Here is a 57671-nt window from a genome sequence, read left to right as displayed (position 1 = left end):
CACCCCGTACTGCGCCATGAGCAGGTCGAACACGGTCGTGACCAGGTGCCCGCCCACCTCCATGACCGGAACGCCCCGGTGCAGCACGCCGCCAGGAAGGTCGAAGCGGGGCAGGGCGACCTTCACCGCCTGCCCGCCGAGCAGCGTGAGCGCCGGGTCGACCGCGCCGAGGTCCAGGTTCCACCGGCCCTCGCCGTCCGGGCGGTAGCGGAAGCCGAGCGAGCCGTTGGGCACCACCGGCTCGTTCGTGCGCGCGTCGATGAGCACCGTCTTGAACGCGTCGCCCTCGCCCTCGCGCAGGTCGGCGTCGGTGAGGAACTTGTCGGGCACGTACCCGCCGCTGTCGTGCTCGCGCAGCCGCACCAGGAACGGCAGGTCGGTGAAGCGCTTGGCGTAGCCGGTGAAGGCGGGGGTCTCGCGGTCGGCGAAGAACTCCTTGAGGATCACGTGGCCCATCGCCATGGCCAGCGCCCCGTCGGTGCCGGGATGGGGGGCCAGCCACTCGTCGCCGAACTTGGCGGCGTCGCTGAAGTCGGGGCTGACGATGACGACCTTCTGGCCCCGGTAACGCGCCTCGGTCATGTAGTGGGCGTCAGGGGTGCGGGTGACGGGCACGTTGGAGCCCCACACCAGCAGGTAGGAGGCGTCCCACCAGTCGGCCGACTCGGGCACGTCGGTCTGGTCGCCGAACACCTGGGGCGAGGCCACCGGCAGGTCGGCGTACCAGTCGTAGAACGACAACATCGCGCCGCCGATCAGCGAGACGAACCGGGCGCCGGCCGCGTGCGAGGCCATCGACATGGCGGGGATCGGGGAGAAGCCCGCCACGCGGTCGGGGCCGTACGCCCTGATCGTGTGCACGTGGGCCGCGGCGACGATCTCGACGGCCTCGTCCCAGCCGATCCTGACCAGCCCGCCCTTTCCCCGGGCGGACTGGTAGCGCTCCCGCCTGGCCGGATCCGTGGTGATCTCCGCCCACGCCTCGACCGGGTCGCCGAGCCTGGCCCTCGCCTCGCGGTACATCTCCACCAGGACGCCGCGCGCGTAGGGGTAGCGCACCCGGGTGGGCGAGTAGGTGTACCAGGAGAAGGCGGCGCCGCGCGGGCAACCGCGCGGCTCGTACTCGGGCCGGTCGCCGCCGACGCTCGGGTAGTCGGTCTCCTGCGCCTCCCAGGTGATGATCCCGTTCTTGACGTAGACCTTCCAGGAGCACGAGCCCGTGCAGTTCACGCCGTGGGTCGAGCGCACCACCTTGTCGTGGCTCCACCGGTCGCGGTAGAACGCGTCAGCCTGGCGCCCGCCCACCTGATGCAGGGTGCGCAGATCCGGCGAGACCGTCCCGGACCGGAGATGCCGCCCCATCTTCAGCAACGCGTCGCTGACAGGCCCGTCCATCGCCGTCATATCACTCGTCTTCCTGCCGTCACGAAGCCGACATGCCAGGCACTGCTGTCGTAGCCCAGGAAGGAGTAAGAAAAACGTGGAACGACCGACAAGGCGGCCTTCCCGATTAAAGCTTTGGTGAAGTGTGGTTGTGCGAAGGTGCGTCAGGAGGGGAAACCCGGCACGGCCCGCAGGCTTCACCGGACGTGCGGATCGGTGGGAGGCGGCGTCCCGGAGCCGGGAGTGAGCAGACCCGTCTCGTACGCCAGGACGACGAGCTGGGAACGGTCACGGGCGCCCAGCTTGGTCAGCAGCCGGCCCACGTGGGTGCGGGCGGTCGCCGGGCTGATGAACAGCCGCTCGCCGATCTCGGCATTGCTCCAACCCGCGCCGACCTCCGCCAGCACCTCCCGTTCGCGTTCCGTCAGGCGGTCGAGCCGCTCCGGCGACGACGGGCGAGGACCCGCCGCGGCGGCCCGCATGACGCGCCGGGTGACCGCGGGCGACAGCAGCGCGTCGCCGCTCGCCACGATCCGCACCGCCTCCCGCATCCGCTCGGGGCTGGTGTCCTTGAGCAGGAATCCCGCGGCCCCGGCCCGGATCGCCTCCTGGATGTTCTCGTCGGTGTCGAAAGTGGTGAGCACGATCACGTGGACGTCGCGGAGCGCCGGGTCGGCCATGATCCGCCGGGTGGCGTCCAGCCCGTCCGGGCCGGGCATGCGGATGTCCATGAGCACCACGTCAGGGCGGAGCCTGGCCACCAGTTCGACACCCGCGTCTGCGCCGCCCGCGTCACCGGCCACGACGATGTCGTCGGCGCGTTCCAGCAGCAGCCGCAGCCCTTCTCTGACGAGGTGCTGGTCATCGACGATCACGACCCGGATCATGTGCGGTCCTCCAGCGGGACACTCGCCTCCACCACGAATCCGCCCTCAGCGGGTGACGACGTCCGCAGGCCGCCGCCGAGCAGCGCCAGCCGCTCACGCATCCCGGTCAGGCCCCACCCCGGCGGCCCCGCGGCGCCGCCGGCCCCGCGGCCGTCGTCGCTCACGCGCAGCAGCAGGGCGTCCGTCCCGAAGTCCAGGTCGATGCGGACCGTACGGGCGCCGGCGTGCCGCAGGACGTTGCTCAGCGACTCCTGCACCACCCGGTACGCCGTCGCGTCCGAGATGGCGGGCAGCCGCTCGGGCCGGCCCGAGGTCCGCACGCCGACGTCGAGCCCCGCCGCCGTGGCCGTCGCCACGAGCGCGTCCAGCGCGTCCAGCCCCGGTGCAGGGCCGTCGTCGGGATCGCCCGCGCGCAACGCTCCCAGGGTCAGCCGTAGCTCGCGGCCCACGTCGCTGCACGCCGACCGGGCCGCGGCCAGCGAGCGCTCGGCCACGTCGGGGGCGTCGCGCAGCGACTCGCGCGCCACGTCCGTGTGCAGCGAGATCACCGACACCGTGTGCGCCATCAGATCGTGCAGATCCCTGGCGATGCGCAGGCGCTCCTGCTCCACCCGCCGTGCCGCCTCCCGCTCGCGTTCCAGGCGGGCGGCGTGCTCCTGCCGGGCCAGCTCCGCGCGCCAGGCACGCCGGGCCCGCACGCCGTCGCCCAGCGCGATCGCGGCGGCCATGAGGCCCGCGGAGGTGGAGGTCTCGAAGCCGAGGAGGTAGGCCAGGTCGTCGCCCTCCTGAATGCGCTGTGCGGTCGAGACGACGAGCAGGGCGACGGCCGTACCGATCGACCAGCGCGGCCTGCCCTGCTCGGCCGCGGAGTAGAGCGCCGCGGCGAGCGGGGCGGCCAGCCCGATCGGCGGGTAGGACAACATGTAGTAGACGATCAGCGCTGCGGCCGTGAGCAGGAGCGTCGCCACCGGCCAGCGCCGGCGGGCGAACATCAGGACGGCGAACGACGCGCCGAACGTGTACGCGGCCAGGCCCGGCCCGGCCGACGCGCTGCCGACGTCGGCCGTGATGGCGGTGCCGACCACGACGAGCACCAGCATGGCCAGGCCGAGGTCGACCGCCGGCTCGTGGCGGGCCGGTGATTCGACCCGCATGCTCGGCTCGTGGCGGGCTGCTGATTCGACCCGCACGCTGCCTCCGTCATCGTCGTGGGCGGGGCCGGAAGCCCGGCACGATCCTGCTGATCACCCAGGCCGCCGCGCCGACGGCCGCGCCGACCGCGAGCCCGGTCACCAGGCTGCTGCCCAGCGAGAAGGCCCGGAGCACCAGCCCTTCCGCAGCGGGGGAGAGCGCGCCGGCGAGGTTGCCGCCCAGGTGGGGAGGGTCGCCGCCGAAGGCTCGTGTCCAAAGTAGCTGATGGGCCAGACCCAGCAGGACACCGTAGGCGGCCCCCACGGCGAGCAGCGTCGTGAACGGGTTGGGCACCCGCTTCCAGAGCACCACCGCCGTCCAGACGGCGATCGGGACGAACACCAGCAACGCATTCCCCACCGGGCCGACGAGCCTCAGGTCGTGCGCGACCACGCGCGGCACGCCGAGCAGCGCGAGCCCCCACACGGCCCAGACCGTGATGCCGAGCCGGGCCGTCACGACGCGCCTCCGGCGGGTGCGGCGGCGGCCAGGGCACGGCCGCGGTGCAGGCGCCACAGGCCGGTGAAGGCCAGGGTGGCGGTCACCGCGCTCATCGCCAGCCGCCCCCAGTGGCCGGTCTCGAACTCCAGCGCCGTCTGCCGCAACACCTCCGCGGAATGGACCGCGGCGCCCTCCTCGAACATGATGTCGTTACGCGGCCAGAAGTAGAGCGCCGAGAACAGGAACTCGCCCAGCAGCAGCGACAGCAGGCTCCCGCCGGCCCACAGCCGGGTCTCGCGCATCGGCCAGGCCAGCACCAGGGTGGCCACCGAGGCGACCACGGTCACCGCGCCCATCGGCGGGAAGAAGTCCGCGGGGCCGGTCACCACGAAGAACTCCATCGACTCGGCCAGCGAGGCGGGCACGTCGTGGAAGACGTTCGGATAGATGACGACCGTCTCCACGGCGATGCCGCCGAACGCCACCATGGCGATCCAGACGTACACGGTGAGGACGGCGGGGGAAAGGCGTTGTCGCATCGGGCTCACTTCGGCGCTCGGAGGCTCGGACCTGGTCAGGTCCCGGACCCGGTCAGGTTACGAACCGGGCCTCGCGCCCGTCGTCCGCCTCCAAGCCCTCCCGGCGTACGCGTTTCGACGTATCAGCCCAGGCGGCGGGCCGCCGTCACCCGGAGGTGAGGCGCAGGACGGCGCGGTCGCCGGAGAGGTGGGTGAGCTCGAGCCGCATGTCGTTGATGCGGCCGGTCTCGCCGGGGGCGAGCACCATTTCGCCCTCGTCGCGGCAGCGGCCGTTGACGCAGTTGCTGCTGATGCTGGCCTGCATCCCCTGGACGCTCAGCTTCCCGGTCGAGCCCCTGAGCGTGATCCGCGCTCCGTCCGGCTCCAGGGCGCCGATGCTCAGCTGCCGCACCCCGAACCGCTCGTCGATGCTGAGCTCGTCGCCGGCCTGGATCTCGATCTCGCAGTCGGCGTCCTCGCACGACGACAGCTCGCGCCCGTCGGCGGCCTGGAGCCCGGCGGGCGTCGCTTCCGGGCTCGCGGCGGGCGCGCTGGGTGACGCGGGCAGGCGCGCCGCCGGCGTGGTGGGCGTGGTGGCGCAGCCGGTGAGCACGATCAGCAGGAAGGCGGTCGCGGCGGGCCGGGCGAGGATCGGCATGGGCGCTCCTGGTCAGGTCGTGGGCTCATCGGGCAGGCGGTCCTTCCCATGGAGAAGATAACCCTCTGAGACGATCTGAATCCGGATGGTGACGGTTCGGCGTGGCACTTCTGCGCGTACGACCATTCGGTCGGCGCCGGCCGCCCACGCGGCCAGGAACCCGGCTGTTGGCCGGAATATCAGCGTATCTCCGATCAATCGTTCGGCCTGTATGGCAACCACGTGTCAAAAAGCCGACTCTTGACGACGGTAACCAGTCATCCGGAAGGGGCAGCACATGCCGGATTTCCAGCACGAGCACGTCGTGGTCCGCTCCGGCAGCCGGTCCGGCCTGCCGGTGATCATCGCGGTGCACTCGACAAAGCTCGGCCAGGCGGTCGGCGGATGCCGCGTCTGGCGCTACGCCGACTGGCGTGACGGGCTCGCCGACGCGCTGCGCCTGTCGGCCGCCATGACCGCCAAGTGCGCCGTGGCCGGGCTGGCGAACGGCGGCGGCAAGACGGTCGTCGCCCTGCCCGCGGACGCCGACCTGGACGCGGCCACGCGCCGCATGGTGTTGCACGATGTCGCGGACGCGATCACGTCCCTGTCCGGCACGTACGCGACCGGCCCCGACGTCGGGACGACCCCCGAGGACATGGCCGTCATCGGGGAGCGGACCCCGTACGTGTTCTGCAAACCCGAACGGCACGGCGGCAGCGGCGGCTCCTCGGCGGCCACCGCGCTCGGCACGCTGGCGGCCCTGCGCGCCGTACGCCGGCGGTTGCACGGCACGGCGGCGTTCACGGGCGCGCGGCTGGCGGTCGTGGGGCTGGGCAGCGTCGGCATGCGGCTGGCCCGTATGCTCGCCGCCGAGGGAGCCGAGCTCGTGGTCGCGGACATCGACCCCGCCAGGCGGCAGGAGAGCGACGCGCTCGGCGCCACCTGGGTCTCGCCCGAGCAGGCGCTCACCTCGGACGTCGACATCGTCGTCCCCGCGGCGCTCGGCGGCGTGCTCACCGCGGACGTCGTACCCGATCTGCGCTGCGCCGCCATCGCGGGGCCGGCCAACAACCAGCTCGCCACGGACCATGTGGCGGATCTGCTGCACCGGCGCGGCATCGCGTGGGTGCCCGACCACGTCGTCAGCGCGGGCGGCGTGATCAACACGCTCGCCGTGGAGCTGCACCACGAGAGCGCCGACGAGGCCCAGAAGCGGGTCGAGGCGATCGAGCACACCGTCGCCGACCTCCTGCACACGGCCGCACTCCAGCGGGTGACCCCCGCCCAGGCCGCGACGGAGCTGGCCCGCCTCCGCCTGGCCTCCGCCTGAAGCGCCGTGTCCGCCTGAAGCCCGTGTCCGCCTGAGGTGTTACGGACGTGGGGACGCGGGGCCGCGGATGAGGCGGGCGACGCGCAATCCCGCCCAGAGCAGCAGGGCCAGCACGCCGACCAGCACGTACTCGATGGCCGGGATCCTGATCGCCTCGCCGGCGCCGCCGAGGAGGTCGCCGCGCAGGGCGTACACGACCATGAGGGAGCCCGCGTAGCAGGCGGCCAGCAACAGGCGCGCGGCGCGCGAGAGCCCCAGCCCGTGCATCTGCGTGATCACGAAGACGCCGAGGAAGCCGAACAGGAACATCGGCCACATCCCGTCGGGGCCGGAGGTCATGACGGCCACGAGGGTGCCGTGCACCACGACCGTCAGCTCCAGCGTCAGCGTCCACCAGCGGTTGGTGTGGGCGCGGGTGAGGAACAGGCTGCCCTGCAGCAGGAGGAGGAACATGTAGAAGAAGCCGATCAGGTGGCCGCTGGTGGCCTCCGCCGGGTGGTACCAGAACGTGTACACCGCCGCCCAGCTGAACAGGTAGCCGTGATAGCGGCGAGCGAAGTCGACGATCTCCCGGCCGAGGGGCGCCGGCCGGCCGAGGAACAGGCCGCGGCGGCGGTTCTCCATGAGCAGGACGACGACCAGGAGGAGTACCACGGAGCCCTGGGAGCTGTAGATCGACACGTCCTGGGCCAGGCCGTCGTAGAAGAGGTGGGTCTGCAGCGTGTGCAGGGCGACGAAGCCGGTGTTGACGGCCAGGGCGACGACATTGACCGGGTGCAGGCCGGTGGCGTAGCGGCGCACCCTGGTCTGCGCGTAGAAGATCATCCACCAGAACGCGATCTGGTGGGCGGCGTATCCCGTCCAGGCCGACAGCCTGGTCCACACGGTGGGCTCGGGCAGCTTCCAGTAGTACCAGGAGGCGCCCTGGTCGGGCAGGAGCGTGACGCCGTGCAGTCGCTGGCCGAACAGCCAGATCAGGCCGGTCAGCACGGCGCTGGCCGCCACCCCGGCCGCCAGCGCCGTGCCCGGCCGCATCGTGCTCAGCGCGTGCTTCGTGCCGTAAGGTATTTCCACCATCGAAATATATAGGGAGGGTTGTGACCCCGTACGAGGTGATGGTGCTGATTCGCCGGCTCAACGTGGAGAGCGACCGGTTCGTCGAGGGCTTCGCCGTGGCCCACCGGCTGCACCGCACCGACCTGAACGCCCTGGTGGAGATCCATGACGCGCACCACGCCGGTCATGCGCTCTCGCCGGGCGAGCTGGGCGCGAAGCTCAACCTCAGCGCGCCCGCCACGACGGCCCTCATCGACCGGCTGGAGCAGGCCGGCCACGCCGGACGCCGGCGCAGCGCCACCGACGGCCGCAAGGTCGAGGTCGTCATCACCGAGCGCGCGGTCGAGCTGGCGCGCACGTTCTTCGCCCCGCTGGGGCGCCACCTCACCGCCGTGGTCGAGGAGTTCGGCCCGGAGGAGCGGGAGACCATCGGCAGGTTCCTCACCCGCGGCATCGAGGCCACCGTGACGGCCCGGGGGGACTTCACGATCCTGGCCGATCCGGTCGACACCGTGGCCGGCGCGGCGCGTCGTCACCCGGGCGAAGAACGGCGTCCACGTCCGCCGACAGCCAAGATCGCCTACCGGTTCGCCAGGGCGTCTCCCGTCAGGCGGCGTTCCAGGGAGTGACGGCGGCGCCACCCGCTTCCGGCCGACGGAGTTGATCAAGTCACGGCGGATGAACCGGGCCACTCGTTAGGCTGCGTGAGTCGCACCGTCACCCACCGGATCACCGGCCGGGCCCGGGAGCGGCGAGAATCGAGGCGAGGTGACGGTTGGCTGGTGAGGCGGCGCGGCTGCTGGAGAGCTTCGGCCGCCGGTACGCGGCCGGGGTGCGCCTGGCCACGCTCGCGCCGATCGTCGCCATCGCCCTGTTCCGCGCCCCGCCCGCGAATCTCGCGGGCACCGCGGTGGCGGCCGCCGCCGCGGCGGTGTGGACCTGCGGCTACGCGTGGTGGCTGCGCGCGGGCCGCGGGCACGCGGCGGTCGCGCTCGACGTGGTCGTCCTGCTGGGCCTGTACACGAGCATCTTCGTGACCGACGCCGTCGAGGACCGCAACACCGGGTGGCTGCGGCTGCTGCTCACGTTCGCCTGCGTGACGTGCCAGTGGCACACCCCGCCGCTCGTGGGAGGCCTCGCGGCGGTGGTGGCAGGGGGCGGGGCGGTGGGCTTCCTCACGGCGGCGGGAGCGGCGCAGGTGGACAACACCCTGGTCACGGGGACGGTTTGGGCGTTGCCGGCCGCCGGGCTGTCCAGAGCGGCCTGGGTGGTCGTCCACCGCGCCGCGGAACGCGCGGACCGGATGGCGGCCGAGGCCGAACGGGCACGCGCCGAGGCGCAGGTGGCCGCGGCGGTCAGGGCCGAGGAACGCGAGCTCGGCAACTCGCTGCACGACACGGCGGCCACGACCCTGCTGATGGTCGGCATCGGGCAGGTGCGCTCGGACGCGGAGTGGCTGGCCCCGCAGGCGCGCCGCGACCTCGACAGGCTCCGCTCCGACAGCGGGCGCGAGCCCCCGCACGCCGACCTCGTCGAGCTGTTACGCGCCGACCTCGATTCCGTGCAGCTGACCGTGGAGTTCGACGCCCCGGCGGAGCTGCGGCTGCCGTTCGAGGTGGCCAGGGCGATCGCCGACGCGGCCAGGGAGTCCCTCACCAACGTAGGCCGCCACGCGGGCACGACCGGGGCGGCCGTCCGGCTGAGCGGGGACGCGCGGTCGCTGCGGCTCGACATCGCCGACCAGGGCAAGGGATTCTCGCCCCCGGACGTGTCCGCCACCCGGCGGGGCCTGCGCGAGTCCGTACGAGGCAGGATGAGCCGTATCGGCGGTACGGCCACGATCACCTCCGCCGAGGGCGAGGGCACCCTCGTCCGGCTGGAATGGCGTGCCGATGGGTGACGCCGCCGAGGAGATGACGCGCGCGCAGTTACGGCGCGGCCTGCGGGTCGCGACGTTGCTCGTCGTCCTGGTGACGGTGTGCGGGCAGGGGTTGTCCAACCTCCTGCGCCACCTGGACGACTACCCGTCGCCGCTCGCGCAGCTGGCCGCGTTCGCGGTGCTCGCCGCGGTGCTCGCCGGCGAGGCCGTCCTGCTCGTCCGGAGGCGACCGTGGGGACGGTTGCGCCGGGCCGCCATCGCCGCCGTGCTCGCCGCGTCCGTCCTGTCGTACGTGACCCTTCCTGAAGGGCGCACCTCCACCGGCACCGACTGGCTTTTCGGCGCCGCCGCCTGGGTGGGCCTCGTCGTGCTGCTCGACCGTCCGCTGCGGGTCGCCGTCGCGTTCCTGCTCGCCCACGACCTGACCGCCCTGGTGCACCTGCTCACGGTCGACCCCAACCGGGGAGACCTGGCCCGCTTCGCCACCGGCTCGGTGACCGTGGTCGGCCTCCCTCTGTGCGTGGCCGTGGTGGCGGCCGTCCTCAACTCGCTGAGCGCGGCGTCGGCGGCCTCCCAGCGGGAGATCGAGCGGGTCCGCGTCGCCGAGGCGGTCGCGGCGGAATCCCACCGCCGCAGGAGGCAGCGGCTCGCCGAGCTGTCGGCGACCACGATCCCGCTGCTGGAAGGGCTCGCCGACGGCTCGCTCCGCCCCGAGGACCCGGCGATCCAGCGGCGCTGCGCGATCGAGGCCGGCCGGATGCGCAGGCTGTTCGCCGAGACCGACACCGTGGCCAACCCCCTGGTGCACGAGCTGCGGCACTGCGCTGACGTCGCGGACCGCAAGGGCGTCGTGGTGGAGCTGGACGCTCGGGGGCAGTGGCCGACGCCGCCCGTGGCCGTCCGGCGCGACCTCACCGAGCCGGTGCTGAGCGTGCTGGCCACCGCGTCATCCCGGGCCAGGATCGCGGTCGTCGGCGGCGCGGACCTGGTGTCGGTGAGCGTCGTCGCGGACAGTGGTGAGGTGGATCTGCCGGACCCGGTGACGCCGGGAGTGCACGTCGAGACGTTGAACAACGACGACACGGTATGGATGGAGGTCCGATGGCAGCCGAGCCCGCAGCCGGCGAGCTGATCACCGTGGTGATCGTCGACGATCACGCGGCCATCGCCGCAGGCGTGCGCTTGTGGTGTTCCCAGGCCGTGCCGCCGATCGAGCTCGTCGACGCCGGCGACCGGCTCGCCGACGTGTGGACCGGCCCAGGAGCCGACGCCGACGTCGTGATCTTCGATCTGGAGCTGGTACCGCGCAGGCCGGACTTCGGCGAGCTGCGCCGGCTCGTCGACAACGGCCGCCGCGTGATCGTGTACTCCCAGCACGTCGACGACGCGACCGCGATCAAGTGCGTCGACCTCGGCGCGCTCGCCTACCTGACCAAGCGCGAGGGCCCCGACCACCTGCTGCCCGCCATCCGGGCGGTCGCGAAGGGCGAGCCCTACACCGCGCCGTCGTTGTCCGGGGCGCTCATCGCCGACGACGCCCCCGGCAGGCCGCGCCTGTCCCAGCGCGAGACCGAGGTGCTGCGGGCGTGGTTCGTGGCCTCGTCCAAGGAGCTCGTCGCCGCGAAGCTCAACATCACCGTCAAGACCGTCGACACCTACATCGCACGCGTACGGGTGAAGTACGCCAACGTGGGGCGGGAGGCCCGCACCAAGAGCGAGCTCGTCGGCCGCGCCCTCGACGACGGGCTCATCACGCTCGCCGAGCTCAATGAGACGGCGACCTCGTTGTAGGGCGTTCACCGGACACCGGTGCGGCCCGCCCCTTCCTAGACTTGCCGGCAGTAGCGGCCATGCCGCGCGGCACCTCATCCGCGGTCACCCGGAGCCTTGCGCCGGTCGTCCACTGTGACGGGGGGAGCTCAATGGGACTGCAGATCAGGTTTCTCGGGCCGTGGGAGGTCACGGCGGACGGCGAGCCGGTGAAGCTGGCCGGGCTGCGGCGGGTGGGGGTGCTGGCCCGGCTGGCGCTGAGCGCCGGCCGGACGGTCCCGGCCGAGCGGATCCTCGCCGACGTGTGGGATCAGGGCACGGTGACGACGGCGGGCAAGCAACTGCACATCGTGGTGTCCAAGCTGCGCGGCCTGCTCGCGCCGTACCAGGACGACGAGATCATCACGACCGTCCCCGGCGGCTACCAGCTCAACCTCGCCCGTGAGGGCGTCGACGCCCACCTGTTCACGCTCATGGCCGGCGAGGCGCGGGCCGCGCGGGCCCGGGGCGAGATCGCGGCGGCGGACGAGCTGTTCCGGCGGGCTCTGGCGTTGTGGCGGGGCAACCCGCTGGAGGGCATGACCGGCGCGTGGGCGCAGGCCGCGTGCGCCCGGCTGGAGGAGGAGCGCCTCACCGCGCTCGAGGACCACATCGACCTGCGGCTGGAGTCCGGCGACCATCACGGGGTGGTGCCGGTGCTCACCGCTCATGCGGAGGCGTACCCGCTGCGCGAGCGGCCGCGCGCCCAGCTGATGCTGGCGATGTACCGGGCCTCCCGCCCGTGCGAAGCCCTCGAGGTGTACCAGGAGACGCGCCGCGTCATGGTCGGCGAGCTGGGCGTCGAACCAGGGGCGGCGCTGCGCCGGATGCAGCAGGCGGTGCTCAGGCGCGACCCCGCGCTCGACCTGGCCTCCCCGGCGAGGCGCGCCACGCTCACGAGGGCCGCCCTTCCGAACGAGCTGCCCGCCGACACCCGGGCGTTCACCGCCCGCGCCACGGAGATCGCCTGGTTGCGCGGGACGCTCACCGGCGCCGTGCCGGGGCCGCCGTCCGTCGCGGCGATCCACGGCGCCGGCGGTGCCGGCAAGTCCGCGCTGGCCGTGCACGCCGCGCACGGCGTCGCCGAGCGGTTCGCCGACGGCGTCCTCTACGTCGACCTGCGTGCCGCCACCGCCGGGCGTACGCCGCTGACGCCGTACGAGGCCCTGAGCCGGCTGCTGCGCTCCCTCGGGGTGGACGGCGCCGCCGTACCGTCCAGCCTGGACGAGGCCGCCGCCCGCTACCGCTCCCTGACCTCGACGCGCGAGCTGCTCGTCGTCCTCGACGACGCGCTCGACGCCGGCCAGGTCAGGCGGCTCATCCCCGCGGGACCCAGGTGCGCGGTCGTGGTCACCAGCCGTCAGGTCATGGACTCGCTCGACAGCACGAGCCGGCTGGACCTGAGCGGGCTCGCCGACGCCGACGCCACCGCGCTGCTCGCCCGCACCGTGGACCCCGCGAGAGTCGCCGCCGAGCCGGAGGCGGCGCAGCGGATCGTCCGGCTCTGCGGCGGACTGCCCCTCGCGCTCCGCATCTCGGCGGCTCGCCTGGCCGCCCGGCCCGACCGGCGGTTGTCCTCGCTGGCCGAGCAGCTCGCCGACGACACCCGCCGCCTCGACGTGCTCGAACACGCCGACCTGGCGATCCGTACCAGCATCGCGGCCGGCCTCCAGCACCTGCGGGGAGAGCCCGACGCCGGCCACGTCTTCCACCTGCTGGGGCTCATGGGCACCGGCACCCACACGGCGGCCGCCACGTCCGCTGTCATCGGCTGGCCCGAGGCGCGCGCCGAGGCCGCGCTCACCCGCCTGCTGGACGCCCGCCTGCTCGAACGTGCCGGGTCCCGCCGCTACCGGATGCCCGACCTGATCCGCCTCTACGCGCGCGAGCAGGCCGCACACCACACGCCGGAGCTCGTACGCGCCACCGCCGCCCGCCAGGCGTTCCACTACCACCTGACCAGAACGCACGACCCGATCGTGCACCGCCGCGGCCCGGCCGAGCGGGCCATGGCCCGGCAGGCGGCCACCCTCCCACGCCGCCTCGCCGTCCACTGATCCCCGTCGGAAGATCACCGGGCGTTCTGGCCAGGGCGCCCGTGCGCGCTCATGACTTACGTAGACATAATGAGTGAGGTCTGTTTGTCAGTCATGTGAGGGACTGCTCTCCCTGCACATGTGAGCGTGAGGAGCTTGGGGTGCAAGACCTTCTGTCCGTGATCTCGGACTTCGTCTGGGGGCCGTTCCTGCTGATCCCCCTGCTCCTGCTGACCGGCCTCTACCTCACGATCGTGCTGCGCGGCCTGCAGTTCCACAAACTCTTCTACGCCCTGTGGCTCGCGCTCATCCGGCGCAAGGAGGTCGAGGGCGTGGGCGACATCTCCCACTACCAGGCCCTGTCGACGGCCCTGGCGGCCACCGTGGGCGTCGGCAACATCGCGGGCGTCGCGACGGCCATCAACCTCGGCGGCCCCGGTGCCCTGTTCTGGATGTGGGTGACCGGGCTGGTCGGCATGGCGACGAAATACTCCGAGGCGTTCCTCGGCGTGCGCTTCCGCCGTACCGACGCCAAGGGCGAGCAGAGCGGCGGCCCGATGTTCTATCTGACCTACGGGGTGGGCGGGAGATTCGGCGCGACCCTGGGCGTGCTGTTCGCCGTCTTCGGCGCGCTCGCGGCCTTCGGCATCGGCAACATGGTGCAGTCCAACAGCGTGGCCGACGCGGTCAACTCGCAGTGGGGTGTTCCCATGTGGCTGACCGGGGCGATCATCACGGTGCTCGCCGCGGTCGTCATCCTGGGCGGCATCAAGAGCATCGGCGCGGTCACCAGCGCCTTCGTCCCCGTGATGATCGTCTTCTACATCCTCGGCGCCCTGTGGATCATCATCGCCAACATCGGCAACCTGCCCGAGGCGCTGGCCCTCGTCCTCACTGATGCTTTCACCGGCACCGCGGCCACCGGCGGGTTCGCCGGCGCGGGCATCCTGCTGGCCATCCGGTACGGCGTGGCCCGCGGCATCTTCTCCAACGAGTCGGGCCTCGGCACCGGTGGCATCGCCGCGGCGGCGGCCAAGACGAACGAGCCGGTGCGGCAGGCGCTCGTGTCGATGACCCAGACGTTCATCGACACGCTGGTCGTGGTCAGCATGACCGGCCTGGCCATCATCGTCACCGGCGTCTGGAGCAGCGGAGAGACCGGCGCGCCGCTCACCACCTCGGCCTTCAGCCACGGGCTGCCCGGCCAGTGGGGCGGCATCGTCGTGACGATCGGCCTGATCTTCTTCGCGTTCTCCACGCTGCTGGGCTGGGCCTACTACGGCGAGCGCTGCATGGACCGGCTCTTCGGCAGGGGAGCGGTGGTGCCGTACCGGTTGGTGTTCATCATGCTGATCTTCGTCGGGACGGTGCTGGAGCTGCAGACCGTGTGGACGTTCTCCGACATCATGAACGGTCTCATGGCGCTGCCCAACCTCATCGGCCTGCTCCTTCTCTCCGGGCTCGTCGTCCGGGAGACCCGTGCCTACTTCAACCGTCCCGACTGGGAGAAGTTGTCCGCCGTCGACCCCAAATGATCGCGTGTGCGCATTGTCGGGCGCGGCTGCCAGGATACACACATGACTGATCTCGAACTGAAGTCGGATCTGCGCTTCTACCTGCAGCGCGCCCGCGAGGCCCTGCTGTGGAAGCTCGACGGCCTGTCCGACTACGATGTCCGCCGCCCGCTGACGCCCACCGGCACCAACCTGCTGGGGGTGGTCAAGCACGTCGCCGGCACGGAGGCGGGCTATCTCGGCGACGTCTTCGCCCGGCCGTTCCCCGAGCCGCTGCCGTGGATGGCGGAGGAAGCCGAGCCCAACGCCGACATGTGGGCGAGCGCTGGCGAGTCGCGCGAGGACATCGTGGGCCTCTATCACCGGGTGTGGGCCCACTCCGACGCGACGATCGACGCGCTGGCGCTCGACGCGGCCGGAGAGGTGCCGTGGTGGGCGGAGGGGCGTCGCAAGGTGACGCTGCACCGGATCATCACGCACATGATCGTCGAGACCAGCCGGCACGCCGGCCACGCCGACATCGTCCGCGAGCTGATCGACGGGGCCGCCGGGATGCAGCGGGGCAACGACAACCTGCCGCAGGGCGACCAGGCGTGGTGGGAGGCCTACCGCGGCCGGCTGGAGCGGGTGGCGCGCGAAGCGGGTGAGCGGTCCGCCAGGTGAGCTGAAGCGGGTCGGGTCGCCGCCATCGGCACGCTGATCGCGGTCGCCGGCGCCCTGCCGCTGACGCTGGTCGACACGCATCTCTGGCGCCCCACGGACGCGGGCCCATCTCAGCGCCACCGACGTGCGTCTCGCGCGCGGTGGCAGGCCGGTCCTGACCGGCGTCAACCTCACCGTCTCTCCCGGTGACCGCCTGGGCGTGGTCGGCGAGAACGGCCGCGGCAAGACCACCCTGCTGCACGTCCTCGCCGGCGCCCTGACCCCCGACTCCGGCTCGGTCAGCCGGGTCGGCACCGTCGGCGTCGCCGACCAGGAGCTGCCCATCGGCGACGACCGCACGGTCGGCGACCTGATCGACGTCGAGCTCGCGCAGGTGCGGGCCGTGCTGCGCGCGTTCGACGCGGCGACGCGCGCCCTGGAGGAGGACCGTCCAGGCGCCGAGCAGGACTACGCCGACGCGCTCGCCGCGGCGGAGTCCCTCGGCGCGTGGGACGCCGACCGCCGCGTCGACGTCTCGCTCGCCGCGCTCGGCGCCGTCAGCGACCGGGATCGGCCCCTGGCGGGCCTGTCCGTCGGGCAGCGTCACCGGATCAGGCTCGCCGGCCTGCTGGGCGCCGGGCACGACCTGCTGCTCCTGGACGAGCCGACCAACCATCTCGACGCGAGCGGCCTCGACCACCTGACCGCCCGCCTGCGCGCGCATCCGGGTGGGGTCGTGCTGGTCAGCCACGACCGCGCGCTGCTGGCCGACGTCGTCACCACGGTGCTCGACCTCGACCCGACCAGCGACGGGCTGCCCCGTACGTACGGTGGCGGCTACGACGGCTACCGCGAGGGCCACCGCGCGGAACGCGAACGCTGGGAGCTCGCCTACCGCGACCAGGAGAACGAGCGCCAGAGGCTCGCGCAGGACCTGTCGGCCGCCCAGAACCGCCTGTCCACCGGATGGCGGCCCGACAAGGGGACCGGCAAGCACACGCGCGCCACCCGGGCTCCGGCGCTGGTGCGGGCCGTACACCGGCGGCGGGAGGCGCTGGAGTCGCACGTGCTCGACGTGCCGAAGCCGCCGCTGCGCTTCCAGATGCCGCGGCTGGAGGCGACGCCGGGAGTCACGCTGCTGCGGGCCGACGACGTCACGGTGGCCGGAAGGCTGCGGGCGCCGGTGTCGGTGCATCTGCGCGCCGGTGACCGTCTCGTGGTGACCGGGCCCAACGGCGCGGGGAAGTCGACGCTGCTCGCCGTGCTCGCCCAGACGCTGGCGCCCGGCTCCGGGACCGTGCAGCGCAAGCGGGGCGCCCGCGTCGGCCTGCTCGCCCAGGAGTCACCGCCGCCGTCGCGGCGGCGCGCCTTCGAGGTGCACGAGGCCGCGGTCGGCCGGCTCGTCAGCTCCGGCGTGCTGCGCGAGGGTGACCAGGTCGGGCTCACGCAGCTCGGGCTGCTGCCCTCCGAGGCCGCGCACCGGCCGGTGCACGAGCTGTCGATCGGCCAGCAACGCCGGCTCGACCTGGCCATCCTGCTGGCCGGGCGGCCCCAGGTCGTCCTGCTCGACGAGCCGACCAACCACCTGTCCATGGCGCTGGTCGACGAGCTGACCGAGGCGCTGTCCGTGACGGCCGCCGCGGTGGTCCTGGCCACCCACGACCGCAGGCTGCTGCGCGACACCGCCGCCTGGCCGCGGTTGCGGATCTGAGAGCCCGCGGGCGTTCAGCGCCACACCCACAGGGCGAGCGCGGCGGCGACGACGAGGACGATCGAGGCGCCGGCGAGGGCCTTCCCGAGCGTGGAAGCCGGCGCCAGCCGGCCCAGGCCGGTGCGCCGGCGGTCGCGCGCCGTCCGGCCGTCGCCGCCGCCGTCCCGCGAGAGCATCCGGTCGAGGCCGGCCTTGACGGCGTCGGCGACGGGCGTCCCGGTCATGCTCAGCTCGCGCATCGTGCCGCCGGCCATGGTGTGGAGCAGGGCCGGGGCAGTCCCCGGCGCACCGAGGGTCATGATCGCGAGCAGGAACGTCCGGGGAGGGCTGTCCAGGTCCGACAGGATCTCCCTGATGTCGGCCGACGTCAGATAGCGCCGGTGGCCCACCCAGAGCACGTCCTGGTAGCGGAGCACGCTCTCCTCGGCCGCGCAGATGGAACTGATCGCCTCGATGAGGTAGCGGTGGCGCGCCAGCGCGTACCTGACGGCCTCCATGCCCCGCGGATCGGTGGGCAGCGCGCGGCGGTCCGCCTCGGTGATCACTATTTCCAGCACCTTGCGGTTGCGGGAGCGGACGGCGACGTGGCACAGCTCGTCCTCCGACATGACGGCGAGCACCTTGTGCAGGTGCTCGGAGCCCTGGAGGTAGGCGATGAGCAACCTGCCCGAGGGAGCGCTCGCGGGCAGGAGCTTGCTCATAGCGGCGAGCAGCGCCGGGGAGAGTCCGTGCTCCAGGCGGCGCTGGCCGCCCAGATCGACCAGCATCTCCTCGACGTCGGCGGCGTGCATCGGCGCGGCGTACAACAGCCGCAGCAGGATCTCGAAGAAGTCGCGCACGGCGGCCGAACCGCTCAGCCTCTCCGGCGGGCGGATCGGGTTCGCCCTGATGAACACCCGGTACGTCTTGCGGTCCTGGTCGGTCACCCGGTCGCGGGCCCGCTCCGCCAGCTGCACGTTGAGCGCTCCGAGCCGCTGCTCCTCGGCGTGCGCGATGCTCTCACGGCACTGGTGCAGCAGCTGCTCCACCGAAGGCCTCGGCGGGCGTACGACGGACTGCCCTCCGTACGCCGTGACCCCGTCGGAGGCATGGCCGCGCAGCAGCCTGGACGCCGCCGCACGGTCGGACACGTCGTCGAAGTCGCGCGGCTCCACCAGGGTGCCGAGCCACCCCATCAGGTCGCGGAGGTCGTCACCCTGATAACGCTCGAGCTCCTTCTCGTAGAGCAGCGCCTGGGGCGGGAACGACGCCGGCCGGTCATCCGCCTCCCAGGGCAGCTCCCACGCGCCGTGGGTGGGCGGCACCTCGGCGAAGGAGAGCCGGATCCGGTGCCGGGAGGCGCTGTTGGTCCAGGTCGAGACCGCCAGCGTGTGGCGGAACCCGTACGGGAGGAGTGCGGCCACGGCGTCGAGGAAGTCCAGCCGCCCTTCCGGCGGGAGGTGGCCGGCCCGCACCACGCAGACGGGCCGCCCGGTGAGCAGGAGCGCCGCCGCCCGCCGCGCCGTGCCGTTCACCTGGGCGGCGAGGTGCCGCTCGTCGTAGGCGGCGAGGGAGAGCCGGAAGGGCGCGTCGCCGGAGAAGTCCTCCCCGGCCAGCGCTTCGTACAGGGCGCGGTACGACACCGCGCTCGGCCCCGCGATCACGTCGGCCCAGCGCACGCAGACGGAGTACGTCATCGCGTACGGGCGGTGGAAGCCGTCCTGGGAGTCGGGCTCCCTCTGCAGGGACAACCCCAGCCACGGCTCGCCGCCCGTGGCGAAGTAGCTGGTCGCCACGCGGGGCAGGGCCTTGGGTTCCATGGTGCCGGAGGTGAACGCCTTGAGCCACATGCCGAACTCCGCGTGGGAGATCGCCCCCGCGCTGCAGCGGATCACGCCGTAGTCGTCCAGGCTCTCCGGCGTCTTGCCGAGGATCGCCCAGTGGGCGGTCAGCCGTCCCATCGTCTGCTCCCGATCGCGCCGGGCCGGAGCATCTGGCCGAGCCAGAGTACGGGCTCCATGACGTTCATGGGGCGGATGGCGCCCCGGATGGTCAGCCCGCCGCCGGCGTTGTCGATGACGTTCAGGTAGTCGTCCGGGTCGAAGCGGCCGAGCTCCTCGTCGATGAACAGGCCGACCGACGACGTCACGAAGTATTTGATGCGGTCCTCGTGGAAGAACGCCTCGATCAGGTCGAGGATCATCTCCGTGTTGTGGTCGTGGGCCTCGTGGCACAGCAGACGGAAGAAGTCGCGGACGCGGTCAGGAGGCACGTGGGGGATGCGCAGATCGTCGGTGGGGTCCCGCTCCGTGAACCCTCCCTCCATCGCGATCCGCAACACCCGGGGGTCGTCGTACTTGGTGATGCAGACCGCGATGTGGTGGGGCAGCTTGCCGTCCTCGTACTCGTCGCCGACGAGCATCCGGCCGGCGACCTCGTGCAGCGCGGCGTCCAGGTGCTTGAACGCGTCGCCCACCCGGGCCTCACGGTCGGGGTCGAACATGTAGATCAGCCCGCGGCTCTTGACGAGGCTGTCGACCAGGGCTTTCTTGTCGATGTTCGACTCCGACTCGGCGTACAGGTCGCCTCGGAGGTCGAGGAAGTCGAGCTTGATCTTCGGTGCCCTCGCCGCGCGCGCCGTCCACGGCCACCACCATCGCCGGCGCGTCTCCGCCGGGCCGATGATCATCCAGCTGTAGTGGGTGAGGGCCTCGGTGGGGGCGGGGAACGTACGCGCCTGCAGCAGCGTGTTGCGCAGTTTCGCCAGCTCTGTCCGCGACACCGCGTTCTCGCCGATGAGCCTCCAGCCGGCGTCACGGGACTTGTTCAGTGCGATGCTCAGCGCCGCCAGGAAGGCGGTCTTGCCGCTGCCCGAGGCTCCCCACATCGCGATGTCGGGCTCCCGGCCGCGCTCGGGATCGTCAGGGACGGAGTCAGTGTCGGCCACCGCTGTCCTCACTCTGGGAGACGAAGGGAAGGGAGAGCACCCCCGCCGGCTCGGTCACCAGGCCGAGCCGGACCGCGAGTTCTTCCGCGTTGACCGCGTCCACCTGGAACAGCGCGGTCGAGCCGAGCCGGTGCCAGGGCGACGTGGAGGTGGCCGGAGGACTGTCGCAGATGACCGCGCTCCGGAGGCGGTGGTGCTGCTCCATCTCGCGCAGCAGCGCCAGCCAGTCGTGTCGCGCGGGACAGGCCGGCACCCGGTCGAGGCCGGACCGGGGAGGGTGCGGGGGCCGCGCCCCGATGGTGAGCAGCGCCGTGCGCGTGCTCCCCTGCTGCCGGATCAGCCGGGTGCGCACCTCCGCGAGCATGTCCTCGACCTGGGCGGCGTTCGGGTAGGTCGGCGCGGTGGGCCGCAGGGACTCGAGGGCGGCGCGGGCCTGCGCCGTGGACGCCGACCAGGCGGTGACGGCCGGCCGGCTGCGGTCCGCGCGCCTGGCGTCGTACACGTGGGTGCCGTATCCCATGACGGACACCTTGAGCTGCCGGAGGTCGGGGCAGCGTTCGGCGAGGAGGTCGATGACGTAGCCGGCCCAGTGGCAGCGGGCCTCGAACTCCTCCCTCGTGCCCGCCGTCTCGATGGCGCACACCAGGTGCGCGGGCCGGGGCGGGCGCTGGAGCCGATCCGGCAGCGTGGCCACGATCTCCTCCCACGGGCGCGTGTCCGGCCGGAGCCCGGGGACCTCGGGGAAGCGGACAAGGCCGGGGCGTTCCAGCACCGCCCGCAGCGGGTGCCGCCCCGGCGGGAGCGGCGCGTGGTCGGCCGACACCAGCCCTGACGGCTGGAGCGGGCCCGACCAGGCGGAGACCGCGAGCACCATGCCGCCCGCGTCGGTGCACGTGACGGTCACGTGGGCCTCGTCGCCGGGCTGCGCGCCGGCGCCGAAGAGCCGCCGGCCCACGAGTTCGAGCCTGCCGTCCCCCGCGCGTTCCCTGGCCACGATCAGGTCGTACGTCTGGCGCAGGGGTGCCCCGGCGGTCAGCTCGCCGAGCAGTTCCCCGACCTTCACCCCCGGCGCCTCGACGAGCCGGGCCGACGGGCGCCACTGCAGCAGCGCGCGCACCGCCGCCTCCTGCTCGTGCCCGCCGGCGGAGCGCGCGATCACCACGGGATCGGCCTCGTCGGCGGAGACGAGGTCGCGGGCGACCCGGAGCACCGCGTCGAAGACCTCGTCGCCCGAGGCGGTCAGGGTGGACCACTTGGCGGAGGCTCTGCGCGTGTGGTGGGCCGTGCCGACCTCGTCGGCGCGGACCTCGAAGACACGTATGCCGGCGGCGTCGATCTCCACGACGGCCAGCCGTTCCCTGAATGAGACGATCAGATCGGCGAGCTCGCCACGCAACCCGCCCTCTGCGAAATGGTGCAAGAATCTCCCCGCCCGTTTCAACACCCTGTTCGGCGATTAACCTTGTTCAGCACCAATGGTGAAATACGTATTTGATCATCGTTTGTCCGTTTTCTGGTGGTTCGAGGCGGGTTGGTGAATGGCAGTGGTGAGCCGACATTTATCCTCTTGTTATAAGTCTTGATTGCCGGTTGTTTATGGTAGTCATCGGATTACTCACGGGATAGGTTGTGCGGCGTCCTGTCCCTTTCCCCCGGGGTGGCGTGTGGTCGGTAGATGGTTGATCGTCTTGTCGGGTGCGCGTCCCGAAGTGCTGGACAGGTGCAGGGGAGAGCGCGCCAGATTCCACGGCATGGGCGGCGCCATCCTGACCACGGCCTGCGTCGCCGCCATCTCCATGACGTTCGCCCTCGCCTCGGCGCTCAAGGTGTTCGCGCCGCTCGCCGTCCTCATCGGCCTCGTCTGGGGCGTGGCGATCCTGAGCCTCGACCGGTGGCTCGTCACGTCCCTGCCGGCCCAGGGCGGACGGCGCTTCTGGCTCGCCCTGCCCCGCGTGCTCCTCGCGCTGCTGCTCGGCGCCGTCATCTCCACGCCGCTGGTCCTGCAGATCTTCAAGCCCGAGATCGACGCCGAGATCGTCGACATCCAGCAGGAACGGACCGACGCGTTCACCCGCGCGCAGCAGGCGGGCGAGACCGGCCGGCGCATCGCCGAGCTGGAGAAGTCGGCCACGGCACTGGAAGCCGTGATCGTCTCCCGCGGTGAGAGCCCGCTCGACCCCGCCGCCGACCCCCGCGTCCAGGAGCTGACCAAGTCGCGGGCCCAGGCCGTCAAGCAGCGCGACAAGGCCTACCAGGAATGGCAGTGCCAGCTGTACATCGGGCCGCCCAAGTGCGCGAAGAAGGGCCGAGGTCCGCTCGCGAAGGCGGCGGAGGAGGCGTACATCACGGCCCGTGACCGGGCGAAGGACCTCGAAGGGCAGATCGAGCAGCGCAGGCAGCAGCTCAGCGACACCCAGAAGGCAGGCAAGGCGACCAGGCTGACCCAGGCGGAGCAGGACCTGCGCGCCGTGCAGGCCGAGCTGGACAAGCTGACCGAGCAGCAGGCCGGGCTCCGCAACGGCTTCGCCCAAGAGATCACGGGGTCCGACGGCCTGATGTTGCGGCTGGAGGCGCTCAGCAGGGTGTCGCGGGACAACGCCACCCTCAGCACGGCGAGGCTCCTGCTGTTCCTGTTCATCCTGCTCATCGAGTGCCTGCCGATCCTCGTCAAGCTCATGCAGCGGCCCGGCAGCTACGACACGATCGTGGCGGCGCTGGAGAAGCAGGAGGTCAACGACGCCATCGACCAGATCAACGAGGCCGACAGGCGGCTCGCGCGCGGCGCCCGGCGGGACGGCCCGACCCGGCCCTACACCGCGGAGGATCCGCGTACGGACACCTCCCACGACACCTCCCGCGACACTTTCCACGACACCTCCCGTGACACCTTCCGTGACGCCGGCACCCCGTACCCGCCGCCGCGGCAGGAGGACGACGTGACCAGGAGCTTCGAGGACGAGGCGCTGCGCGACCTCCGGGACAACCGCGCCGAACGGACGGCCGCGACCGGCGGGCGGGCCGAGTACGCCGGGCTGAACGATGATTGGTAAGCGCGTCGCCGGCCGGTTCGTCATCGAGGCGCCCCTGGGCAGCGGCGGCATGGGATGGGTCTGGCGCGGCCGTGACGACAAGCTCGACCGGGTGGTGGCGCTCAAGCAGGTGCGTGCGGACGTCGGGCGCCTGCCGGAGCTGAAGGCGCGGGCCGAACGCGAGGCGCAGGCGCTGGCCAGGATCGACCACCCCGGCATCGTCCGCGTACACGATGTGCTCGACGCGCCTGACGGACCTTGGATCGTGATGGACTACGTCCAGGGCACCGTGCTCGGCGCGCTCATCAAGAGGGCGCCGCTGTCCGAGCCCGCCGTGGTGCGCATCGGCGCCCAGGCGCTCGACGCGCTCGCCGCCGCGCACGCGGTAGGGGTGCTCCACCGCGACGTGAAGCCGGACAACATCCTGATCACCGCTTCCAGCTCGGTCGTCCTGGTCGACTTCGGGATCGCCACCATCGAGGGCCACGAGCGCATCACCGTGCTCGGCCACGTGATCGGCACCCCCGACTTCATCGCCCCCGAGCGCATACGCGGCACGCCGGTGGGCCCGGCGGCCGACCTGTGGTCGCTCGGGGCCACCCTCTACACGGCCCTGGAAGGACGCCCGCCCTTCCACAAGCGCACCGAGGAGGCCACCAGGTTCGCGATCCTCACCTCGCCCCCGGACCCCATGACCAGGGCGGTCCGGCTCAAGCCGACCCTCCACCGGTTGCTCGCCAAGAGCCCGGCCAACCGGATGACAGCCGACGAGCTGGCGCGGCAGCTGGAAGGGGCCGCCAGGGGCGATCCCGGCACCGTACGGCGCCGGCCGTCGCGTGCTTCCACGACAACGCCACCCCATCCTCTCCGGTCTTCCCGGCCGCCCAGGGAGGACGAGGCCGCACGGGCGAACGGCGGCGTTCCCGACAGCAGAGGCGTCTCCGACGGCGATGGCGGTGGCGGGGGAGCGGGTGCCGGTGTGGCGGCGCGACGAGTACGCCGGACGCTGGCGGACGCCGGCGACGCGGAGCGGGGTTCGCTGATCCTCACCCTGCCACCCGACGAGGCGGCGGTGCTGCTCGCCGAGCGGTGGAAGTTGTTCACGACCGCCGCGGTGGAGGAGATGTGCCGCCAGGCGGCGAAGAGCGCGACGATCCTCCAGATGCTGCTCCCGTCCCGCGCGGGCTGGCTGCTCGACCAGGTACGCGACCCGCGCCTTGTGGCCAAAGTGGTCCTGGCGATGAACGCCCACCACCGCGGGCTCGTGCTGGGCCAGATGCACGATCGGCATTCGGCGGCGGCCATCGAGGCGATGGCCGACATCGACACCCGGCAGAGCGGCCTCGCCGTCGCCGCGATGCTGAAGGATCCGGCGGCTCAGGCGCTGAGCCGCCTTCCGCCTGCCACGATCGCCGGGCTGCTGGCGCAGACCCCGCCGTCCTGCCGCGCCGGCCTGGTGCCCCTGTTGCCGTCGGGGATTCGCGAGGACGTGGCGCGCCGGCTCGCCGGCTGAGGCGACCGACCGGAGGCCGAGGCCGTGAAGGCGGCGGCCTCCGGTCGGCGGGCTCAGCTGCCCGGGTGGTTCGGGGCGGCGGCGTTGTCAGGTGGAGCCAGGTGCTCCAGGAGCGCGTCAATGGGCGCGACGGCGACGTCCTCGCTGGGACGGGAGAGGAAGACGTTGACGTGATACTCGCCGTCCGCTTCCTTGCCCGTGGGGTCGAGGCCCTGCTCGGCCAGCGACCGCAGCGCGAACTCCCGCTCCAGGTCGTCGGCGAACCGCCGCTGCGGGAAGGTGGCGTTGTCCAGCTGCTCCGTGATCAGCCCGTGGCGGGCGAGCGTGTCGGCCACGGGGGTGAAGTCGACCGTCCGCAGGCACAGAGCGGCGAACCAGGGACGGCGGTCGGGGGACGTGCAGTCGAGCAGGCGGTCGATCGACCGGTCGGTGATGTAGCCGATGCCGCCGGTGACCGTGATGAGGTCGGCCTCGCCGACGATCTGCGCCAGCTCGGGCGACGGGTCGTTCTGCTCCAGGTTGGCGGACACCCCCGCGTCCAGCAGTCCCACGTGTACGGCGTAGTCGACGGCTGACGAGGCGGTGTCCAGCCCGATCACCCGGGGAGCGGCCTGCCGTCGGTGGCTCTGATAGAAGGTGCGGTCTTCGTCGGCGAGCTCTTCCGGGGCCAGATGGGCCACCTGGTCGTCGGCGTAGTGGTCGTAGAGGTGGTCGAGCGTGAGGTCGCATTTCATCAGCGCCGCGTTCACGCCGTACGAACAGCACAGGTCCACGACGGTCGGGGAGTCCACGTCGAGCGCGTCGAGCACCTTGAGGAAGACGCGCTGCCCGTGGTGCGGGACGGCGTAGTCCAAGCTGCCGAGGCGGTCGAAGTACGCCCGGGGGTCTGGACGATCGTAGATGTCGTTGAAGTCGGCCTTTTCCAGCTTCCGGTCAGTGATCTGATCGTCTGCTCGCACACTCTGCCTTTCTGGGTGACTGTGTCACTACAGGGACGAACGACCCTTTTAACGTATCACGTGTGATAAATCATGATTTAGTGGGATTTCCGCACGGCGGAAGTCCAGCCCCTCACACGCGAGCGTGACGTGCTCGTGAAGTCTTACGGGGTGGTGGAGCCGGGGCGGTCCAGGCCGGCGGCGAGTTCGGCGATGGCGGCGTCGCACTGCTGACCCAGCAGAGCCGTGGCGGACGCGTGGTCCAGGCCCGCGGCCTGATCGAGCCACCGGTCCAGGACGACGTGGAGCGCCGCCAGCACGGCGGCCGCGCACACGGCCGGATAGTAACCGTCGCGGCCCGGGGGGTCGACGCGTTCGGCGATCGCCTCGGCGAAGGTCTTCTCCTGGGCGGCGAGCACGGCCAGTTGCTGGGGCATCAGCGATGGTTCGCGCCGGATGAGCCGCAGCGCCTCGATGTGGTCGTGGCTGACGGCGTCGCTCTCGTTGAGGACGATGAGCACCGCCTCGCGGAACGCCCGCAACACCGACTCCGTGCGCGGCCGGGCCCTGAACTGGGTGATGAGCTGCTCCGCGGCGGCCGACACGGGCGCCACCATGGCCTCTTCTTTGCTGGAGAAGTAGTTGAAGAAGGTCCGCAGCGCGATGTCGGCCTCGTCGGCGATCTGCTCGACCGTGACGTTCTCGACGCCGTGGCGCAGGGCCAGGCGCAGGGCGGCGTCGCGGAGCGCGGCCCTGGTGGCCTGCTTCTTGCGTTCGCGGCGGCCGAGGGCCGGCGTCGCCGCGCCGGTGTGCGCGCTCACGTCATCACGGCGCGTTTGACGCTCTCGCGCAGCAGGGCGCGACGCTGCTCGTGCGCGTCGGGGGGCTCCTCGGCGGTCGCGGCGTAGACGTTGCTGACCGGCGACCAGGCCATGGACATCGCGATGACCAGGGCCATCACGTCGAACGGGTCGCCCGGTCGCACGGCCCCCGCGGCCTGGGCATCGGCGATGGCGCGCAGCTTGCGCTCGTCGAGGCGGTCGGCGTCGTCGACGAGGTGGCCGGCGGGGCGCCGCTCCAGGCGCGCCCAGGTGGCCAGCCGGATGAGGTCGGGGCGGCGGAGATATTCGTCGTAGAGGCGCACGGCCCAGTCGGCGAGGTCGGTGGCGTCGATCGGGACGACGTTGGTGATCCGCTCGAGGGAGCCGAAGAAGATGGCGTCGAACAACCCTTCCTTGCTGCCGAAATAGGCGTAGAGCTGCGCCTTGTTGGTGCGTGCGGCCGCGACGATCCGCTCGATGCGCGCCCCGGCGATGCCGTGCTCGGCGAACTCCCTGGTCGCCGCGTCGAGGATGCGGCCGCGGGTCGCGGCGCCGCGGGAGGTCAGGGGCGGGTCGGCCATGGCGCGAGCCTACCAAACAGAACAGTCGGTTTGCTATGCGAGCATCCCCTATGCCATCGTGAAATAGACCGAACAGTCTGTTTATAGGAGTCCCGGATGAGGACCACAGTGGGATGGCGCGCGGACGGCCCCGTGACGACGCTGCGGCGGGCGTCTCTGGAACGGCGCGACCTGCGTCCCGACGACATCGCGGTACGCGTGGACCACTGCGGCGTCTGCCACACCGACCTGCACGCCGTCCGCTCCCACCGCGAGCCGGGCGCGTCCGTCGTGCCCGGCCACGAGTTCACGGGCGTGGTGACCGAGACCGGTTCCGAGGTCACCCGGTTCGCGGCCGGCGACCCCGTCGCGGTCGGCAACATCGTCGACGCGTGCGGGGAGTGCGCCATGTGCCGCGCCGGCCAGGAGAACTTCTGCCACGCGTTCCCGACCCTGACCTACGGCGGCACCGACCGCCACGACGGATCGACCACCCTGGGGGCCTACTCCCGCGAGTACGTCGTCCGCGACCGCTTCGCCCACCGGCTCCCCGCCGGTCTCGACCCCGCCGCCGCGGCTCCGCTGCTCTGCGCCGGGGTCACCGTCTGGGAGCCGCTGAGCGCGCTCGGCGTGGGGCCGGGCACCCGCGTCGCCGTGGCAGGGCTGGGCGGCCTCGGCCACCTCGCGGTCAAGCTCGCCGTGGCGCTCGGCGCCGAGACCACGGTCATCAGCCGCTCGGCGGGCAAGGCCGGCGACGCCCGCAGGCTCGGCGCCCACGACGTCCTCGTCTCCACCGATCCGGACCGGATGGCCGCGGCGCGTGACCGGTTCGACGTCGTCATCGACACCATCCCCGCCGCGCACGACCTCGGCCCCTACCTGCGGCTCGTGGCCATGGACGGGACCCTCACCCTCGTCGGGCACCTTGGGCAGGTCACCCTGGAGGCCATGGACCTGCTCGTCGGGCGTAAGAAGCTCAGCTCCGCGGGCAGCGGCGGCCGGCCGGGAACCGCCGCCCTGCTGGACTTCTGCGCCGAGCACGGCGTCGCCGCCGACATCGAGCTGCTCCCCTCGGCACGCGTCAACGAAGCGCTCGACCGCCTCGAACGCAACGACGTGCGCTACCGCTTCGTCCTCGACCTGTCCGACCTTTCCTGAACGCCGGGCGTCACACGGCGGCGACCTCCGCGTAGTGGCAGGCGGCCGGGTGGCCGTGGCCGCGGTCGGCCAGCTCGGGCGCCTGCTCGACGCAGGCGCGCTGCTCGTCCGTCGTGAGCTGCGCGAACTTCGGGCAGCGCGTACGGAACCGGCACCCGCTCGGCGGGCTGACCGGGTTCGGCATGTCCCCTTCGAGGACGATCCGCTCGCGCGCCCTGATCCGTTCCCGACGCGGGTCGGGCACCGGGATGGCCGAGATCAGCGCCTGGGTGTACGGGTGGGCGGGCCGGTCGAACAGCTCGTCCCTGTCGCCGATCTCGACGATGCGGCCCAGGTACATCACCGCGACCCGGTGCGCGATGTGCCGCACCACCGACAGGTCGTGGGCGACGAAGAGGAAGGCGAGGCCCAGCTGCCGCTGGAGGTCCTCCAGCAGGTTGACCACGCCCGCCTGGATCGACACGTCGAGCGCCGACACCGGTTCGTCGAGGACGATCAGCTCGGGCCGCATCGCCAGCGCGCGGGCGATGCCGACGCGCTGCCGCTGGCCGCCGGAGAACTCGTGCGGGTAGCGGTTGCCGTGTTCGGGGTTGAGCCCGACGTTGCCGAGCAGCTCCCGCACCCGGTCCGGCCCGTCCTGACGGTAGGTGCCGTGGATGCGCAGCGGCTCCGCGATCGCGTCGTTGACCGTCATGCGGGGGTCGAGGGACGCGTACGGGTCCTGGAACACGATCTGCATGCGCTGCCGCAGGCGGCGCATGCCGGCGGCCGTGACGGCGCCGAGGTCCTGGCCGTCGAGCAGCACCTGCCCGGAGGTCGGCGGTCGCAGGTTGAGCACGGCCCGCCCGGTGGTGGACTTGCCGCAGCCCGACTCCCCGACCAGGCCGAGGGTTTCGCCGCGGTGCAGGTCGAACGACACCCCGCACACGGCGTGCACGTCCCCGGTCGTCCGCCGCAGGAGGCCCTTGCCACGCACCGGATAGTGTTTGACCAGGTCCCGCACGGACAACAGCGGCTGCCCGCTCATGGCGCACCTCCAGCGGCATCGTCGGCTGACGTCACGGTGAAGACGTCCTCGGGCCGCCGCCCTTCCAGGTCGGCGGAGAAGTGACAGGCGGCCAGGTGGTCAGGGCCGGAGGAGGCGGCCAGCTCCGGCTCGGCCGTCTCGCACGGGTCCTGGCGCATCGGGCAGCGCGGCGCGAACGGGCATCCCGGCGGCAGGTCGAGCAGCGACGGAGGCGATCCCGCGATCGGCGTCAACCGCTCGCCTCTGCGGGCGCCGTCGAGCCGGGGAAGGCTGCCGATCAGACCGAGCGTGTACGGCATCCGCGGCGTGTAGTAGATGTCGTCGACGTCGCCCAGCTCCACCGGGCGGCCGGCGTACATGACGAGCACCCGGTCGGCGGCCCCGGCGACGACGCCGAGGTCGTGGGTGATCAGCACCATGGCGGCGTCGGTCGCGGCCCGCGCGGTCTCCAGCGCCCTGAGCACCTGAGCCTGCACGGTGACGTCGAGCGCGGTGGTCGGCTCGTCGGCGATGATGACGTCGGGGGAGTTGGCCATGGCGGTGGCGATGACGACACGCTGGCGCATGCCGCCGGAGAACTGGTGCGGATAGTCGCGGGCACGTTCGCGGGGCCGCGGGATCTGCATCATGGCGAGGAGTTCGACGGCGCGTTCGCGGGCCTGGGCGGCGGTGACGTCGTTGTGCGCCCTGACCGCCTCGGCGATCTGGTCGCCCACCGCGTAGACCGGGTTGAGCGAGGTCATCGGGTCCTGGAAGACCATCGCGATCCGGCCGCCGCGCAGGGCCCGCATCCGCTTGTCCGGCGCGCCGATCAGCTCCTGGCCGCGGAACCGGACCGAGCCGCCGATCCGCGCCGAGGCCGGTAGCAGGCCCATCACCGCCATCGAGGTGACCGACTTGCCCGAGCCGGACTCGCCGACGATGCCGAGCACCTCGCCGCGCCGCAGCTCGTAGCTGACCCCGCGGACGGCGCGGACCAGGCCGTCCTCGGTGGGGAACGACACGGTGAGGCCCTCGACCTCGAGCACCGCCTCACGTTCGCTCATGCGCGCACCTTCCGCTGGGTCGGGTCGAAGGCGTCGCGCAGCCCGTCGCCGATGAAGTTGATGGACAGGGCGATCACCACGATGAACGCGCCGGGGAAGTAGAACAGCCAGGGCCGGGTGCTGACCGCGGTGTCGGCCTCGCTGACGAGGAGGCCGAGGGAGGTGTCGGGAGGCTGCACGCCCAGGCCGAGGAACGACAGCGCCGTCTCCACGAGGATGGCGGCGGCCACGAGGATGGTGACGTTGACGATGATGGGCCCGAGCGCGTTGGGGATCAGGTGCCGGAAGATGATCCAGCGGTCGGTGGCGCCGAGCGCGCGGCTCGCCTCGACGTACTCCTTCTCCCGCAGCGACAGCACGACGCCGCGCACCACGCGGGAGACGTACGCCCACTGGAGGGCGGCGATGACGAGCGCGACGAACCACCAGGAGCCGGAGGTGGCGCGGGTCAGCACGGCGGCGACCGCCAGCAGCGGCAGGGTGAGGACGAGGTCGGCGATCCGCATCATCACGCTGTCGGTGATGCCGCGGTAGTAGCCGGAGAACGCCCCCCACAGGGTGCCCACCAGCCCGGCCAGGAACGCGATGAGCAGGGCGATCTCGATCGAGCGTTGCGTGCCGCGCAGCACCTGGGCGAACGTGTCGTGGCCGAGGTTGTCGGTGCCGAACGGGTGGTCGAGCGAGGGCGGTACGGACACGGCCGAGGTGATGTCGGCGTAGTCGTAGCGCCAGAGCGCGCCGCCGACGAAGGCCAGCAGGACGACGGCGGCGAACAGCGCCAGGCTGATCACGGCCGCCTTGTGCCGCAGGAAGCGGCGGAGCACCAGCTCGCCCTGGCTGCGCTGGCGCACCGCGCCGGCCGCCTGCGCGCTCGATGGGGGGCGGGGTGCCGCCTCGGTGTGGTCACTCATGGCGAATCCGGGGGTCGAGGAGGGCGTACAGCAGGTCGGCGATCAGGTTGAAGACGATGACCGCCACCGCGACCACCAGCAGCCAGGCGAGCACCGCGTAGGCGTCGCGCTGGTTGACGGAGGTGACGAGGAACTCGCCGAGTCCGCGCCACTGGAAGACCGTCTCGGTGATCACGGCGCCGGAGATCAGCGTCGCGAAGTCGAGCGCGGTGACGGTGGTCATGGGGATGAGCGCCGTGCGCAGGGCGTGGCGTACGACGACGCGCCGCCTGGACAGTCCCTTGGCGCGGGCGAACAGGACGTAGTCGCTGTTGAGCACGTCGAGCATGGACGCCCGCTGGAACCTGCTCCACGCGCCGAAGGAGAGCAGCGCCAGCGAGATCGTCGGCAGCACCATGTGGCCGGCGGCGTCGGCCAGATGGGCCCAGGCGCCGCCCTCGACGATGACGGATTTCTCCCCGATCGTGTACACGACCTGGTCGCCGATGAGGTTGTTGAGGGAGATGCCGCCCTGCTTGAGCAGCACGGCGAACCAGAACGACGGCATCGACAGGAACAGGAACGCGGCGAACGTGAACCCGTAGTCGATGCCCGAATACTGCTTGACCGCGCTGATCACGCCCACCACGACGGCGAGCACGAGGGCGAGGAGCACCGCCACGGCTATCAGCCGCAGGGTGACCCCGAACCTGGCGGCGATCTCGTGGCCGATGTCCACGTTGGTCCGCACGGAGGGGCCGAAGTCGCCCTGCACGACGCCGGTGATCCAGGTCCAGTACCGCTGCAGCGGCGGCTCGTCCAGGTGCAGGCGCTGCTCCTCGACCGCGATCACCTGCGGCGACGGAGGCGGGTTGCGGCCCTTGAGGCCCGCGAGCGGGTCGCCCGCCATGGTCACGAGCAGGAAGACGGTGAAGGTCGACGCCACGATCACCGGGACGGCGATGAGGAGCCGGCGGAGTGTGTACGTGAGCACGGGTCGCTACCAGATCTCTCGCACGGCGTCGAAGACCTTGGGCGCGCTCCGGTCGATCGCGGGATAGGTGGTCTGGTCGTTGCTCAGCAGGATGACGGAGATGTCCTGGTCCGGGAACAGGGCATGCATGGTACGGAACCCGCCCATGCCGCCGTTGTGCCAGATGTACGGCTTGCCGTCGTGCTTCTGGACCACCCAGCCGCACGCGTAACTGTCGAGCTCCGGGGTGAACATCATCCGCAGCGTCTCCCGGCGGAACAGTCCGGGCCGCGACAGCGCCGCGTCCCACACGGCGAGGTCGCGCGCGCTGCCGGTCAGCCCGCCGGCGCCCGCCATCCACGGCAGGCTCCACTGGTACGCGCGGTGCACCCCGTCGGTCTCGGCGTAGTAGCCGAGGGCGACGTCCCGGCTGCCGCGCGCCGGATATCCCTGGGTCGTGTCGCGCATCCGCAGAGGGCCGAAGAAGTGGCGGTCCAGGAATCGGCCGAAAGGCATCCCGGCCACCTTCTGCACCACCAGCGCGAGGAGCAGGAAGTTGCTGTTGCTGTAGGCGTACTTCGATCCGGGCTCGAACTGGAGCGGCAGCGACTCCAGTTTCGCGACGACGGCCGAGTGGTCGGTCTCCCCGGAGGCGACGAAGGCGTCGTACGCCGACTGGAACAGCGGAAAGTCGTTGTAGTCGGGAATGCCGGTCACCTGGTGCATCAGCTGGAGCAAGGTGACGTCGGCGGCCCGCCGGTAGGCGGGGAGGAACGTGCCGAGCCGGTCGTGGACCGACAACCTGCGCCGCTCGTGGAGCAGCAGGACCGCGGCCGCCGTGAAACCCTTGCTGATGGAGCCGAGGTTGTAGACGGTGTCGAAGGTGGCCCGGCGCCGGCCCCGCTCCAGGTCGAGCACCTCGTCGAGCTGCTCGACCTGGAAGAAGTCCTCGCCGGTGAAGCGGTCGGGCAGGCCGCGGTCGCGCAGGCCGTAGCCCTTCGCGAACACCGTACGGCCCTTCTTGCTCACGGCCACGGTGATGCCGACGCCCTCCGGCTCGATGGCGGCGACGATCTCGTCGATGCGACGGTGCCAGTCCGGGCGATGCCGGCCGGACGAGGCGGCCCGCGCACCCGGGATGACGCCGGCGCTCATCACCGCCCCGCCCACACCGGCGAGAGACGCCTTCAACAGCGTCCGCCTCGTGGCTGTGCTCTCCATGCTCGACCTCCGTGTCGTCGTACCGCGCACGCCTAGGAGCCCAGTGCAGTCCACCGGCCGGGCAGGCTCTTCGTGGAGAGGGACGTAAAGTGGCTGCCGACTTCGTGCGATCGGATGAACTGCTGCGCGGTCCCGGCGTCGCAGGATGCTCGCATGTCGACGACCCTGGTGATTCGCGGTGGCACAGTCCATGACGGCAGCGGCGGGCCCGGCCGCGTGGCCGACGTCCTCGTCGAGGGTGACCGGATCCTCGCCGTGGGTCCGGGCGGGGGCGATCCCGACGCGCCCGTGCTCGACGCCACCGGCCTGGTGGTCGCGCCCGGCTTCGTGAACGTGCTCAGCCACGCGTACTTCACGCTGGAACGGGACGGCCGCGGCCTGTCCGACCTCTACCAGGGCGTCACCACCCAGGTCTTCGGCGAAGGGATCTCGATCGGCCCGCTCACCGCCGAGATCAGGGCCGAGCTCGAGCCCGGCATGGCTCCCGACGACCCGCCGCTGACCTGGGACCGCCTGTCGGAGTTCCTCTCCCACCTCGAGACCAAGGGGGTGGCACAGAACGTCGCGAGCTTCGTCGGCGCGCACAACATGCGGATGATCGGCGCGGGTGCGGACGACCGGCCGATGACCGCGGTCGAGCTCGACCGCGTCCGCGGCATCCTCGACGAGGAGATGGCCGATGGCGCCCTGGGGCTGGGATCGGCGCTCATCTACCCGCCGGGGTGCTTCGCCTCGACCGACGAGCTGGTGGCGCTGTGCGAGGTCGTCGCGCGGCACGGCGGCATGTACATCTCGCACATGCGCAGCGAGGGCGACCACTTCCTCGACGCCGTCGACGAGCTGATCGAGATCGGCCGCCGGGCCGAGCTGCACGCGGAGATCTACCACCTCAAGACCGCGGGACGGCGGAACTGGCCGAAGATGGCGCGGGCCATCGAGCGCATCGAGGCCGCCAGGGCCGCGGGCCGGCCGGTGACCGCCGACGTCTACCCCTACCTCGCCGGGCAGACCCAGCTCGCCGCCTCGATCCCGCCGGAGTTCCACGACGGCGGCCACGAGGCGCTCACGGCCAGGCTCGCCGACCCGGGCGAACGGGCCCGCATCCGTGCGGCCGTCGTCACCCCGTCGGAGCGCTGGGAGAACCTCTACCTCGCCGCGAGCGGCGCGAGCGGCGTCATGCTGCTCCCCGACCCGAACGGGCCGGTGGCGAAATACCGCGGCCTCAGCCTCGCGCAGGCGGCGGACGCGGACGGCACCGACCCCGTGGAGATGCTGCTCCAGCTGGTCGAGCAGGAGCCGGCGCTGCACGCCATGTACTTCATGATGGACGAGGAGGCGCTGCGCACCGCCCTGCGCAAGCCGTGGGTCTCGGTCTGCTCCGACGCCCCCACGTTCGCCGCCGAACCGCCCGACTCCGGCGTGCCCACCCATCCGCGCGCCTACGGCAGCTTCGCCCGGATCCTCGGCACGTACGTCCGCGAGCAGTCGCTGCTCACCCTCGGCGAGGCCGTGCGCCGGATGTCGAGCCTGCCCGCGGGCAACCTCGGCCTGCGCGACCGCGGCGTGCTCGCCCCGGGCAACTTCGCCGACATCGTCGTGTTCGACCCCGACACGGTCGGCGACCGCGCGACGTACGAGGATCCCCACCAGTACGCGACCGGTGTCCGGCACGTGGTGGTCAACGGAGAGACCGCGCTGGCCGACGGCGTTCCCACCGGGCGCCTGTCCGGCCGGGCCCTGCGCCGCCGGCGCTGAGACGACAGGAGAAACGCGTGAAAGAGCAGGTGGAGCAGGTCCTCGGCGCGGTCGGCGCGCGGGCCTGGGCGCACGCCGTCGATCTCGACAGCGGCGAGGAGGTCGGGTACGGCGAGGACGGGCTCGTGGTGCTCGCGAGCGTCTTCAAGATCCCGGTGCTGGTGGAGTTGTTCCGGCGGTTCGGCGACGGGCGGCTCGACCCCGCGGAACGGATCGACGTCCCCGTCGAGGGGCGCTCGGCGGGACCGACCGGGCTGTCCGTGATGGCCGACCCGATCGAGCTCTCGCTGCGCGACCTCGCGTACTGGATGATGAGCGTCAGCGACAACGCCGCCACGGACCTGCTCGTCGACCTGCTCGGCACCGAGGCGATCAACGCCACCCTGCGCGAGCTGGGCCTGACCGCGACCCGGGTCGACGGCACCTGCGACGACATCTACCAGAGCATCTACGAGGACGTGCCGGACGAGCAGGCCGGCCCCGAGGTGTGGCGCGCCGCCCGCGCGGTGGACCCGGAGCGGTCCCTGCAGGCAGGCACCCCCCGCGAGATCACCCGGCTGCTCGCCGCCATCTGGAACGACGAGGCGGCGCCTCCCGAGCAGTGCGCCGAGATGCGCCGCATCCTCAGCCTGCAGGCCTGGCCGCACCGCCTGCGCTCCGGGTTCACCGAGCCGGACGCGCGGGTGAGCGCCAAGACGGGCACCCTGCGCTTCTGGCGCAACGAGGTCGGCGTCGTCGAGACCGGCGGCCGCGCGTACGCCGTCGCCGTCTTCGTACGGTCCGACTCCTACGAGTACCGCATCCCCGCCGCGGACGCCTGCGTCGGCACGGTGGCCAGGATCGCCGTCGACCACCTGCGCGGCGTCGAGACCCGCCGAAGGCCGCGGAGCACCGCCAGGGCGGCGACCCCCGGCCAGATCCGCGACCACGCGCGCGAGCTCGGCGCCGACATCTGGCTGCACGCGCGTGACCTGGCCAACGGGAGGTCGGTGGGCGTCGGGGAGAGCACCCCTGTCGTCACCGCCTCGGTGCTCAAGGTGCCGGTCGCCCTCGAACTGGCCCGCCAGTCGGTGGCCGGCGAGATCGACCTCACCGAGCGGGTCACCGTGCCGCCGGGCGGGGTGCCGTCGCCGTACGGCCTGTCGGTGCAGCGCGACCACACCGTCATCTCGTACCGGGATCTCGCCCAGCTGATGATCGTGATCAGCGACAACGTGGCCACCGACCTCGTCATCGACCGGGTCGGCAAGGACCGCGTGGCGGCGCTGCTCGCCGAGCTCGGCCTCACCGCGACGGCCGTGCCGCAGAACTGTGCGGAGATCCTGGCCTCCCTGGAGGAGGACCTCGGGATCAGCTACCGCGACGACGAGCGGGAACTGGCCGAGGTGCCGCTGGAACGCCTCCAGGCGCTGCGGGCGCTGGTGCCCGGGGTGACCTGCCGGACGACGCCCGAGGAGATCACCCGGCTGCTGGCCGGGATCTGGCGCGACGAGGCGGCCGCGCCCGAGGCCTGTGCGCTGGTCCGCGGCTGGATGGGCGACCAGGTCTGGCCACACCGGCTGACCAGCGGGTTCCCCGGAGACGACATCGTGGTCAGCGGCAAGACGGGCACCCTCCCGCTGGTCCGCAACGAGGTCGGCGTGGTCGAGTTCGCCGACGGCGGCAGGTACGCCGTGGGCGTCTTCACCCGTGCCGACGACCCATCACCCAACGCTCCCCACCTCGACGCGCTGATCGGCTGGGCGGCGGCCAACGCCGTCGCGCAGCTGCGCGACGAGCGTCCCTGACCCTTCTCTGCATCTGGAGCAGACCATGGCTTACCGCGGGAAGCACTCCCTGGCCCTGACGACGAGCGCCGTGGCACTGCTGCTCGCTGCCTGCGCGGGCGGAGGCGGCACGACGGCCGGCGACGGTCGCGTCACCGGCGACGTGAACACGGCGAACACCGCGAAGGTCGCCAAGGGCGGGACGGCGACCTACACCATCACCTATCCGATCTCGAACTGGAACGTGCTGAACTCCGCCGGCGCGACGTACTCGGTGCTCGACATCTCGAGCGTGCTGATGCCCGGCGCCTTCATGATCAAGCCGGACGGTACGCCGATCCGCAACGAGACCCTCGTGACGAGCGCGGAGAAGGTCGGCGACTCACCGCAGACGATCAAGTACACGATCGACCCCAAGGCGGTCTGGTCCGACGGCCGGCCGATCTCGGCGGACGACTTCATCTACACCTGGCGTGCCCTCGACCCGCGCGAGTGCCCCAAGTGCCAGGCGTCCAACACGGCCGGCTACGACCGGATCAAGTCGGTGAAGGGCTCGGACGGCGGGCGGACCGTCACCGTCGTGTTCGACAAGCCGTACGTCGACTGGCAGGCGCTGTTCTCGCCGTTCCTGCCGGCCCACGTCGCCGAGACGTACGGGCCGACCGACACCGCCGCGGGCCTGGCGAAGAGCTTCAACGAGGGCTTCGCCAAGTCCGTCCCGAAGTTCTCGGCGGGCCCGTTCCGGATCCAGGAGTACACCGCCGACGGTTCCGTGGTGATGGTCCGCAACGAGAAGTGGTTCGGCCCGCCGCCGAACCTGGACAAGCTGGTCTTCAGGCTCATCACGGACGTCGCGCAGCAGCCGACCTCGCTGGCGAACGGGGAGGTCGACGTCATCTACCCGAACCCGCAGGTCGACATCGTCCAGCAGGTCGAGGAGCTGCCCGGGGTCCGCTACCAGGTGACGCCGGGTGCGTCTGTCCACAAGCTGTGGCTGAACCTCAACGCCCGCGCCCTCCAGGACGTCGCCCTGCGCAAGTCGATCTTCCAGGCGATCCGCGTCCAGGACGTGATCGACAAGACGATCGGGCAGTTCGACGACACCGCGGAACCCCTGCTGAGCCACATGTTCATCGGCGGCGCACCCGGCTACTCCGACGTGGTCAGCCAGCTCGAGTACGGCATCGGCGACGTCGAGAAGGCGAAGAAGACCCTGACCGACGCGGGGTACACCGGCGTCGGGTCGAAGCTCGCCGACCCGGACGGCAAGGCCGTGCCCCCGCTGCGCATCGTGGTCCAGGCGGGCGACCAGCTGCGCGCCAGCGAGGCCCAGCTGGTCAAGGCGGCTCTCGCGCCGCTGGGCCTGGACGTGCAGGTCGCCACCGTCGCCAACACGATCGAGGCCGTGCAGGAGGGGAACTGGGCGATGACGGTCGCCACCGTGTCGCAGTCGCCGTTCGCGGCGACCAGCAACATCCCCTACTACCTGAGCTGCCCCGAGGACCAGACGTTCTGCCGGTTCAACCTCAACAACTACGGCAACCCCAAGGTCGACCGGCTGCTGAACGAGGCTCTCTCGGCCGCCGACGCGCAGGCGGCGACGGTGAAGCTGCAGGAGGCCGACAAGATCGTCTCGTCGGACTACGCGATCCTGCCGCTCTACCAGAACAGGTCGTTCCTCGCCTACAGCGCGAAGCTCGGCAACGTCCGCGACAACAGCCTGGGGTTCCCCACCTACAACACCGAGCAGTGGGGCCTGCTGGGCGAGTCATGACGGGTCACCACCGGGACCGGGCGGATCCCGTCTCCTTGACCACGCCCCGCTCCCTGGCGACGCGGTAGAGCCGCAGTTGCAACGTCGCGGCGAGCCGCGCGTCGGCGTCGGCGAGGTCGAGGCCGGTGATCTCGCAGACGCGGCGCAGCCTGTACCGGAACGAGTTGGGGTGCAGGTGCATCGCGCCAGCCGCCTCCGCGACGTTGCCGAAGGCGTCGAGGTAGGCCGACAGGGTGTCGACGAAGCCGCTCTCGTGCTCGGCGTCGTAGTCCACCAGCGCTCCGAGCGAGCCGAGGTGGAGCTCGCCGTCCTCGGCGACGAGATCGGCCAGACGCAGCAGCAGCGACTCCACCTGAACGTCGCTGTAGCGGGCGATCCGCCTGCCGCGGCGGTCGGTCTGCAACACCCGCAGCGCCCGGTCGGCCTCGCGGCGGGAGTGGGTCACCTCGGCGAGTGACATGGTGGCCCGCCCGACCCCGATGACGGCGTCCGTACGCGCCCCCACCCGGGCGAGGAAGTCCACCGCCAGCCGGACCACGGACGCCGTGCCGTCGCGGTCGCCGCTCGCGCCGACGGGCAGCACGACGTAGGTGGTCCCGCCGAGCAGCGCCGCGGCCGAACGCGGGTGCACCGCCGAGAAGTGCAGGGCGAGGGCGTCGCGCAGCCGTTGCATGGCCGCCTCGGTGTCCGCGGCGTCGCCCGTGACGACCTGCGCGGCCATCACGCAGAGCCGGCCGTCGGTGAGCCCGAGGCGGTTGGCCGCCTCGGGAGCTCCTGGCCCGCCCTCCAGCACCATGGCCACCAGGTCGGCGCTGAGCCGGCGCCCGACGTCGGCGCCCGCCCTGGCCCGCAACATGTGCAACGCCACGATCTTGGCCGAGTCGGCGAAGGCCGCCGCACGCGCCTCGGACAGCGGCTCCCTGACCACGGCCCACATCGAGCCGAGCACCTCGTCCCCGGCCCTGACGACGATGGCGACCCGCGGCAGCATGTCCTCGGCGAGGGGCTCGACGTAGACCGGCGTGCCCTTGGAGAGCTCGCGGAACGCACCCCGCTGTTCGAGCAGTTGCGTGTAGCGGTCGGGGACCTGCCGGCCGAGGATGGTCTCGACCCGGCCCTGGTCGGCGCAGTGCTGGTGCCCGGAGAAGGCCAGCACGCGTGACGCGCGGTCCTCGATCGTCACCGGCGCGTCGAGCAGCGACCCCACCGCGTTCGCGAGGGCGAACAGGTCACCGGCCGGCGCTCCGGCGAGCAGGTCCGCGCCGCCGGTGAGGTCGGTCGTGGCCAGCGGCAGTGCCCGGAGCATGGCGGCCACGTGCGACCACGAGGCGGCGCGGTTGAGCCCGAACAGCGCCACGCCGCTGTCCCGCACCGCCGCGACGACGGAGGCGTCCGCGGTCACCGGGTGCTTGACGACGAGCCCCACCGCACGGCGCTCGCCGAGGCGGCGCAGGAGCCCGGCGATCGCGTCGTTGTCGTGCAGGCCCACGCCGAGCACCAGCTCGCCCGGTTCGACGGTGAGTTCGTCGCCCGGGCCGTGGATCGCCACACCCGTCAGTTCGCCGTCCAGATCCCCGGGAGACGCGATGAGGTCGAGCAACATGCGTCCGAGGTCGTCGAGCAACCGCGAGAGCCGCGCTCTTGGTGCAACCATCGGTGACCGATCCTAAGCCCCACATTGGACATAAGGCCAGCTCTCGGGCTTTTGTCCTCCGCGCGATGCCGGTCAGTCCCACCGGAAGAACGCGGCCGAGACGGCGCCGCCGACGAGGACCGTCACGGACAGGCTCATCAGATGGAGGGGCTCGATCGGGGTGCCCGCCCAGGCGTTCGACAGGACCTCGACGGTGGCGCCGAACGGCAGCCACTCGCCCACCATGGCCAGCGTCTCGGGAAGGGCCTCCCGGCTGCCGAACAGCCCGCCGAGGGCGCCGAGGGCGAAGAAGGCGACGAGCCCGATCGCCACGGCCGAGTTCGGCGTCGGGGCGACGGCGGCCACGATCATGCCGACCGCGTACATCGCCGCGGTCGCGAGCAGCAGGAGGCCGAGCGCCGTGACGGGACGCAAGGGGAGGTTGGCGTCGAAGACGAGCACGGCCACGGCGAGCGCCACCCCGATGCCGATGATCGTCTGCAGCGCGCTCACCGTCGCCTGGGCGATCAGCACCATGGCCGGCGAGGCCGGCGTGACCGACAGGCGGCGCAGGATCCCGGCACGCCGGTAGTACGCCAGGAAGCTGGGCATGTTGACGACGCCGATGGTGGCGATGATGATGGCCAGCACCAGGGGCAGCACGTAGAGGTCCAGCACCGTGCGGCCGTTGACCACCACCTCGCCGCCGGCCGACGAGGCGTTCATCACGAGGATCAGCAGGGGCAGCCCGAGGGGCACGACGAGCCCGGCCGTGTCGCGGACGACCATCTTGGCCTCGCACCGGATGAGCGTCAGCCACGATCCCAGGCCGGGACGGCGGGCGTCGACGGTCATGAGGTTCCCTCCTGCCGTGATGCGAAATGGACGAACGCGTCGTCGACGGTCATGAGATCTCCTCCGGCCGCGACCCGGAAAGGGCGACGAACGCATCGTCGAGGTTCGCGGCTCCCGTCCTGGCGACCAGCCCGGCGGGCGTGTCGAGCGCCACGAGGCGGCCGGCGTCGAGGAGGGCCACCCGATCGCAGAGCCGCTCCACCTCCTCCATCGCGTGACTCACGAGCAGGACCGTGACCCGCTCGTCGCGCAGCCGCTCGACCGCGGCCCACATCCGCCGGCGCGTACGCGGGTCCAGCCCGGTCGTGAGCTCGTCGAGGATCACGACGCGGGGCCGCCCGACGAGGGCCACGGCGATGGAGAGCCGCTGCTGCTGGCCCCCGGAGAGCTTCTCGAAGCGGGTCGTACGCCGGTCGGTCAGCCCGACGAGCTCCAGGACCTCCTCGACGGGACGCGGATGCGGGTAGAAACCGTGGAACAGGCCGATGAGCTCGGCGACCGTCAGCGCGTGGTGGAGCTGGGCCTCCTGGAGCTGGACCCCCAGCACCTGGCGGAGCCTCGCGCGGTCGCGCCCCGGATCGAGGCCGAGCACGCGGACACGCCCGCTGTCGGGCGTCCGCAGCCCGGCGATCATCTCCACCGTGGTGGTCTTGCCGGCCCCGTTGCCGCCAAGGATGCCGAGGATCTCGCCCGTCCCGACGCGCAGGCTCACATCGTCGACCGCCACCGTGTCGCCGTAGCGTTTGCGGAGGTTCGTGGCCTCCACCGCCGTGTCCGTCTCTTCCATGCGGCGACGTTAGGTGGGCCCGGCGGGCGCGCGCCTGTGCCGATGGTCAGGCCGTGCGCGCATGACTTTCGGCACCCGAGGACGGCGCCGGGCCCGCGTTAGGGTGAGGCCATGCGTCGACTCGGGCCGGAGGAGTGGTCGGGGCTGGCGATGTTCGTCGTGTCGGTCGTGGCCGGCGGTCCGGTCCTGGCCGGCGCGGCCGAGGCGGTCATTCCCCGGGCCCTGTGGATCACGTTGTTCGTGGTGTTCATCGCGGCCGTTCTCGTCGCCGGCGGCTCGGGCCGTCCGCGGTGGGTCCGCTACGCGGCGTTCGCGGCGGCGGTCGTGGCGGCGTGGGCCGTGGTGGTGTCGGCGGAGGAATGGAGCCTCCTGCCGATCCTGCTGGTGATCGTCGCCGCGATGAGCGTCCACGTGGTGCCCCCGTGGGCCGGATTCGTCGTGGTGGGGCTCAACACCGTGGTGCTCGTCCTCTCCGCGGCATGGCGCGGCATGGACGCCGCGGAGACGGCCCTCGGCATCGGCTTCTACGTGCTCATCCAGGCGGCGACGCTGCTGAGCTCGCTGGTGACCATGCGTGAGCAGAACATGCGGCGCGAGCTGGCCGAGGCGCACGTCGGGCTCCAGGCGGCGAGCGTGTTGTTGTCGGAGTCGGCGCGCACCGCCGAGCGGCTCCGGATCTCCCGCGATCTGCACGACCTCATCGGCCACCAGCTCACCGTGCTCACCTTGGAGCTGGAGGCGGCGCGTCACCGCGACGGGGAGCGGGCCCGGGAGCACGTCGAGCGGGCCAACCGGGTGGCGCGCGACCTGCTGGGCGACGTACGCGCCACCGTCGGCCGGCTGCGCACCGAGTCGTCCGACCTCACGGAGGCCCTGCGGCAGGTGGTGCGTGACCTGCCCGGCCTCGAGGTGTCGATCGAGGTCGCGCCCGAGGTGCGGGCAGGCGAGGAGCAGGTCGCGGCGCTCGTACGAGCCGTGCAGGAGATCGTCACCAACACGATCAGGCATGCCGGCGCCCGCGAACTGTGGATCGAGGTCGCGCCCGACGGCGACGCGGTGCGGCTGACCGCGGTGGACGACGGCCGTGGCGCGGCCGATCCGGTGCTCGGCAACGGGCTGCGCGGGCTGGCCGAGCGGTTCGAGGCGCTCGGCGGCGAGGTCAGCGTCGACGGCCGGAGCGGGTTCCGGGTCACGGCTCAGGTGCCGGCGTCGTGACCCGGGTCGTGGTGGTCGACGACCAGACGCTCGTCCGTCAGGGGATCCGCAGCCTGCTGGAGGTCGCCGACGTCGAGGTGGCCGGCGAGGCCGACGACGGGCGGGCGGCGATCGAGGTCATCGCGGCGACCAGGCCGGACGTGGTGCTGCTGGATCTGAGAATGCCGCGCTACGACGGGATCTGGACGCTCGAACACCTGCGTGAGCGCGGCATCGAGACGCCGGTCCTCGTGCTGACGACCTTCAACGACGACACGCTCGTGCTGCAGGCGCTCCAGGCGGGCGCGCGCGGCTACCTGCTCAAGGACGTGACCTTGGAGCAGCTGACCAGGGCGGTGCGCACCCTGGCCGACGGCGGCACGCTCGTCGCGCCGTCGATCACCGACCGGCTGCTGCGCGCGATCCGCTCCGGCCCTCCACCGGCCGGCGGCGACGTGGCACCGGTGCAGGAGCTCACCGAGCGGGAGCTCGAAGTGTTGCGGCTCGTGGCCGAGGGCTACGCCAACCGGGAGATCGCCAGGGCGTTGTTCCTGGCCGAGGGCACGGTGAAGAACTACGTGTCCACAATCCTGCTCAAGCTCGACGCCCGCGATCGCACCAACGCCGTGCTGCGCGCCCTGCACGAAGGCATCCTGCGCTGACGGTCCGTCGATGACCGATCACGGTAAATGAGCTCAGGGTCTTGACCTCGGCATGCACCGTCTCGTACTTTCCTTGTACTTCAAATATATCGAGAGTATACGGATGACCTTGACCGGACGGACAAAGACTGAGCAGGCGTACCACGTTCTGCGAAGGGCGATCGTCACGGGCGACCTCGTCGAGGACCTGCCCCTGGACGACGCGATGCTCTCGACCCGCTACGGGTTCGGGCGCACCCCCATCAGGGAGGCGCTCAAAAAGCTGGCCGACGAGCAGTTCATCAACTACCCGCCGCACCGCACCCCTTACGTGCGCGGAATCCGGGTCAGGGATCTGTCCAGGCTGTACGAGTCGCGCCACCTCCTGGAGGAGCCGGTGGCGCGGCTGGCGGCCAGGCGCGCCACCCCAGCGCATCTCGACGAGCTGGAACGGATCTGCGATCGCATCGACGACGAGATCGCGGCCGGCCAGCCGTACGGGGCCATCGAGTACGACCACCAGTTCCACCTCGAGATCGCGAAGTCGACCGACAATCCGTTCCTGGCCGAAGCGGTGAACCGGCTCAACTGCGGATCTCTGCGGATCTGGTATCTGGCCCACAGCACGCTCGGCATGGAGAACACCAACGAGGACCACCGGGCGATCGCCGCCGCGCTCAAGGACAAGGATCCGGACAGGTCAGAGACGCTGGTGCGGCAGCACATCGACAAGTCGTACGCACGGCAGATGGCGCTGCAGCAGCTCGACCCCTTGGTCCCCCCGCCGCCGGCCCGGTCGTCACAAGGAGAACCACCATGAAGTTGAAGCCGTTGGCCGGCGGGCTGCTCGCCATAGCGCTGGCCACGGTGGCGGGCTGTTCCGGTAGTTCCAGCACCCCCACCAACGACGCGCCCGACGCAGGAACCATCACCGTCAAGGGATATTCGGGAATCTTCGAGGACGTCTTCAAGAAGTCCGTCATCGAGCCGTTCCAGAAGGAATATCCGAAGATCAAGGTCAACTTCGTAGGCTCGGCCAACTCCGCCGAGAACCTGGCGTCACTGCGCGCCGCGAGAAACAGTCCGGACACCGACATCTCCATCATGGACATCTCCACCTCCGGCACCGGCAACAAGTCCGAGGTGTTCCAGCCGCTCGACCCGGCCAAGGTGCCGAACATGAAGGACATCGACCCCCGGGGCAAGGTCGAGGGCAACTTCGGCCCGGCGCTGACGTTCGACAGCCTCGTCCTGCTCTACAACGACTCCGTCACCCCGGCCCCCACGTCGTGGAACGCCCTGTGGGACCCCAAGTACAAGGGCAAGGTCGTGGTGCCGGCCCAGCCCGACATCCAGGGCACCGGCCTCATGCTCATCGAGAACGCCAAGGCGGGCGGCGACTACACCAAGTCCGTCGACCAGGGCGTCGCCCGGCTCAAGCAGCTGGCGCCGAACGTGCAGACCTGGGCGCCGCAGCCCGACTCGTACACGCTCGTGCAGTCGGGGACCGCGGCGCTGGCCGTCGGCTGGAACGCGCGCGGCCAGTACTACGCCGACGAGAGCAAGGGCAAGCTGAAAGTCGCCATCGTGGACGAGCAGACCATCTTCCAGATCAACACCATCAACCTGGTGAAGGACTCGCCGTCCCCGGCCGCCGCGCAGACGTTCATCAACTACACGCTGAGCCCCGAGTCGCAGGAGGCCTTCACCGAGGCCATGTTCTACGCGCCCACCAACACCAAGGCGAAGCCGAGCGAGAAGGCGCTGAAGCGCACCTCGCTCGACCCGGCGAAGTCCGCCGAGATCCTGCAGGTCGACTGGACACAGGTGGCCGCCAACCGCGAGAAGTGGACGCAGTTGTGGCGCCGAGAGATCCTGGCGAGCTGAGGCGGCACGATGTCCTTCCTCCAGCTCGACGGGATCGTCAAGAAATATCCGGGGACGGAGCGCCCCAGCGTCGCGGACTTCACCCTCGGCATCGACCAGGGCGAGTTCGTCTCCCTGCTGGGCCCTTCCGGGTGCGGTAAGACGACGACCCTGCGCATGATCGCCGGTCTCGTCGAGGCGACCTCGGGCCGGATCCACCTGGACGGCAAGGAGCTGACCAGGACGCCCGTCCACCAGCGCGGCATGGGCCTGGTCTTCCAGAACTACGCGCTCTTCCCCCACCTGAACGTCGCCCGCAACGTCGCCTTCGGCCTGGAGATGCGCCGCACCTCCAAGGCGGAGGCCAAACGGCGGGTCGAGGAGGCGCTCGACCTGGTCAGGCTGGGTCACCTGAGCGGCCGCCGCACCAAGCAGCTCTCCGGCGGCCAGCAGCAGCGGGTCGCGCTCGCCCGCGCCCTGGTCATCGAGCCGTCGGTGCTGCTGCTCGACGAGCCGCTGTCCAACCTGGACGCCAAACTGCGCGACACCATGCGCGAGGAGATCCGCTCGATCCAGCGCAAGCTGGGCATCACCACCGTCTTCGTCACCCACGACCAGGACGAGGCGCTGGCCGTGTCCGACCGCATCGTCGTCATGTCGGAGGGCGTCATCGAGCAGGTCGGCACGCCCGAGCAGATCTACGAGCACCCCGCCAACCGGTTCGTCGCCAACTTCATCGGCCGCGCCAACCTCTTCGACGCCGAGATCACGCACACCGCGGGCGGCGTCGCGGAGCTCGACGTGGCAGGGCTGGGGCAGCTGCGGGCCGTCGACGACCACGGCGCGAAGGGGCCGGCGACCGTGCTGGTCCGCCCGCACCGCATGCAGGTGAGCAAGGCGGCGGCCGACGACGCCCACGGCACCGTCGAGACGGTCGTCTACGTGGGCGACTCCATCGAGTACGGCGTGCGGGTCGGGGACACCACCGTGTCCGTCCAGTCCGTGGCCGGCGCGGCGGAACGCCTGGAGCGCGGAGCGACCGTCCGGCTGTCCTGGCAGGCCGAGGACGCCCTGGTACTGACATGAGTGCGAAGACCCGCTCCGCCCGGCTGACCGTGCTGGGCCTGACGGTGCCGGGGCTGATCGGCCTGGCCGTCTCCTTCGTCCTGCCGCTGGCCTGGCTCCTGCGGATGAGCTTCAACCGCGGGGACTCCACCGGGTTCATCGAGGAGACGTTCACCCTCGACTCGTACGCGCAGTTCGTCGGGGACTCCTACTACTGGGACATGGCGTGGGAGACCACGCTGCTGGGCCTCGGCGTCACGGCGCTGACGATCCTGGTGTCGTACCCGATCGCGTTGTTCCTGGTCAGGACCGAGTCGAAATTCAAGGGCATCCTGGTCGCGCTGGCCGTGGCGCCGCTGCTGACGAGCTCGGTCGTCCGTACGTACGGCTGGCTCGTGCTGCTCGGCAACCAGGGTGTGGTGAATCAGGCGCTCATGGGCGCGGGCCTGGTGGACCAGCCGCTCGCGCTGATCAACAACCGGCTCGGCGTCTACATCGCGCTCGTCGAGATCATGATGCCGTACATGATCCTCTGCCTGCTCGCGGGCTTCGGCCGGTTCAACCCCGAGCTCGAGCACGCGGCGCAGAGCCTCGGAGCCAACCGCTGGCGCACCTTCTGGCGGATCGTGTGGCCGCTCAGCATGCCGGGCGTGCTGACCGGGGCGCTGCTGGTGTTCGTGCTGACGATCAGCTCGTTCGTCACGCCGCGGCTGGTGGGCGGCGGGAGGGTCTTCTACCTGGCGACCGAGATCTACGACCAGGCGACGGCGACGCTCAACTGGCCGTTCGCCGCGGCGATCGCGTTCATCCTGCTCGCGCTCTTCGCCGTCGTCATCGTCATCTACCAGCGGGCGCTGCGGCGCATCGAGGCCCAGTAGGGGGGCGGCGTGACATCCAAGCTCAAGGGCTGGCCGACCAGGGTGGTCGTGACCCTGCTGTACCTGTTCCTCCTGGCGCCCATCCTCATGGTGGTGGTCATCTCGTTCGACGCGCAGTCGACGATGTCGTTCCCGCCGCAGGGCTTCACCTTCCAGTGGTACGAGCGCCTGGCCCAGAACGCGGAGTTCATCCACGGGTTCCAGGTGAGCGCCGTGGTGGGCGTGGGGGTGGCGCTGCTGGCGCTGCTGATCGGGGTACCCGTCGCGGTGGCGCTGACCAGGCACGAGTTCCGGTTCCGCGAGGCCATGTCCGGATTTTTCCTGTCACCGCTGATGGTGCCGGCGATCGTCCTCGGGCTCGCGCTCCTGCTGGTCCTCGCCCCCCTCAAGATCACCGGCACGTACGGCGGGCTCATCGTGGCCCACCTGGCCATCACGGTGCCCTACGTCGTCAGGACCACCTCCATGAGCCTGATGACCATGAACCGGTCCTGCGAGGAGGCCGCCCGCACCCTCGGTGCGTCCCCCTGGCGCACGTTCACCCGCGTGACCCTGCCGCTCATCGCCCCCGGGGTGCTGGCCGGCGGCGTCATCGCCTTCCTCATCTCCTTCGACGAGGCGGTGATCTCCCTCTTCGTCGTCGGCCCGCAGGCCACCACCCTGCCCGTCGAGATCTTCCACTACGTGGAGAGCAGGACCGATCCGCAGATCGCGGCGCTGTCGGTCGTGCTGATCGCCATCAGCGTGTTGTTCATGGTGATCATCGAACGGGCGGCCGGCCTGAAGAAGGTCCTCCGCTAGGACCTCAGCAGATATCAGTTATCGGGAGTTGTTGCATGTTCGTCCGTCATCCGTCCGCCCCCTCGATCGATCCCCGGATCGCCGAGGCCCTGAGCCAGGTCTGCACCTCGACCCTCGGCCACCTGCGTGATCATGGCTTTCCCCGGGGGCTGACGCCCAACGCGCGGCCGCTGAAGTTCGTCGGCACCGCGGTCACCGTGCGCCTGCCGCATCTCGACTCGACCGCCGTGCACGTCGCGGTCGACGACCTGCGGCCCGGTGACGTCCTCGTCGTCGAGCAGAGCGGCGACGAGCAGCGGTCGTGCTTCGGCGGGCTGGTGTCGTTCACGGCCAAGACCAGGGGAGCCGTGGGCGCCGTCATCGACGGGCGGATCAACGACATCGAGGAGATGGCCGGATACGGTTTCCCCGCGTACTCACGGGGCATCGCCGCCCACACCACGCGGATCTCCGGCATCGAGGGGTCCATCAACGTGCCGGTGTCGATCGGCGGCGTCGTGGTCACGCCGGGTGACGTGGTGTTCGCCGACTCCGACGGGGTGGCGATCCTCGTTCCGGCCGAGGCGCTGGAGATCGCGGCGGTGCTGAAGAAGAAGGAGGACGCCGAGATCCCCGCCCGGGAGGCGATCGCGGCGGGCGGCCGCATTTCCGACTACTCAGGCGCGGCCAAGTACTTCGTATGACCGCCGTTCTATAAGGAGTTCAGATGAGCATCAAGATCGCGGTGGCGCAGTTCGGCGCCACCACCGACAAGGAGTCGAACCTCGAGAAGGTGCGCGGGCTGATCGAGCGCGCCGCCGGCGACGGGGCCGGCCTGGTCGTGCTTCCCGAGAACGCGATGTACTCCAATCCCGACGTCACCGCCGACATCAGCGGCGCCGTGGAGTCGCTGGACGGCACGTTCGTGGCGGCCGTCGGCGAGGCCGCCAAGCGCCACGGCATCGCGGTCGTCGCGGGCATGACGGAGAAGCTGCCGGACAACCCCCGCTCCTCCAACACCGTGGTCGCCTTCGACGCCGACGGCGCTCGCATCGGCGTCTACCGCAAGGTGCACCTTTACGACGCCTTCGGCTACAAGGAGTCCGACCGCATCCAGCCCGCGGAGTTCACGCCGCTGACCTTCCGCATGGGCGGGCTCACGTTCGGGGTGATGACCTGCTACGACCTGCGCTTCCCCGAGATCGCCCGGCTGCTCGTGGACGCCGGCGCGAACGCGATCATCGTTCCCGCCGCCTGGGTGGTCGGCCCCGCCAAGGAGGACCACTGGACCACGCTGGCCCGCGCCCGCGCGATCGAGAACACGTCCTACCTGGTCATGTCGGGTCAGTCCGGCCCCAACTGCACCGGGCAGAGCATGATCATCGACCCGATGGGCACGATCGTCGCGTCGGCCGGCGAGTCGGAGGGCCTCGCGTCGGGCGCCCTGTCGGCCGAGCGGATCGACCAGGTGCGGGCCAAGAACCCCAGCCTGGCCAACCGCCGCTTCACGATCGCCGCCCTCGCGTCCTCGTGACCTGGGACCGGGCGCTCACCCGCGGAGCAGCGGCCGCCCTCGCGTCCTCGTGACGCGGGGCGCTCCCGTCGACCGGCACCCGCCCCCCCATTCGCCGGAGCGCCCGGTCACGCCGGGTCAGCGCAGCGGGTAGCCGTAGCGCAACATCCCCGGGGCGGTGAAGGCCGTGATCAGGCGGCGGCGGGCCGGGCGCATCGCCGACCTCCACTCCTCGTCCGCCCGGAGCGGCACCACGCCCGTACGGATGCGCATCGGGTTGCCCGCGACACTGTGATCGGCGGGCAGGTCGATCGTGCCGTCACCGAGGAACGGCGTGCCGGCCGACGGCAGCCCGGCGAACTCCAGCACCCTGGACAGCTCACGGTGCGGCCGGGCCACGAAGTCCTCGTAGCGCAGGAGCGTCCACGGGGTGCTGGTCAGGCGGAACGACTCGATGGCGGCGTTGAAGGCCAGCCATTCGGCGGCGGTCTGCGCCGGTGAGTGGGTGGCCATCAGCCGCCCGTTCTTGTCGGCGCGCTGGACCTTGCGCGACCAGGAGTGGACGACTCCGTGCGGGCCTCGTACGAGCTGGACGATGCGCAGGTCGATGCCGGAGACCCGGCGTAGCAGCAGCGCGGAGGTGGGGAACTTGGAGGAGTCGACGATCACCGGGCTCCCGCTGACCTCGGCGATCCCCCGGTAGACGGCGGCCATGGTCTCGGCGTACCGGTGGACGCGCTGGGCGAAGGCGCCCGTCGCGCCGGGCAGGACATAGCGCGGCAGGTGCCTGATGCGCATGACGGAGCGGTGCAGCCTGGCCATCTCGGCGGCGTCGACGTTCCGCCAGCCGCCGAAGGCGGCCTGGCCGACCTCCTGCCAGAACGTGCACCGGCGAAATTTCTTGCTGCATCCGCAGAGCTGGTTCTTGGTCACGCCCTGCGTCCAGAGGTAACGCAGTTCGCCGACGCAGGTCGCGCCCTCGGCCGCGCCCAGCGCGCGGGAGACCAGGGTGCTGCCCGATCTTCCGTGGCCTCCGACGAACAGGATGCGGATCGGCTGATGCGGGGGAGTCGGTGCCATGGTCATACCTGAGAACGTGGGGAGAGGCGGGCTGCGAGGGGGAAAGCGGTTGTGCTCGGCGTCATCCACCCCAACGTAGGGTCCAACACCCTTCGGCCGAAACCGCTTCGGCAAACTAGGTCCCATCGCAGGGCGGTCGAGGCTCGCCGTTGCCGGCACCATGGGTCGGCGAGGAGCCCGGCCCTCGCCCACGCGAAGAGCCGCCGGCACGGTCGAGATTAACCTTTATTCAAAGCGGTGCCGGTAACCGCTAGTTCCCTTTGTTCTGCACCGGCGGCCGTGGGCCGGTCTCCATGAACTCGGCTCCGGCCGCAATTCCCGCGACTTATGGAGATGCGCTCGCCCGCGCGGCTCGATCGTGCCGGCGGCCCCGTTTCCAATAGGGCGGAGCCGGGTCCGGGCGCGCCCGATCAGTGGGCTGCTTCGTACTGCTGCACGATGGTGGCGGCGATGCGGCCGCGCTCGCTCACCGGGAGGCCCTGGGCCTTGGCCCACCGTCTGATCTCGGTGGACTTCTCACGGCTGATGGACCGGGACGCGCCGCCGGCTCCGCGCCGCCCGCGGGTCCGCTCGGCGCGGACCGCGCGCGCCTTGGTGATGAAGGGCGCGAGAGCCTTCTCCAACTTCTCCCTGTTGTCGCCGGACAGGTCGATCTCGTAGTTAGTGCCGTCGAGGGCGAACGCGGTGGTTCCCTCGGCTTCGCTTCCGTCGATGTCGTCGATAAAAGATTCAACGATGCGCTTCGCCATGATGGTGCTCCAAGGACGCTATGGTTGCAGCGTACTGTAGCCGCCTTCAGCACCATATGCATCGTCCGGGGTCGTGTGAGCCGCGTTTCACATGACCTGTCGCAGGGGTGCCGAGATCGGCGAAGTTGAAAAAATATTCAAGACAGCCCTATTCGTGGGGGAATCGGCTCCCCGGCGCCGCCGACGACCGGCCCGGTCAGGTCGCCTGGCCGACCGCCGCGCGCGCCGCCATCCGGCGTTCGAACCACAACGAGGTGAACGGCGGCACCGCGCACGCCAGGCCCAGCACCACGGCGCCCCGGCTCCAGCCGGCCTCCCGCGCGGAAAGCACCACGCCGAGCGCGTACAACACGAACATCGCCCCGTGGATCGGCCCGAACACCTTCACACCGAGCTCGCCGGTGGCGGTCACGTGCTTGAAGAACATCCCGACCAGCAGGCCCGCCCACGAGCACGCCTCGGCCACCGCCACGACCCGGAACCAACGCAGCACGCTTCCACCTTTCGCACGAACGGAATTCTTACTCTACAGGCTGTAGAGCACGAACCCGTCACCTCAGGAGCGGCGGCAGCTGCGGACCACCCTGTAGCGCAGGTGGGTGGCGTTCGGGCTGTCGATCACCGCGACGCGCTCAAGCTGGAACCGGCCGCCCAGATGCTCGAACAGCCGGGTGCCGCCGCCGAGCAGCACGGGGGCCAGATGGATCTGGATCTCGTCCATGAGGCCCGCGGCCAGGCACTGCTGGGCGACGCTCGCGCCGTGCACGGCGACCACCTTGCCGCCGGCCACCGCCTTCGCCCGCTCCACGGCGCTGTGGACGCCGTCGGTGACGAAGGTGAAGATCGACGGCGCCCGGACCGTCTCCGGGGCCGGCGGGTTGTGGGTGAGCACGAAACACGGCACCGGGCCGGCCGGGCCGCCGTCCCCCCACCCTCCGTCGCCCTCGGCCAGGTCGTAGGAGAGCCGGCCCATCAGCAGCGCGCCGGCACCCTCGCGCATCCCGTCCAGCAGCTCGGAGTCGAGCGGGTGCGGTTCCTGCACCCACCGGTGCAGGACGTCGCCGCCCTCTCCCAACTGCTGCTCGCGGGTGACGTTCGGCCCGGTGACGAACCCGTCCAACGACATCGAGATTCCCGAAACGACCTTGCTCATGACAGTTCCTTCCTTGGTGGAGTCCGGTCCTCGGTGCGCACCTCGGACGGGACGCTCGCCAGCCTGTCGGAGCGCGGTGGCAGTGTTGTGTCAGTCGGGTGAAACCCGCCGCCGCCAGGAAGGGAACGATCCGCGTGTTGACCGTCGAGCTGCTCGGGCAGCTGCGCGTCTCGGTGGCCGGACGGCCGGTCGAGCTGCCCGCCGGGCGCTTGCGGGCGCTGCTGGCCGTGCTGGCGCTGTCCGCGGGCCGGGTCGTCCCGGTGGACAGGCTGGCGAGCGCGGTGTGGGGCGCCGACCAGCGCGGCGACCCGCGGGCCAACGTCCGTACGAACGTCAAGCGGTTGCGCCGCGCCCTGGGCACCTCCGCGGACCAGCTGATCGTGGCCAGGCCGGGCGGCTACCTGCTGTCCGCCGAGCCTGACCGCGTGGACGCGCTCCGCTTCGGCCGCCTGCTCGACGAGGCCGCGGCGGCCCGCGACCGGGTGGCCGAGCGGTCCCGGGTGACCGCCGCGCTCGACCTGTGGCGCGGCACCCCCTTCGACGGGATCCGCTCGGACTGGCTGGAGCAGTCCGTGGCGCCGGCGCTGCAGGAGCGGTACCTGACCGCGTGGGAGCGGCGGATCGACCTGGACCTCGCCGGCGGATCGTGCCCCGACCTGACCGAGCCCGCCGACCTGGCCGAGCGGCACCCGCTGCGCGAATCCCTCTGGGTGCGGCTGCTCCGCGCTCTGGAGGCGGCCGGCCGCCCCGCGGAGGCGCTGGAACGCTACGAGACGATCCGGCGCCGGCTCGCCGCGGAGCTCGGCGCCGATCCCAGCCCCCAACTGCGGCAGGTCCACGCCGACCTGCTCGCGGGCGGAGCCGCGCCCAGCGGGCGCGCGGTGCCCAGGCAGCTGCCCGCCGCCCTCGACGGGTTCGCCGGGCGGGAGCCCGAGCTGGCGGCCCTCGACGCGCTGCTCGGCCCGCCGGACCAGCCGAGGTCCGGGTCGGCGCTGATCGCCGTGATCGCCGGCACGGCCGGCGTCGGGAAGACCACGCTCGCCGTGCACTGGGCGCACCGGGTCGCCGGCTCGTTCCCTGACGGCCAGCTCTACGCCGACCTGCGCGGCTACGACCCGTCATGCGAGGCCGTACGACCGGAGGCGGCCGTCCGCGAGTTCCTCGGCGCGCTGGAGGTGCCGCCGCACCGGATACCCGACGGACCGGCCGCGCAGGCCGGGCTCTACCGCAGCCTGCTGGCCGGGCGGCGCATGCTCGTGGTGCTGGACAACGCCCGCGACGCCGGCCAGGTCGCTCCGCTGCTGCCCGGCGCGCCGGGATGCCTGGTGCTGGTCACGAGCCGTGACCACCTCGCCGGGCTGGTCATGACGTACGGCGCGCATCCGCTCACCCTCGGCCTGCTGCCGCCGGACGAGGCCCGCCGGTTGCTGGCCCGCCGGCTCGGCCATGACCGGATCGCCGCCGATCCCGAGGCCGCCGGCACCATCGTCCGCCGCTGCGCCGGCCTGCCGCTGGCGCTGGCCATCGTCGCCGCCCGCGCCGCGATCCATCCCGCCCATCCGCTCGGCGAGCTGGCCGGCGAGCTCCGGGACGCCCTCGGCGCGCTCGACCGTGCCGCCGACGTGCGAGCGATCTTCTCGTGGTCGTACGAAACGCTCGGCGACGAGGCGGCGCGGTTGTTCCGGCTGGTCGCCGGGCTGCATCCCGGCCCTGGCTGCACGATCGACGCCGCCGCCAGCCTGGCGGGCGTCCCGGCCTCGCGCGTACGGGCGCCGCTGGCCGAGCTGGCCCGCGCCAGCCTGCTCGCCGAGCACGCCCCCGGCCGCTACTCGTGCCACGACCTGCTGCGCGCCTACGCCTCCGAGCTCTGCCCGGCCCGCGACGACGACCGCGCCGCCGCGCCGCGCCGCCTCGCCGACCACTACGCGCACACCGCGTACGCCGCCGCACTGCACCTGCACGGGCCCGTCGAGATCGAGCCTCCCGCAGCGCTCCTGCCCGGTGTCTCCGTCACCGGCTTCGAAGGGGGTGACGAGGCGAGGCACTGGCTCACGGCCGAGCGCCCCGCCCTGCTCGCCGTCATGAAGCTCGCCGCCGACCTGGGGCTCGACCGGCACGTCTGCGATCTGGCCCGGGCGCTGTTCGTCCACCTGCACCGGCGCGGGCGCTGGCACGACCGGGCCGAGACCCAGCGGGCCGCCGTGGCCGCCGCCCGGCGGCTGGGCGACCGGGCGGAAGAGATCCGCGCGCGCCGCAACCTGGCCGCCGCGCTGGCCGACCTGGGCCGCTTCGACGACGCCCACCACAACCTCGACGCCGCGCTGGAACGATCAGGTGACGACCCGGTCCACCAGGCGTGGACGCACCACTATCGCGGCCACGTCCACGCTCTCCAGGGCCGCGACGCCGACGCCCTCGATGCCGCCCGCCGCGCCCACGACCTCTTCACCCGGCTGGGCGATCGCTCAGGCCAGGCCATCGCGCTCACCGACCTCGGTCTCCACCACGGCCGCCTGGGAGACCACGGGCAGGCGCGTGAGCTGTGCGAGCAGGCCCTGGCCCTGCACCAGGAGCTCGGCAACCGGCCCTACCAGGCCCACGCGTGGTCGTGCCTCGCCGACGCCCACCTCCGGCTGGGCGACACCGCCGCCGCGGTCGCCTGCCACCACCGGGCACTCGCCCTGTTCCGGGCGCTCGGCGACCCGTACGCCGAGGCCAGCACCCTCGCTCACCTCGGCGCCTGCCACCGTCTCGCGGGCGACCACGCGGCCGCCCGCGAGCACTGGCGTCACGCCCACCTTCTCCTCGGCGACCTCGACCCCTCGACCACCGACCAGGTCCGCGCCCAACTGGCCGCCCTTGACGGACTTGCCGCCGCCACCTTCTCCGCCTCCCGTCCCGACGCCTCCCGTCCCGACGGCATCCGTCCCGACGGCGCCCGTCCCGATGACACCTTTCCCGCGGACGCCTGTCCCGACGGCGCCTTTCCCGGGGTCGCCGGGTCGGCGTGACGGGGCGCGAGGCCGGGGTCAGGGGCGGTCCGCCACGGCGGCGGCGAAACGCGAGGCGAGCGTCGCGACCGCGGCCCGGAGCTCCGGCCCGCCCTCCACCCGGAAGGCGAGCGGCACGCAGGCCAGCCACTCCTGCGCGTACATCGCCGGATTGCTGGTGCTTCCGGTGAGCACGCACCCCTCGCCCGACGGTTCGAGGCGTCCCATGGGCGGCCGGATCCAGGGCGCCACCTCGGCGGGCGGGGCGTCGAACACCACGCGGGTGGGGAAGTTCCATCCCGTGCCCAGGTTCTCCTCCAGCGCCGCGACCGGATCGAGGTCGCCGGGCGGATCGAACGTGTGAGCGGTCTGCCGGACGGCGTGGATGCGGTCGACCCGGTAGGTGCGGATCGCGTCCGCGCGGTGGGAGTGGCACAGGAGATACCAGCGCCCGTGGCGGACGACGACCGCCCAGGGGTCGACGTCGGCCTCCCACTCGTTGCCGGACTCGCTCCGGTAGGTGATCACGAGGCGGCGCCGGCCCGCGGCGGCGGCGACGAGTGTGCCGGTGGTGGCCGGGTCAGGGCGGGCGGAGCGCGGGTCGGGCGCGGCCGACGCGTGGGCGCGCAGCGCCGCCGCCTGCCGGCCGACGCTCTCGGGCAGCGCACGGATGACCTTGCTCAGGGCGGCGCCGACGAGGTCGTCGACGTCGCTGGCGGCCGGCTGGCCGTCGAGCACCGCCATGACCAGGCCCAGGGCCTCGGGCTCGGTGAAGGCGACCGGAGGCAGCCGCGTCCCGCGCCCGAGCCGGTAGCCGCCATAGGGGCCTCTGGCCGACTCGACGGGGATGCCGGCCTCCCTGAGGATCCCGACGTACCGGCGTGCGGCCCGCTCCGTCACTCCCAGGGTGGCGGCGAGCTCGCCGGCCGTCACGCCGGGCCGGGCCTGGAGGGTTTCGAGGGTGCGCAGGGCGCGCGCGGTTGGGCTGAGGTCGGCCGGCACACGAGCAGATTAGGTGGTCACGGTAGGAACCGGAAGTACATCGTCCGGAATCGGTCCTATCGTGAGGTCGCTGCAGCGAACGTGACCTGTCCGTACTGAGAGAGAAGAGTGACATGGACATCGTGCTCATCGGCGGCCTGTGGCTCGACGGATCCGCGTGGAACGAGGTCGTGCCCGAGCTCAGGGCGCTCGGTCACCGCCCGGTGCCGGTCGCCCTCCCGGGCCAGGGCGACGGATCCGCCTCGGCCACGCTCGACGACCAGGTGGCGGCGGTGCTCGCGGCCGTCGACGCGGCGCGGGGAAGGCCGATGGTGGTGGGGCACTCCGCCGCCTGCACCCTGGCGTGGCTGGCCGCTGACGCGCGGCCGGAGCAGGTCGCCAAGGTCGTCCTCGTCGGCGGTTTCCCGGCCGCCGGCGGCGATCGCTACGCCGACTTCTTCGAGGTCGAGGACGGCGTCATGCCCTTCCCCGGCTGGGGGCCGTTCGAGGGGCCGGATTCCGCCGACCTCGACGAGGAGGCGCGGCTGCGCTTCTCGGCCGCCGCGATCCCGGTGCCCGAGGGAGTGTCCAAGGGGGTGGTACGGCTGACGGACGAACGACGGTGGGACGTCCCGGTCGTCCTCGTGTGCCCTGAATACACCCCCGCCCAGGCTCAGGAGTGGCTCGACGCCGGAGACCTGCCCGAGCTCGCCAGAGCCAAGCACGTCGAGCTCGTCGACATCGACTCGGGCCACTGGCCCATGATGACCAGGCCGGCCGAGCTCGCCCGGCTCCTCGCCGAGGCGGCCGCCGAGACCGGGAGCTGATCGGGCGGCGCGAAGCGCGGGCAAGGGCTTCGGTACCCTCGCGTCAGGCCGCCGGCGACCGGCTCGACGTGCCACATCTCTCTCTCGATGGGAGACACCGCTTGACATCCTCCCCCTCGTAAACGAGGGGGATTCCCACGGTCGCCCGTGAGGCTTCCTGCTTCACAGCCGGTCGCCCGTCCGAGAGGACTCTCGTTGAGGTCTTACACCCGCTCCACAGGCGTTTCAGCTCTCCGCCAGCCCGG

The 57671-nt window shown here is 71.7% G+C and carries 50 protein-coding genes and 1 pseudogene (1 of these 51 running past the window's edge); 26 read left to right on the top strand and 25 right to left on the bottom strand.

Going from position 1 to position 57671, the window contains the following annotated elements; all coding sequences use genetic code 11:
- The 6 genes from ABGB01_RS13180 to ABGB01_RS13155 form a co-directional block, all read right to left on the bottom strand.
- Positions 1–1404: the beginning of a nitrate reductase subunit alpha gene (locus ABGB01_RS13180; protein ID WP_347773557.1), read on the bottom strand. It extends 2247 nt beyond the left edge of the window; only the first 1404 of its 3651 coding nucleotides appear in the window; it begins with the start codon at positions 1402–1404; the stop codon falls past the left edge of the window.
- Positions 1405–1580: 176 nt separating this feature from the next.
- Positions 1581–2270 carry a response regulator transcription factor gene (locus ABGB01_RS13175; protein ID WP_347773556.1) on the bottom strand — a complete coding sequence of 230 codons (690 nt, stop codon included), beginning with the start codon at positions 2268–2270 and terminating at the stop codon, positions 1581–1583.
- Positions 2267–3460, bottom strand: a complete 1194-nt coding sequence (locus ABGB01_RS13170; RefSeq protein WP_347773555.1) for a sensor histidine kinase — start codon at positions 3458–3460, stop codon at positions 2267–2269. Before ABGB01_RS13170 ends, ABGB01_RS13175 begins: the two co-directional genes overlap by 4 nt.
- A gap of 10 nt (positions 3461–3470) precedes the next feature.
- The gene (locus ABGB01_RS13165; RefSeq protein WP_347773554.1) at positions 3471–3920 is read right to left on the bottom strand and encodes a hypothetical protein; all 450 of its coding nucleotides are present in this window, start codon (positions 3918–3920) and stop codon (positions 3471–3473) included.
- Complete coding sequence (locus ABGB01_RS13160) at positions 3917–4441, bottom strand: hypothetical protein (protein WP_347773553.1); 525 nt, start codon at positions 4439–4441, stop codon at positions 3917–3919. The genes ABGB01_RS13165 and ABGB01_RS13160 overlap by 4 nt, the downstream gene beginning before the upstream one ends.
- A 145-nt stretch (positions 4442–4586) precedes the next feature.
- Complete coding sequence (locus ABGB01_RS13155; protein ID WP_347773552.1) at positions 4587–5078, bottom strand: hypothetical protein; 492 nt, start codon at positions 5076–5078, stop codon at positions 4587–4589.
- Between the two features lie 277 nt (positions 5079–5355).
- Between ABGB01_RS13155 and ABGB01_RS13150 the strand changes: the two genes are divergently transcribed.
- Entirely contained in the window at positions 5356–6390 is a 1035-nt protein-coding gene (locus ABGB01_RS13150) for a Glu/Leu/Phe/Val dehydrogenase dimerization domain-containing protein (protein WP_347773551.1), read from the top strand.
- A gap of 39 nt (positions 6391–6429) precedes the next feature.
- Here ABGB01_RS13150 and ABGB01_RS13145 read toward each other — a convergent pair whose 3' ends face one another.
- Positions 6430–7464 (bottom strand): hypothetical protein, encoded by a 1035-nt coding sequence (locus ABGB01_RS13145; RefSeq protein ID WP_347773550.1) that lies wholly within the window; start codon positions 7462–7464, stop codon positions 6430–6432.
- A 23-nt stretch (positions 7465–7487) separates the two neighbouring features.
- Here ABGB01_RS13145 and ABGB01_RS13140 point away from each other — a divergent pair, with 23 nt between their 5' ends.
- From ABGB01_RS13140 to ABGB01_RS13105, 8 genes are all read left to right on the top strand, one after another.
- Positions 7488–8075: a MarR family transcriptional regulator gene (locus ABGB01_RS13140; RefSeq protein ID WP_347773549.1), complete on the top strand. Its 588-nt coding sequence runs from the start codon at positions 7488–7490 to the stop codon at positions 8073–8075.
- A gap of 146 nt (positions 8076–8221) precedes the next feature.
- Positions 8222–9346 (top strand): ATP-binding protein, encoded by a 1125-nt coding sequence (locus ABGB01_RS13135; RefSeq protein WP_347773548.1) that lies wholly within the window; start codon positions 8222–8224, stop codon positions 9344–9346.
- Positions 9339–10457, top strand: a complete 1119-nt coding sequence (locus tag ABGB01_RS13130) for a hypothetical protein (RefSeq protein WP_347773547.1) — start codon at positions 9339–9341, stop codon at positions 10455–10457. The genes ABGB01_RS13135 and ABGB01_RS13130 overlap by 8 nt, the downstream gene beginning before the upstream one ends.
- Entirely contained in the window at positions 10427–11116 is a 690-nt protein-coding gene (locus ABGB01_RS13125) for a response regulator transcription factor (protein WP_347773546.1), read from the top strand. Before ABGB01_RS13130 ends, ABGB01_RS13125 begins: the two co-directional genes overlap by 31 nt.
- A 131-nt stretch (positions 11117–11247) precedes the next feature.
- Positions 11248–13191: an AfsR/SARP family transcriptional regulator gene (locus ABGB01_RS13120; protein WP_347773545.1), complete on the top strand. Its 1944-nt coding sequence runs from the start codon at positions 11248–11250 to the stop codon at positions 13189–13191.
- 140 nt (positions 13192–13331) lie between these two features.
- Positions 13332–14705 carry a sodium:alanine symporter family protein gene (locus ABGB01_RS13115; RefSeq protein ID WP_347773544.1) on the top strand — a complete coding sequence of 458 codons (1374 nt, stop codon included), beginning with the start codon at positions 13332–13334 and terminating at the stop codon, positions 14703–14705.
- A gap of 42 nt (positions 14706–14747) precedes the next feature.
- Positions 14748–15347: a DinB family protein gene (locus tag ABGB01_RS13110; RefSeq protein WP_347773543.1), complete on the top strand. Its 600-nt coding sequence runs from the start codon at positions 14748–14750 to the stop codon at positions 15345–15347.
- A 79-nt stretch (positions 15348–15426) separates the two neighbouring features.
- Positions 15427–17037 (top strand): ABC-F family ATP-binding cassette domain-containing protein, encoded by a 1611-nt coding sequence (locus tag ABGB01_RS13105; RefSeq protein WP_347773827.1) that lies wholly within the window; start codon positions 15427–15429, stop codon positions 17035–17037.
- A 14-nt stretch (positions 17038–17051) separates the two neighbouring features.
- Here ABGB01_RS13105 and ABGB01_RS13100 read toward each other — a convergent pair whose 3' ends face one another.
- Genes ABGB01_RS13100 through ABGB01_RS13090 form a run of 3 tightly spaced genes read right to left on the bottom strand, consistent with a single transcriptional unit; the run spans position 17052 to position 21383 of the window.
- Entirely contained in the window at positions 17052–18977 is a 1926-nt protein-coding gene (locus ABGB01_RS13100) for a hypothetical protein (RefSeq protein ID WP_347773542.1), read from the bottom strand.
- Positions 18965–19963 (bottom strand): hypothetical protein, encoded by a 999-nt coding sequence (locus ABGB01_RS13095; protein WP_347773541.1) that lies wholly within the window; start codon positions 19961–19963, stop codon positions 18965–18967. Before ABGB01_RS13095 ends, ABGB01_RS13100 begins: the two co-directional genes overlap by 13 nt.
- Positions 19950–21383, bottom strand: a complete 1434-nt coding sequence (locus ABGB01_RS13090) for a hypothetical protein (protein WP_347773540.1) — start codon at positions 21381–21383, stop codon at positions 19950–19952. The genes ABGB01_RS13095 and ABGB01_RS13090 overlap by 14 nt, the downstream gene beginning before the upstream one ends.
- 244 nt (positions 21384–21627) lie before the next feature.
- Here ABGB01_RS13090 and ABGB01_RS13085 point away from each other — a divergent pair, with 244 nt between their 5' ends.
- Positions 21628–23013: a DUF4407 domain-containing protein gene (locus tag ABGB01_RS13085; protein ID WP_347773539.1), complete on the top strand. Its 1386-nt coding sequence runs from the start codon at positions 21628–21630 to the stop codon at positions 23011–23013.
- The gene (locus tag ABGB01_RS13080; RefSeq protein ID WP_347773538.1) at positions 23003–24505 is read left to right on the top strand and encodes a serine/threonine-protein kinase; all 1503 of its coding nucleotides are present in this window, start codon (positions 23003–23005) and stop codon (positions 24503–24505) included. Before ABGB01_RS13085 ends, ABGB01_RS13080 begins: the two co-directional genes overlap by 11 nt.
- Positions 24506–24558: 53 nt before the next feature.
- Here ABGB01_RS13080 and ABGB01_RS13075 read toward each other — a convergent pair whose 3' ends face one another.
- From ABGB01_RS13075 to ABGB01_RS13065, 3 genes are all read right to left on the bottom strand, one after another.
- Entirely contained in the window at positions 24559–25464 is a 906-nt protein-coding gene (locus ABGB01_RS13075) for a class I SAM-dependent methyltransferase (protein WP_347773537.1), read from the bottom strand.
- 143 nt (positions 25465–25607) lie between these two features.
- Positions 25608–26264 carry a TetR/AcrR family transcriptional regulator gene (locus tag ABGB01_RS13070; protein WP_347773536.1) on the bottom strand — a complete coding sequence of 219 codons (657 nt, stop codon included), beginning with the start codon at positions 26262–26264 and terminating at the stop codon, positions 25608–25610.
- On the bottom strand, positions 26261–26845 hold the full coding sequence (locus ABGB01_RS13065) for a TetR family transcriptional regulator (RefSeq protein WP_347773535.1): 585 nt from the start codon (positions 26843–26845) through the stop codon (positions 26261–26263). The genes ABGB01_RS13070 and ABGB01_RS13065 overlap by 4 nt, the downstream gene beginning before the upstream one ends.
- A gap of 96 nt (positions 26846–26941) precedes the next feature.
- Here ABGB01_RS13065 and ABGB01_RS13060 point away from each other — a divergent pair, with 96 nt between their 5' ends.
- The gene (locus ABGB01_RS13060; RefSeq protein ID WP_347773534.1) at positions 26942–27982 is read left to right on the top strand and encodes an NAD(P)-dependent alcohol dehydrogenase; all 1041 of its coding nucleotides are present in this window, start codon (positions 26942–26944) and stop codon (positions 27980–27982) included.
- 10 nt (positions 27983–27992) lie between these two features.
- Here the strand turns inward: ABGB01_RS13060 and ABGB01_RS13055 are convergent.
- The 4 genes and pseudogenes from ABGB01_RS13055 to ABGB01_RS13040 form a co-directional block, all read right to left on the bottom strand.
- Positions 27993–30055 (bottom strand): annotated as a pseudogene (locus ABGB01_RS13055) (ABC transporter ATP-binding protein).
- Entirely contained in the window at positions 30052–30966 is a 915-nt protein-coding gene (locus ABGB01_RS13050; RefSeq protein WP_347619747.1) for an ABC transporter permease, read from the bottom strand. The pseudogene ABGB01_RS13055 and the gene ABGB01_RS13050 overlap by 4 nt, the downstream one beginning before the upstream one ends.
- On the bottom strand, positions 30959–31939 hold the full coding sequence (locus ABGB01_RS13045) for an ABC transporter permease (protein WP_347773533.1): 981 nt from the start codon (positions 31937–31939) through the stop codon (positions 30959–30961). The genes ABGB01_RS13050 and ABGB01_RS13045 overlap by 8 nt, the downstream gene beginning before the upstream one ends.
- Positions 31940–31945: 6 nt before the next feature.
- Positions 31946–33139, bottom strand: a complete 1194-nt coding sequence (locus tag ABGB01_RS13040; RefSeq protein ID WP_347773532.1) for a serine hydrolase domain-containing protein — start codon at positions 33137–33139, stop codon at positions 31946–31948.
- A 153-nt stretch (positions 33140–33292) separates the two neighbouring features.
- Between ABGB01_RS13040 and ABGB01_RS13035 the strand changes: the two genes are divergently transcribed.
- The 3 genes from ABGB01_RS13035 to ABGB01_RS13025 are packed head-to-tail and all read left to right on the top strand — an operon-like array spanning position 33293 to position 38434.
- Positions 33293–34894 carry a D-aminoacylase gene (locus ABGB01_RS13035; protein ID WP_347773531.1) on the top strand — a complete coding sequence of 534 codons (1602 nt, stop codon included), beginning with the start codon at positions 33293–33295 and terminating at the stop codon, positions 34892–34894.
- A 17-nt stretch (positions 34895–34911) separates the two neighbouring features.
- Positions 34912–36681 carry a serine hydrolase gene (locus ABGB01_RS13030; protein ID WP_347773530.1) on the top strand — a complete coding sequence of 590 codons (1770 nt, stop codon included), beginning with the start codon at positions 34912–34914 and terminating at the stop codon, positions 36679–36681.
- Positions 36682–36706: 25 nt separating this feature from the next.
- On the top strand, positions 36707–38434 hold the full coding sequence (locus ABGB01_RS13025; RefSeq protein ID WP_347773529.1) for an ABC transporter family substrate-binding protein: 1728 nt from the start codon (positions 36707–36709) through the stop codon (positions 38432–38434).
- Between the two features lie 4 nt (positions 38435–38438).
- Here the strand turns inward: ABGB01_RS13025 and ABGB01_RS13020 are convergent, their stop codons facing one another.
- From ABGB01_RS13020 to ABGB01_RS13010, 3 genes are all read right to left on the bottom strand, one after another.
- On the bottom strand, positions 38439–40088 hold the full coding sequence (locus ABGB01_RS13020) for a helix-turn-helix domain-containing protein (RefSeq protein ID WP_347773528.1): 1650 nt from the start codon (positions 40086–40088) through the stop codon (positions 38439–38441).
- Positions 40089–40160: 72 nt separating this feature from the next.
- Complete coding sequence (locus ABGB01_RS13015; protein ID WP_347773527.1) at positions 40161–40922, bottom strand: ABC transporter permease; 762 nt, start codon at positions 40920–40922, stop codon at positions 40161–40163.
- A gap of 49 nt (positions 40923–40971) precedes the next feature.
- Positions 40972–41709 (bottom strand): ABC transporter ATP-binding protein, encoded by a 738-nt coding sequence (locus tag ABGB01_RS13010; RefSeq protein WP_347773526.1) that lies wholly within the window; start codon positions 41707–41709, stop codon positions 40972–40974.
- Positions 41710–41820: 111 nt separating this feature from the next.
- Here ABGB01_RS13010 and ABGB01_RS13005 point away from each other — a divergent pair, with 111 nt between their 5' ends.
- From ABGB01_RS13005 to ABGB01_RS12965, 9 genes are all read left to right on the top strand, one after another.
- Positions 41821–42924: a histidine kinase gene (locus tag ABGB01_RS13005; protein ID WP_347773525.1), complete on the top strand. Its 1104-nt coding sequence runs from the start codon at positions 41821–41823 to the stop codon at positions 42922–42924.
- On the top strand, positions 42921–43565 hold the full coding sequence (locus ABGB01_RS13000) for a response regulator transcription factor (protein ID WP_347773524.1): 645 nt from the start codon (positions 42921–42923) through the stop codon (positions 43563–43565). Before ABGB01_RS13005 ends, ABGB01_RS13000 begins: the two co-directional genes overlap by 4 nt.
- 103 nt (positions 43566–43668) lie before the next feature.
- Positions 43669–44364, top strand: a complete 696-nt coding sequence (locus tag ABGB01_RS12995; protein WP_347773523.1) for a GntR family transcriptional regulator — start codon at positions 43669–43671, stop codon at positions 44362–44364.
- Positions 44361–45431, top strand: a complete 1071-nt coding sequence (locus ABGB01_RS12990) for an ABC transporter substrate-binding protein (protein WP_347773522.1) — start codon at positions 44361–44363, stop codon at positions 45429–45431. Before ABGB01_RS12995 ends, ABGB01_RS12990 begins: the two co-directional genes overlap by 4 nt.
- A gap of 9 nt (positions 45432–45440) precedes the next feature.
- On the top strand, positions 45441–46496 hold the full coding sequence (locus ABGB01_RS12985) for an ABC transporter ATP-binding protein (protein ID WP_347773521.1): 1056 nt from the start codon (positions 45441–45443) through the stop codon (positions 46494–46496).
- On the top strand, positions 46493–47353 hold the full coding sequence (locus tag ABGB01_RS12980; RefSeq protein ID WP_347773520.1) for an ABC transporter permease: 861 nt from the start codon (positions 46493–46495) through the stop codon (positions 47351–47353). Before ABGB01_RS12985 ends, ABGB01_RS12980 begins: the two co-directional genes overlap by 4 nt.
- Before the next feature lie 9 nt (positions 47354–47362).
- The gene (locus ABGB01_RS12975; protein WP_347773519.1) at positions 47363–48154 is read left to right on the top strand and encodes an ABC transporter permease; all 792 of its coding nucleotides are present in this window, start codon (positions 47363–47365) and stop codon (positions 48152–48154) included.
- A gap of 35 nt (positions 48155–48189) precedes the next feature.
- Positions 48190–48837: an RraA family protein gene (locus ABGB01_RS12970; protein ID WP_347773518.1), complete on the top strand. Its 648-nt coding sequence runs from the start codon at positions 48190–48192 to the stop codon at positions 48835–48837.
- Positions 48838–48860: 23 nt separating this feature from the next.
- Positions 48861–49667: a carbon-nitrogen hydrolase family protein gene (locus ABGB01_RS12965; RefSeq protein WP_347773517.1), complete on the top strand. Its 807-nt coding sequence runs from the start codon at positions 48861–48863 to the stop codon at positions 49665–49667.
- Positions 49668–49784: 117 nt separating this feature from the next.
- Here ABGB01_RS12965 and ABGB01_RS12960 read toward each other — a convergent pair whose 3' ends face one another.
- The 4 genes from ABGB01_RS12960 to ABGB01_RS12945 form a co-directional block, all read right to left on the bottom strand.
- On the bottom strand, positions 49785–50732 hold the full coding sequence (locus ABGB01_RS12960) for a sulfotransferase (RefSeq protein ID WP_347773516.1): 948 nt from the start codon (positions 50730–50732) through the stop codon (positions 49785–49787).
- A gap of 404 nt (positions 50733–51136) precedes the next feature.
- Positions 51137–51475, bottom strand: coding sequence for an Lsr2 family protein (locus tag ABGB01_RS12955; protein WP_347619729.1), 339 nt, complete (start codon positions 51473–51475; stop codon positions 51137–51139).
- Between the two features lie 196 nt (positions 51476–51671).
- The gene (locus tag ABGB01_RS12950) at positions 51672–51968 is read right to left on the bottom strand and encodes a DUF3817 domain-containing protein (RefSeq protein WP_347649407.1); all 297 of its coding nucleotides are present in this window, start codon (positions 51966–51968) and stop codon (positions 51672–51674) included.
- A gap of 63 nt (positions 51969–52031) precedes the next feature.
- The gene (locus ABGB01_RS12945) at positions 52032–52628 is read right to left on the bottom strand and encodes a dihydrofolate reductase family protein (RefSeq protein WP_347773515.1); all 597 of its coding nucleotides are present in this window, start codon (positions 52626–52628) and stop codon (positions 52032–52034) included.
- A 134-nt stretch (positions 52629–52762) separates the two neighbouring features.
- On the opposite strand from ABGB01_RS12945, the gene ABGB01_RS12940 reads away from it, so the two are divergent.
- Entirely contained in the window at positions 52763–55639 is a 2877-nt protein-coding gene (locus ABGB01_RS12940; protein ID WP_347773514.1) for a BTAD domain-containing putative transcriptional regulator, read from the top strand.
- Positions 55640–55657: 18 nt separating this feature from the next.
- Here ABGB01_RS12940 and ABGB01_RS12935 read toward each other — a convergent pair whose 3' ends face one another.
- Positions 55658–56620 carry a WYL domain-containing protein gene (locus ABGB01_RS12935; protein ID WP_347773513.1) on the bottom strand — a complete coding sequence of 321 codons (963 nt, stop codon included), beginning with the start codon at positions 56618–56620 and terminating at the stop codon, positions 55658–55660.
- A 113-nt stretch (positions 56621–56733) separates the two neighbouring features.
- On the opposite strand from ABGB01_RS12935, the gene ABGB01_RS12930 reads away from it, so the two are divergent.
- The gene (locus ABGB01_RS12930; RefSeq protein ID WP_347773512.1) at positions 56734–57426 is read left to right on the top strand and encodes an alpha/beta hydrolase; all 693 of its coding nucleotides are present in this window, start codon (positions 56734–56736) and stop codon (positions 57424–57426) included.
- Positions 57427–57671 lie beyond the last annotated feature (245 nt).

The organism is Nonomuraea sp. B5E05, assembly GCF_039880665.1.
In the GTDB taxonomy this organism is placed as follows: domain Bacteria; phylum Actinomycetota; class Actinomycetes; order Streptosporangiales; family Streptosporangiaceae; genus Nonomuraea.
This window is presented reverse-complemented; position numbering and strand designations above follow the sequence as displayed.

What these genes read in the sequence shown, in the direction of transcription:
- ABGB01_RS13010 (WP_347773526.1), bottom strand. Translation starts at nt 41,709, where the DNA reads ATGGAAGAGACGGACACGGCGGTGGAGGCCACGAACCTCCGCAAACGC.
- ABGB01_RS13060 (WP_347773534.1), top strand. Translation starts at nt 26,942, where the DNA reads ATGAGGACCACAGTGGGATGGCGCGCGGACGGCCCCGTGACGACGCTG.
- ABGB01_RS13080 (WP_347773538.1), top strand. Translation starts at nt 23,003, where the DNA reads ATGATTGGTAAGCGCGTCGCCGGCCGGTTCGTCATCGAGGCGCCCCTG.
- ABGB01_RS12980 (WP_347773520.1), top strand. Translation starts at nt 46,493, where the DNA reads ATGAGTGCGAAGACCCGCTCCGCCCGGCTGACCGTGCTGGGCCTGACG.
- ABGB01_RS13100 (WP_347773542.1), bottom strand. Translation starts at nt 18,977, where the DNA reads ATGGGACGGCTGACCGCCCACTGGGCGATCCTCGGCAAGACGCCGGAG.
- ABGB01_RS13150 (WP_347773551.1), top strand. Translation starts at nt 5,356, where the DNA reads ATGCCGGATTTCCAGCACGAGCACGTCGTGGTCCGCTCCGGCAGCCGG.
- ABGB01_RS12995 (WP_347773523.1), top strand. Translation starts at nt 43,669, where the DNA reads ATGACCTTGACCGGACGGACAAAGACTGAGCAGGCGTACCACGTTCTG.
- ABGB01_RS13040 (WP_347773532.1), bottom strand. Translation starts at nt 33,139, where the DNA reads ATGGAGAGCACAGCCACGAGGCGGACGCTGTTGAAGGCGTCTCTCGCC.
- ABGB01_RS13130 (WP_347773547.1), top strand. Translation starts at nt 9,339, where the DNA reads ATGGGTGACGCCGCCGAGGAGATGACGCGCGCGCAGTTACGGCGCGGC.
- ABGB01_RS12970 (WP_347773518.1), top strand. Translation starts at nt 48,190, where the DNA reads ATGTTCGTCCGTCATCCGTCCGCCCCCTCGATCGATCCCCGGATCGCC.
- ABGB01_RS13025 (WP_347773529.1), top strand. Translation starts at nt 36,707, where the DNA reads ATGGCTTACCGCGGGAAGCACTCCCTGGCCCTGACGACGAGCGCCGTG.
- ABGB01_RS12990 (WP_347773522.1), top strand. Translation starts at nt 44,361, where the DNA reads ATGAAGTTGAAGCCGTTGGCCGGCGGGCTGCTCGCCATAGCGCTGGCC.
- ABGB01_RS12985 (WP_347773521.1), top strand. Translation starts at nt 45,441, where the DNA reads ATGTCCTTCCTCCAGCTCGACGGGATCGTCAAGAAATATCCGGGGACG.
- ABGB01_RS13005 (WP_347773525.1), top strand. Translation starts at nt 41,821, where the DNA reads ATGCGTCGACTCGGGCCGGAGGAGTGGTCGGGGCTGGCGATGTTCGTC.
- ABGB01_RS13175 (WP_347773556.1), bottom strand. Translation starts at nt 2,270, where the DNA reads ATGATCCGGGTCGTGATCGTCGATGACCAGCACCTCGTCAGAGAAGGG.
- ABGB01_RS13020 (WP_347773528.1), bottom strand. Translation starts at nt 40,088, where the DNA reads ATGGTTGCACCAAGAGCGCGGCTCTCGCGGTTGCTCGACGACCTCGGA.
- ABGB01_RS13035 (WP_347773531.1), top strand. Translation starts at nt 33,293, where the DNA reads ATGTCGACGACCCTGGTGATTCGCGGTGGCACAGTCCATGACGGCAGC.
- ABGB01_RS12930 (WP_347773512.1), top strand. Translation starts at nt 56,734, where the DNA reads ATGGACATCGTGCTCATCGGCGGCCTGTGGCTCGACGGATCCGCGTGG.
- ABGB01_RS13120 (WP_347773545.1), top strand. Translation starts at nt 11,248, where the DNA reads ATGGGACTGCAGATCAGGTTTCTCGGGCCGTGGGAGGTCACGGCGGAC.
- ABGB01_RS13160 (WP_347773553.1), bottom strand. Translation starts at nt 4,441, where the DNA reads ATGCGACAACGCCTTTCCCCCGCCGTCCTCACCGTGTACGTCTGGATC.
- ABGB01_RS13155 (WP_347773552.1), bottom strand. Translation starts at nt 5,078, where the DNA reads ATGCCGATCCTCGCCCGGCCCGCCGCGACCGCCTTCCTGCTGATCGTG.
- ABGB01_RS13015 (WP_347773527.1), bottom strand. Translation starts at nt 40,922, where the DNA reads ATGACCGTCGACGCCCGCCGTCCCGGCCTGGGATCGTGGCTGACGCTC.
- ABGB01_RS12945 (WP_347773515.1), bottom strand. Translation starts at nt 52,628, where the DNA reads ATGAGCAAGGTCGTTTCGGGAATCTCGATGTCGTTGGACGGGTTCGTC.
- ABGB01_RS13125 (WP_347773546.1), top strand. Translation starts at nt 10,427, where the DNA reads ATGGCAGCCGAGCCCGCAGCCGGCGAGCTGATCACCGTGGTGATCGTC.
- ABGB01_RS12955 (WP_347619729.1), bottom strand. Translation starts at nt 51,475, where the DNA reads ATGGCGAAGCGCATCGTTGAATCTTTTATCGACGACATCGACGGAAGC.
- ABGB01_RS12960 (WP_347773516.1), bottom strand. Translation starts at nt 50,732, where the DNA reads ATGACCATGGCACCGACTCCCCCGCATCAGCCGATCCGCATCCTGTTC.
- ABGB01_RS12965 (WP_347773517.1), top strand. Translation starts at nt 48,861, where the DNA reads ATGAGCATCAAGATCGCGGTGGCGCAGTTCGGCGCCACCACCGACAAG.
- ABGB01_RS13110 (WP_347773543.1), top strand. Translation starts at nt 14,748, where the DNA reads ATGACTGATCTCGAACTGAAGTCGGATCTGCGCTTCTACCTGCAGCGC.
- ABGB01_RS13050 (WP_347619747.1), bottom strand. Translation starts at nt 30,966, where the DNA reads ATGAGTGACCACACCGAGGCGGCACCCCGCCCCCCATCGAGCGCGCAG.
- ABGB01_RS13065 (WP_347773535.1), bottom strand. Translation starts at nt 26,845, where the DNA reads ATGGCCGACCCGCCCCTGACCTCCCGCGGCGCCGCGACCCGCGGCCGC.